A 40,820-nucleotide genomic window follows, 5' to 3' on the forward strand; every position below is an offset into this window, starting at 1 on the left:
CATCCCGTGTCGTTAATAAAGCTTACCGAGTATCCGTTCGCGCAGCGTCGGCGAAAGCCGATACCGTTGGGTGGAGTTGGTAAGAAGCCCACACTGAACTCAAAGAGTCAGTGTGGGAGTATGTCACCCCATAGTTTGATTGAGCAACAGGGGTTTGATCCAGTTGATCAATTACAGCAGTATCTGCGATGGTACCGAGAAGGTTATCTAAGTAGCACAGGTCAGTGTTTTGATATTGGAAACACAGTATCCCAAGCCTTGCAGCAGTTTCAAATCACCCAAAACCCTTACTGTGGGTCCACAGCTCCCCGTAGTGCTGGTAATGGGTCTATCATGCGCTTGGCTCCTGTGCCTTTGTTTTATGCTAAAAAACCAAAAGAAGCGATCGAGAAGTCTGGTGATAGTTCACGCACTACTCATGGAGTAGCAACCGCTGTCGATGCCTGTCGCTACTTGGGGGCCCTGCTAGTCGGAGCAGTTAATGGAGTAAGCAAAGAAGAACTGCTTTCGGAACTCTATTGCCCCATTCCTCAATACTGGCAAGAAAACCCAATGGTTGGGGAAATAAACGAAATTGCCACAGGATCCTTCAAATACCGCCAGCCGCCAGAAATTAAGGGGACAGGTTATGTAGTGAAATCCTTAGAAGCCGCTTTATGGGCCTTTGAGCACAGTAGCTCGTTTCGGGAAGGCTGTCTGTTAGCCGTCAACTTAGGTGATGATGCTGATACCACCGGGGCAGTTTACGGACAATTGGCAGGGGCATTTTATGGAGACCAAGGGATACCAGAATCTTGGCGTTCCCGACTGGTTAAACGGGAGCTGATTGAGTCCACAGCTGACCAACTATTTGCCCTGGCTCAACGCGCTTAAGTTATATCAATTAAGTGATATCAAGTAAGTTATATCAACAGTTATAGCGTTTCTCATACTTATGAAGTACATTCAATTTACTTCCCCCCTCCCACCCTTCCGCCAGCAGTAGGGAGGATTACGACTCCCAACTCCCGACTCCCGACTCCCGACTCCCGACTTCCGACTCCCGACTCCCGACTTCCTAAAACCCTAAGGGCGAAAGTCCCTCACCCAGAAGCCAGCAGACTTGATATCAAATAGAATAGACCTGACCATCAATTAATAATCGGGTAATTCCTTTAGCTTGCAAATAGGAAGAGGTCTTCTGAAGCATCTGAGCATCAGGAACCTTGATGACTCGCTCAGAACGGTTAGAAAAACGCCGTGCCACCCTATGGTTTTCGAATACTGGCAAGGTTGTCTCTTGAACTTCTTCGTCAGGAATTTGTCCGAGGTCGCTAAACTCATTGAGAGGGCGAGCAATTAACTCCGCCGCTCGGCTGACTACCAGATAGCAGGTTTTAGGAAGAGAAGCTTCCGAGAGGGGCAAAATTTCAATGTAAGAACCGCTTTTAGCCACAGAGGTTCTGATGGATTCGTGAATCTCGGAATCCGGCAAGTCATCGTCCCAATCTTCATCGAGGTCATCGAGGTCATCGAGGTCATCGAGGTCATCGAGGTCATCCAAATCCTCTAAATCTTCTAAATCATCATCTTGATCCAAATCCCCTAAATCCTCGTCGAGCAACTCAGCGAAGCTCCTAGTTGCTAGTCCCTTATCCTCAGGTAAGAATTCATCTTGGTCATCAACAGACTTATCTTCATCTGAACCTGATGTGGTAATATCAAGTTGCAGTTGGGTATGTTGCTCCTCTTCCTCCACTGGTGGTTGAGCAGCCACAGAGGAACGCTTACGCCGCCGACGTCCATCAGTAGAGGTTGAAGTCAATAAATCACTGATAGATTCTGCTAATGGTTCATTTGCTAATGGTTCATTTTCGAGTCCAACTAGTGATGGTTGAGCTGCTGATTCTACCACAGGCTTAGACGTTTTGACAGTAGAAGAGGAAACATGATCAGCAGTACGATTAGAGCGCTTTTGTTGGATTAGAGCCTCGTATTCTGGCTCCAACAAGTTGCTCTTAAGGATACGGCTAATGGTGGAGTTACTAACTCCATAACGGTCAGCCAGCGTTGAGGTTGTCTCTGCTGTCTGTCGATATAGTTCTAGGATGTCCTGTTTATCGACATCAGATAGTTTTCTTGGACTCATGCTACTTTTTCAGCTCGCCTGCGTGAACCACGACGGGAACGGCTCGATATTTGATATTCCAGGGCAGCCCCTATTGCAAACAATACACCACTGAATACAAAAAAGACTTCTGGTAAACCGCCACTTTCGTAGTTCGGTCTAGTCTCAGCATACTTAAACCACATATCTGCAATGTACAGGCAAAATGTTGCAGCGGCAATCATTTGCCAGGATTGGGAAAAACGTCCACCCCAAAAAGCTAACAGTAGGGATGAGGCAATAATCAGCAGAATTACATCGAAAGCAATGTAGAGGGTCGTCAATTGGTTTGAATAGGCACTCAGTGACTTGTCAAGTTCGATAGCCCACCTTGGAGAATTATGATCAGTACTCTGATTAGCCTCAGAGTTGGTTATTTCAGATGGCTCTGCCGAGATGACCATAGCATTATTTTCCTTGACCAGAAGTGGTGTGGTCGAGTCAGAAATAGAATACGCAATTGTCACATCACCAGATTCAGGAGTGCTAGATTCGAGGGAAGGGGCAAGTAACAGCAAAGCAGCTAAGGCCATCCCCACTATGGCAATCGCTACAATCGTTAACCCTTGCCAAAGTTCTAAGTTTAAGCGTCTGGGAATAACTGCTAAAAACATGCCTACCCCAAGACATACGTAGGAGGATAAGTAAAACACATCTGCTAGTGATACATCAGGGTTAAGGTGAAAATACAGCTCCCACACACCGAATATCAAGTCACCCATCAAATAGAACAGATTCCCCAGACCGAGTCCTAGCCAGACATTTCGTCCACTGGCAATCTGAGGGCTGCGCCAATTTCTGAAACAGAGAATACTTGCTACTAGGAAGGGTATACATTCTAAAAAGTAGGTACTAATCAGGTACCAAAATGGACTTTCTTGCCCAGGGGATGTAATCCCAAACAGCAAGAAGAATAATAGGGAGATAATCGCCCAAGCAATACCACCATAGATGATGGTATTGCTGCTGAGGGGGGATAGATTACCTGATGACCGTTCTGCAGAGCTGCTCATAAGGAATTTCACACTTATCACTGACTAGCACAATAAGACTATGGTTAGGCAGCTAAAATATCTATGATTCTTAAGCTTATTTTTAATTGTAGATTATTGCCATAGTTTACTAAGATCACAGTTGTTAAGCCAGTTGATAAACTGAGTTTGCTCCTGAGCTGGCATATCCTGCAAGATATCGCTAACCCCCTGAGCAAAGTTGGTATTGCCAAAATAGTCTTTACCTAAGCGATATAGTTCTTGCAACAGGGTGATCAGATGATGTTCTTCCCAGATAGGAAAATCAGAGTTGGTAAGGGGGTCGATTTTGAGCAATTGTTGTACAGCTTGGTTCGATTGAACCTGGGGAAAGTTTGAATCTATCAAGATCTTGGCGATATCCTTCTGGAACAACCCAGCTTGTCTAGCTCCTAAGAAGTCTTCCACATCCATATACACCGTCTGTAGTAGCAAAAGACAGGCTTGAATGTAGGATACCCTAGTGCCCTCAGAGCTGGGTTCAGTGCCTAATTGATCCAGACGGATTTTTCCCCAAACGCTGTAGCGCTCAGGTTCTTCCAACAATACACAAGCTTTTCCCCGATGATCGGTGAGGTCTCGCCAGAAAGCTATGGCTTCCTCTTCCTGAGTGGCACCAAATACACTGAGCAGGCGAAAGGTTTGCCCCTGGTAATTGAGAATCGGGATTTGCTGCTCCCTCTGTGGGTGCTGAATACTAGAGATTTCAACATCCTGCCTTTTCAAAATAAACATGATACTGGCACATGACTCCTGACCGGGTCAGGGGGTGCTGTTGACGAAGTGTTCTAACCCCCTAGTACTCTGTCAATTTAGTTTTGAGGGTTAGGGCAAAGTCGCACGGTGGCACGGTGGCACGGTGTTAAGTCATACCTAATGCCTAGTAAAAGCGTGCCTAATCCGGAAAAGTATAGTTTACCCCTCAATTCAATTTTGACAGAGTAATAGTCACTATCTCCTGATCAGAATCCTTGTGACAGAGTCTGACTAAGTTCTGATCAGTGACACTGACTATGTACCTACCTTAACTCGGGTTCGAGCTAAGTGCCTTGAGTCTTACCGCTAATTGAGACAAGCAATCGATAATTATTATTGTGGTGGCTCTCCACTTAAGCCCAAGGCTCTCCTGATACCAAGTTGCGGTCAAACGTACAACTTTCTCTTCCCCCAATCTCCCCATCTCCCCATCTCCCCATCTCCCCCTCCTGGGAGGGGTTAGGGGTGGGTTCCCATCTCCCCATCTCCCTATCTCCCTATCTCCCTATCTCCCTATCCAAGCAATCTACTATCTTTGAATGCAACTCGGTATGAGATCGGGAACGGGTAACGGGCAACGCTTAACGGGAAATGCTTTCTGTTACCGGAGCCATTGTTCCTTTATCCGAAGTTCCCTGTTCCTCCTTGACCTTGACTGTCCCGTTTTAAATTGGTATAATTTTTGGTTATGGTTTACAGATACAGGAGTGAATACCCGCAAAGCGCCTTGATAGGACTAGGTATTAGGCACACAGAGACTGGTACCCGATCACCAGCCAAGCAAAAACAGTTTTTTCTGATGTATGATATAGCTATGCCCTCGTAGCTCAGTGGATAGAGCAAGGGATTTCTAATCCCTGGGTCGTGGGTTCAAATCCTACCGAGGGCGCTCTTTGGTCATTGGTTATTGGTCAAAAGTAGGCTTAATTTGGCTCACAAAATACATAGGACTAAGGATTAATGACTAATGACTAAATGTAAATCTAAATGTAAACTGATGTTGCGCTCCTCTTAAAAATTATTGAGAAATCCCCCAAACCTGGATGAGACGCATATGGTAAGAAAAATAAAGAAATGTGTCAAGAGATGCCATGGATAACTTACAACGATATCGCATTGTCTGCACCCTAAGCTTTGGTGACATTTATGGACAAATTATGGTTTGGTTAATCGTAATTTTCCTGAGTCTTGCCTCAGCCTTAGCTCTTTGGAGTGCTGACCGCCAAATTTACGCTCTGGCAACTGTCGGGCTGATTTTGGTACTATCTCTGCCCTTCCTGCTCTTTGCCTTCGTGACTACATTGTTAAACCATATTGAAATTGCTCAGATGGAAGAGGAGGAAACCACATCAACAGCTGGAGGCAGAGCCCCTAGACAGAAACCTATTGGGGCGACCGGTTGAAGATAATCCGGACCATCCCCGGCTTTTTCAGAACCCGGGGAAGGGGAGTTGAGAGCCTCCGTGCTTGAGGAGGGGCGCTTCATACTTTTTCCGCAATCCTAGAGGGTAAATGCCTAGAGGCTAGAACCTAGAGCCTAAAATAGGAATTGGGATTCCATAATACGACCGAGATGCTAGAACACGATGTCATTATTGTCGGTGGGGGATTAGCTGGATGTCGCGCTGCTTTAGAGATTAAACGCTCTGAGCCTAAGCTCGATGTCGCCCTTGTCGCTAAAACTCACCCAATTCGTTCCCATTCGGTGGCTGCCCAAGGGGGTATGGCAGCTACTCTGAAGAATGTTGATGCTGACGATAGCTGGGAAGCCCATGCCTTTGACACGGTTAAAGGGTCTGACTACTTGGCAGACCAGGATGCAGTAGAAATCCTAACCAAAGAGGCTCCAGAGGTGGTCATTGAGCTGGAACACATGGGGGTTCTGTTTTCCCGCTTACCAGATGGTCGGATTGCTCAGAGGGCTTTTGGAGGTCATTCCCATCGCCGCACTTGCTACGCGGCAGATAAGACGGGTCACGCCATTTTGCATGAACTGGTGAACAATCTCCGGCATAACGGTGTCAAACTCTACGATGAGTGGTACGTTATGCAGCTGATTTTGGAAGAGGGTCAGGCAAAAGGGGTGGTGATGTTCCAGCTCCTAAACACGAAGGTGGAAGTAGTACGGGCAAAAGCGGTCATGTTTGCTACTGGGGGTTATGGACGGGTATTTAACACCACCTCCAATGACTTTGCTTCCACTGGGGATGGTCTGGGAATGTCAGCTCTGGCTGGGGTGCCTTTGGAAGATATGGAGTTTGTACAGTTTCACCCTACAGGCTTGTATCCGGTGGGGGTTTTGATTTCTGAGGCGGTACGAGGGGAAGGGGCTTATCTGATTAACTCAGAAGGCGATCGCTTTATGAGGGACTATGCCCCCAAACAAATGGAACTGGCACCTCGGGATATTACTTCAAGAGCGATTACCCTAGAACTCAGAGCTGGTCGTGGCATTCACCCTGATGGCAGTGTAGGTGGACCTTTTGTTTACCTTGACCTGCGCCACATGGGCAAAGAAAAGATTATGAGTAGGATTCCGTTCTGCTGGGAAGAAGCCCATCGATTGGTTGGTATTGACGCAGTACATCAACCAATGCCAGTACGACCAACTGCCCACTACTCTATGGGGGGAATCCCTGTCAACACCGATGGACAAGTTCATAGTGGTGAAGATGGCTTAATTGAGGGCTTCTTTGCCGCTGGGGAATCAGCCTGTATATCTGTTCATGGGGCAAATCGCCTCGGGAGTAATTCCCTGTTGGAATGTGTGGTTTATGGCAAAAGAACCGGTGCTGCGATCGCAAAATACGTCCAAGACCGGAAGTTACCAGACCTTGACGAGCAATCCTACCTCAATGCAGCCCAGACAAAAATCAAAGCCCTTGTGGAAAAATCTGGCACCTTACGGCTTAACCAGTTGCGTCAAGCCTTCCAAGACTGTATGACCCAATTCTGTGGCGTTTTCCGTAACCAAGGGTCCATGGAGGAGGGATTAAACCAACTGCAACAATTCAAACAACAGTACCAGCAAATTTATTTGGATGACAAAGGCAACTGTTGGAACACGGAAATTATCGAAGCCTTGGAACTGCGCAATTTAATGATAGTCGGAGAAATTATTCTTACCTCTGCTCTGAACCGACGAGAAAGCCGGGGTGCCCATAGCCGGGAGGATTATCCCCAACGGGATGATCCCAATTTTCTCAAACACACCCTAGCGTTTTACTCATCCGCAGGTATTGACCTGCAATATAAACCGGTAAGCATTACCTTGTTTGAACCGAAAGAGCGGAAGTATTGATTGTTACTCCGATACTGCCTCACTGGTCGAGTCATGAGTAAGTAACACTCCTAGCCTGTGTTGGTTACTCATCACTAATCATGGTTTAGCCAATGACTAATTTTCTGGAGTTTCTGGAGTTTCTGGAGTTTCTGGAGTTTCTGGAGTTTCTGGAGTTTCTGGAGTTTCGGCTGCCAACTGTTTGACTTGGTCTTTGTACTTGGCTGGTGCTAGGGATTCAGCCTGGTCAAACAGGGGTTTAGCCTTTTCAGTGTTACCCTGTTCTTTAAAAATCATGGCTTTAGCTAGCACTGGTCTCCAGTCATCTTGGCTGCCTTTGATCGCCTGGTCATATATAGCTGTGGCTTCGTCATAACGCTTCTGATTCGCGTAAACTTGACCTAACAACAACTGCACAGAAATGACATCAATGCTCCCAGGTTTAATCTCATTGACTTGCTGGGAACTTTTTAAGGTGTCTTGCAGCAAACCGATGGCTGCTTCTGGGCGGTTTTCCTGGGTTAGCAAACTAACTAACCCTTGCAGAGCATTCATATCCCCAGGCTTAGCGTTTAATATGTCCCGATAGGCTTGAGCTGCTCCTTCGCGATCGCCAATTTGTTGTTTTACCTGAGCCAGCAAGACCCCATAATCTGTCTGGTCAGTATTGAGTTTGGCTAACTTTTCTAGGGGTTCAATGGTGCCTTTGATGTCTCTTAGCTGTAGCCGTATCTCCAGCAGACCTCTCAAAGCCGTTAAATTTTCTGGTTCTCGCTGCAAGACTAGTTCATAACCCTTGGCTTGAGCTTCTAGTTCTGCTTGCTGCTGGGCAGAAATATTTGGTGTAGCTGTAGGTGTTGCCCCAACAGAGGCGGGATTATCCTTGAAAATATTCCCTAGCAAAGGAATCATCGAAATACCGATAAAGGCTAGCACAGCTAGTACTAGCACTATTTTGATCCAGAGACTGCGCTTTTGAGACACAAAACTTTCTTGAACTGTTCTATAAAACGTGAACATCGCGGACAAAAACGTCACAACGAAGCCTGTTTACTTCCTGTTTCAACTAGGACTGTCGGCAGCACCCTATCCACAGGCTTCAAATCGGCTGGAACCCAACCTAATATTGAATTTGAGGTGACAACTTTGTTGCTCTACTCCGTTATTTTCGGGAGATTTAAAACTGATGGCTTTACTCAGTTACCTTTTCGCAGGCTACCCACTCTTGTAGAAGATTATCTGGATGTCAAGCCTAATACTGTTATTGCTTGGTTATTGCATAGGCCCATTGTACCACAATCCCAGAGGAGTTTTGTTGAAAACATGCGGGTATGTTACGCATGCGTAACATACCCGCATGTACTAGATTGCTACTCTCTTCCCATTATGAAACGATTTGGGGGTTTTCAAGTCTCCTCCCATCAATCCCATCTATATAAATACGCTAGCATTAAGGCTCAGTTAAATCGGCTAGAAACCGCTCAGATTAAAGATTCCATAAACTTTGCGGATCTAACCTTTCTCTCACTGCATTCTGTACAGTGGGTAGACTAGTACCAAGTGCGCTCACCCTCCAGTTTTGTGGTGGCAACAGTCCAGGATAATTTTTTCTGGAAAGGACACCGGAAAGCTGGAGGATGTTGACAAAATAATGCTGCCAATGTCAGTCAAAACCACCCATGGGAATGTGTCTCCGCCGCTAGGAGGTTATATGAATTCGTCTGTGAATGGGCTTCCCGACTCAGCTGAGTCGTCTGGAATCCAACCACCGGAAGTATCCAGTGTGCAAAACCAGCCCCCAGAAACACCAACTGGTGGCTCTCAAGATACCACCAAATCAGCTCCCTTAGCTGAATCTAATGGGACAGTAACTACTCAGGTCTCAAGTAAGGTCTCAAGACAGCACCCAATTCCTGCCCCCAGTGAACCTAGGCAATACCGCGCCATTGGTCTGGTCAATGGCAAATATATGCCTTCCGCAGAACAGTTGACCAGGGGAACACTGGTAGGGGCAGATGGAACCTTGATTGATGCGGTGTTACTCGGTCGGGTCATGAGTTTGGTCAAGAATCACTTAGATCTCAATCAGCCCCACCTCTGGGTTGTCTATCCTCGCATCAGGCAAGCAGACGATAACTTACATGTCCAAATTGTTGGCGTCTGGGAACCAGAAACTCTCGAACCCACAGCTGAAGCTGAAACAACTGACTCGGGAGTTGCTCAGTCCGAAACAGAAGTCGAGACATCAAATGACTCCTCAGAAGCTGAGGCGGAACCGATTCCGAAGGATGGCTATTTTTCCATTCGTGGCGAGGTGATATACCATTCGCGGGAGAAGGAACAAGTCGTTGTTAAAATTAGGCAATTACCTCGTAAAGAGTCAGATAAGCCTAAGTTTTTCAAGTTAAAGCTTAAGGGTTGCCTGGGAGAAAGGGTTGTTGGTCATTTTTGGGATTTACATGCACAGCTGCAAGCCAATACCCTGGTGATCCAGGAAGGAAATGATATTGGGTTTCTCAACAAAAAAGGACCTAAGAGGAAACCATTTAATAAAAATAAAAAACGTTTTGGTGCTAAAAAGAATTACCCGAAGCCACGTCCTGCTCGTAAAAAAGATGGCGCGGCTACAGCCACAGCACCCAAAGCCCAAAGACCAAGACCGAAACCGATCAAGCGTATTGACAAGGGTAGTAAGGGTGATACCTCTGGGAATTCTGCTTGATGGGAAGTGGAAAATTGCTCGAAGCGTGAGCTACCACGCTTTACTTTGAAGAAGATGGGGGGATGGGGGAATGGGGACGGACATGGAATATCCCCTACTCCCCTACTCCAGAAGCTACCTGTTCCCCTGGCATACTCAGAGCAACCCCCAGGAGTTTATTCAATTTTAATTTAATTGATTTTTTTGTTGGCGGGATGGTAAGATTAACAGTCAACAGTTAACAGTCAACAGTTAACAGTCAACAATAATTGACAGTTTATTATTAAATTTTTTTCAATCAAGGGTGTCTTAATTTAAAGTTTTAATTAAGGGATATACTTGACTAGATAATAATGAATAATTAAGTTCATAGTCACGGATGAATTCGGGTAATAAAGATTAGTACATGCTTGTTACAAAGTTCCGAAGTTCCGAAGTTACCTTTAAATTAATTTGATTTCCTAAGGCTTATGCTCATTGCTATAACTATAAATTAGTTTGATAAAGGATACGCTAACTAATAGCGTTATTGAATCATTTTGGCTAGTATATGGCGAGATAAATTCCATGGATAGGTAAATTTATCAAAATGTTTGATGGATGTCCATGAGCTACCTAACTAAGGTAGTCTTTTTTGGTGAGAGCGATCGCTACGGCGGTTTGCATAACTATCAGGTACACAGGATTGTTTTCCCACTTCCGACTTCCGACTTCCGACTTCCGACTTCCGACTTCCCACTTCTGACTTCCCTGTTCCCTGATCCGAAGTTCCCTGTTCCCTAAAATCCAGAAATTTGTACCTAACTGAATTGCAAACCGCTGTATCTATGACTATATTTCTAACCCTGAGCGTTGTCGTACTAGCTTTAATCAGTTTCATTAGGGAATGGATGCCAGTGGATATCACTGCGATCGCAGTGATGGTATTACTTATGCTTCTAAAGCTAGTCACCCCAGAACAGGGAATCTCCGGTTTTGGCAACCCTGCCACGATCACTGTGATGGCTATGTTTATCCTCAGTGCTGGGATTGCCCGAACTGGGGCGCTTCAAATCGTGAATGACCTACTGCTGAAGTGGGGAGGCAAGGAGTCAACCCAGCAAATATTTACCATGGGAATAATTGCTGGGCCCATAACGGGCTTCATTAACAATACAGCTGTGGTGGCTGTACTACTTCCTATTGTAGAAGATTGGTGCCGCAAGCAAAGTATTTCCCCTTCTAGGCTTTTGATGCCCTTATCCTTTGTCACTATCTTAGGGGGCATGATCACTACCATTGGCACCTCCACTAATGTCTTGGCCAGTGGGTTGTCTAAACAGTTGGGCTATGGTGATTTCAGCTTGTTTCAATTCACCCGATTGGGGCTAATTACATTCACCATAGGATTGGCATATTTGGCTCTAGTGGCACCCCGACTTTTGCCCAACCGTAAAGTAGCTAGCAATGGTATTGTCTCTCAGGACTATAATCTCAAAGAGTATGTCAGTGAAATTGTGATTACACCAGATTCCAGCCTAGTGGGGCAAACCCTACGTGCCAGTGAAATCCAGCGGAAGTTTGATTTGGACGTTTTGGAACTGATTCGCAATGGTAGCCGTTTTCCCCAACCGCTGGCAGATAAGGTATTGCGACCAGGGGATATTTTGATTGTGAGGTCTGGTCGGGAGTGTCTGCTGAGAGTCAAAGATCAACGAGGGATAGAAATCTTAGCTGATGTCCAATTTGGACAACAACCCTTGGAAAGCGGTCTTACCTCTGGGGAGGAGGGGATTGCTGAGGTGTTGATCCTGGCTAACTCTAATTTAATTGGCTCAACCTTAAAGGATATGCGGTTTCGGCAACGCTATAACGGTACAGTTTTGGCAATTCGACGGGGACAGGAGCTGGTCAGAGAAAGACTTGGAGGAGTTTCCTTACACTTTGGTGATGTGCTGTTGGTACAAGGTCCGAGGCAAAGTTTGTTGGGATTGCAAACCAGTCGAGATTTGTTAGTGATTGGACAGCGAGATTTAGAAACCCTACGGCGAGACAAAGCAGTAATTGCGATCGCAATTAGTGTAGGGGTAGTCTTAGCAGCTGCCTTTAATCTGCTACCGATTATGGTGAGTGCCTTGTTGGGAGTAGTGTTGATGGTGATCACTGGTTGTCTCAAGCCTGGGGAACTGTACGGAACAGTACGCTGGGATATTATTTTCCTGCTGGCTGGGTTAATTCCTTTGGGAATAGCCATGAAGGAGTCAGGCACAACTGAATGGTTAGCCGAAAATCTAGTGGCACTGGGGGGTAATCTGCCTGGTTATTGGTTGTTAACGTTGTTCTATGTGGTTACTGTCCTGATCACAGAGGTGCTGTCTAATAATGCTTCGGTGGTGTTACTTTTGCCGATTGCTGTGGAGGTAGCTAAGAGTTTGAGTCTCAATCCTCTAGCGTTTATGTTTACAGTGATGTTTGCCGCATCTAATAGTTTTATGACTCCGATTGGGTATCAGACCAATACCATGGTTTATGGGCCAGGGGGTTACAGGTTTTTGGATTTTGCTAGGGTGGGTGCCCCATTAAGTTTGTTGATGGCATTGATTATTCCGCCACTGGTGATTGCCCTGTATGGGTTGTCTTGAGTTTTACCGCTATAAATAAGCTACTCTTTATTCCCTCCTCATTCGCGCTTTGCATCAAGACACGGTTTGTTTTTTCACTGAATTATATCCAATTTAAAGGTGCAACAGCTGTTTTATTACAATTAGTGGTTATCCCGAAATATTTTGGCAATAAAATATTCTATAAGCTTCGATATTTACAAGCTTTTATGTGTGAAAATATTAGCTATGTACATTGGTTTGATAAGATGGTGTTATCGTGAAGCTATCTGGTGTGTTATTGGTGTAGTGTATCTAATTTTAGGTACATAACTCTCGGAATTCAAAATTTATGGTTTAGTAGTGGTAGGAAAAGCGACAATTTTTACAAAAGTAATGGTAAGCATACTAGCAATATGCTCTGGTTTATTACCGATTAAAAGTTGTGCCGCTAATTCCCATCATCAGTTAGGAGTAGGAGTCTGTTTAGTTTATCAAAAACTGACTAGACCTTCTCAAGCTCACTTAGTAACGTCTACACCAAAACTGTTTGTCTTTTTAGACAGTCAGGCGGGTCACCAACCAACTTAATTATAACATGAATCGTCGTGATTTGTCGTCTCGCTATCCATCCCCACCCGTCCCAGGTATGGGGAATTCCGCGAGCTTCGTTAAAATTTAGTTGCCCATGGCGTTAGTAAATAATTTGCCTTTTTTAAAAAAATTCTCAGATTTCCCTTGACTCTCACGTAACGTCAGGCTCTAAGGTGAACTTATCAACCGCATTTCTCTGGTAAATAAGGATCAGAGCTAAAGATGTTTAAACTCATGAAGATTGGTGAGTTAGCCAAACAAACTGGAATCTCTATTCGGACGTTGCACTATTACGACGAAATTGGTTTGCTCTCACCCTCCCATCGAACTGAGGTAGGATATCGGCTCTATAGTGACCAGGATATCATCCGATTGCAGCAAATTGTATCCCTGCGACAGCTTGGCTTTTCTCTAAGGGAAATTAGTGAATGTTTATCAAATCCTGAATTTTCCCTTCAGCAAACCATCGACTTGCATCGAGCCAAAGTAAAAGAGCAGATGAGCTTATCACGCCAATTACTCAAACGCTTAGAGGTAATCTCTACAGAGCTACAAACAAAGCAATCGGTTGCGGTTGAAAACCTGATTCAAGTAATGGAGACAATTTCTATGTCCAAACAACAATATCTGACACCAGAACAGCAAGAAATTCTGAAATCAAGATTTAGCGAACGAGAGGCGGAATGGCTAGAGCTCCTGAGTCAAGTACGTAATGAGATGAGCAAAGGGACGAATTTTGATAGCTATTCTGTGAAAAATCTATTTAGTCGCTGGGAGCAAAGTATGAATACTTTAGTCCATGACGACGAACAAATATACGAGTCACTGATGAGGATGTATCAGCAGGAGGAAGTAGAAACGGCAAATTGGGGTGCGATCGATTTTGCTACATTTGAATACATTCTTAAAGCAGTTTCCTTTCTTTGGCTTGCTGACTACATGAAGATGAATAATTTGAATTTCGTTATTCCCAAGAAAAGCTTGACTCCCGAAGCGCTCCGCGTCTTTCATTTAGGAGAGGATGCCGTTCGCCAGTTAAACCTTTACTACTTGGGTACAGAAGGTATTCTTTTGGGATTTTTGGTAGAAGACGTTGGTGTGGCTTCGCAGGTTCTAATGGCTGCGGGGGTAACTTTTGAAGCGGTACAGCACCAGGTTAAGCAAATGCTTGGTGAGTATCCCCCATTGCGTTCAGAAAGCATCATTCCCGAAAAAAATCTTATTAATCGCAGAGTTCAAAGAGTTGTGGATCTGGCCCTTGAGGAGGCCAACCAGTCAGGTCAGACGCAGATAAATTCAGGACACTTACTACTAGGCATCTTGAAAGAAACTGAGGAAACCGAAGACGCTATAGAGAAAGCAAGAGTTCAAGGCGTTGAAAAACCAATAGAATTTATCGGATTAGCAGCCAAAATACTCAGAGAAGCATTCGGAATAGATTTGCTGCAGCTTGAGCAACAGCTAAGGTTAGCCATGTTGCAATAGCCAGTTGTTACACAGGGTAATCGCATCTTGATCGAGTTCTCAAATTACTCTAACTTGACCATTAATTTGACTGTACACTGCAGGTTATGACATGCACAAAGCTGATGTATTTAGTGTTCAAGTCCCGCAAAGTGCTTTGGATCTGTGGCTTGAGCTATATGAGGAAGTCCATGACCTGATCAAACTTGTCCTCAAACTTGCCTTGACCTGAGCCAACCCCTCACTCAGCCGCACTGGCTGCCAGAATTTTGATTACAAAGTCATTGTCCATCCCGGCCTTGTAACGCTTCATCTTCAGACTGAGTCGGGACGGTTCGCGATCCACGTAAATTGACACTTAAACGGCGCAACAGCCCCAGGTTTTGGGCAGCATAACCCTGACGAATCCGACTCGCATCTTCGTTGAAGGTGACATCGAGCACCCAATGCAGACTATTTTCAATAGTCCAATGGGAGCGAATGACCTGGTTATGGCGCTGAGCATCCGCTTCCAGACTACTAATGTAAAAGCGAACTTCCTTGGTAGTTTTGTTCCATAACTCTCGCGTAGTCTTAACCATCACTACGGTGGTTAAGCCCACCCACTGGCGTTGCCGATGCAGGGCGCGGTAATTGACTCACTGGCACCGCCCAAACCTGACGAGTATCCCTGCGGTGATGCCCAATGCCCGATACTGTGATGGTGAGTGAACTCAATCCCCTGCCAGTTCTGAGCTTGAGCTTGCTTAAACCAATCCTTTACTGACTGGCTGAGCTGACCTTGGTTGCCTTTGAGAGCCAAAACATAGTCTCCTTCGGCCTTCTTGATTTGCCCAGGGATGGAGATTTGGGTTCCCATCGCATCGAGGGTCACCACAGCTCCCTTAAGGTTAAGCAACAACAGCCTCTGAGGTACTGCCTTGATTTCATTGGACTTGCTCTCGACCTTTTGCTGAGCCAGCAAAGCGCCCATGTTCGCTGCTCCAGGCACTGACACTGTGCAGAGCTTTAAGTTGGCTTTCTCGGTCATAAGAACCTTTTACCCTCTTGCCATCGATATGAATCAGGCTCACACCTAATTTCTCGGTGATGCTGCTGACCCAACTCAGGAAACTGGTTTCTAGCTCTTGGGGTTCGAGCCGACCCAACACCCGACCAAAGGTATCATGGGAGGGAATCCCATAGGGTAAGTCCAAAAAGGTCTCTAGCCACCCAAGCTTGGCTTTGCCGTAGGTCTCAATGGCGACAAACCCATCGGCTCCAGAGAGGATGGCCAAAATGGCAATGGTGACTATCCCTAGCAAACTGTGATGCTGGGTTCTTTCCACACGGGGATCCTGTAGGTGTTGAAAGTGTTTAAGAACACTCTTTCTAAGAATCAATGCCTGTTGTTGTTGCTGAGGTGTCAGCACAAGTGCGGCCATTGCCTTTTGACATGACCAACGATGGGGAAATAGAAACTTTTGTTGATCCTCAGGTTAACTGCTTGGGCTTCTGGGAGGTAGCCTCAAGGAATATCAGGATTTTCATAACACACCTAAGTATTTGTCAAGTACATTTTATACAAAATTAAGATGCGATTACCCTGAGTTGTTACAAGATATCGCAGCCGCTTTGGGACAAGAAGAAAAGGTAGAGGAAGCGATACTGAAGCTAATAAAGCTTTTCGTACAGCTATGTCTTTTCGTTTCTTCGTTCGCGTAGCGTGTGCTTTGCACATATGGCTGACCAAAAATAGGGATGTATTTGCCGCTCACAAAGAGGGTTTGGGGTATATTTGGGCTTAAATTTCGTTTAATTCCCAATAGCTGATAGCTGAATGCTTACACAAAAATCAGCACAATTCTTTTAGGATTATATATATTCTCTCAATCCAAAACCAGTAGCCAAGCTTCTGTGTTGAGAAACCAACAGTCAGGAAAACTCATGAATCATACCCAAATCACTGATACCCTCTCGATTGGCGATCGCTATCCACTCACCCTGATTGGTGGTCCGTGTGTGATTGAATCGGAAGACTTTACCTTAAAAATGGCAGAGGAGATCCATAAAGTATGCGATCGCTTAAATATTCCTTTCATCTTCAAGTCTTCCTTTGACAAAGCCAATCGCACTTCCATCAACTCTTTTCGGGGACAAACCCTAGACACAGGTCTAGACATTCTCCAAAAGGTTAAACAGAAGGTGGGTGTGCCAGTGCTTACCGATATCCACGAAAGTCACCAAGCTGCAACGGTTGCTGAAGTAGTCGATGTCCTGCAAATCCCAGCGTTTCTGTGCCGCCAAACTGACTTGCTAATCGCTGCGGCTGCCACAGGTAGGGCAATTAACGTCAAAAAAGGTCAGTTTCTTGCCCCTTGGGATATGAAGCATGTGGTCACCAAACTGGAAGCTGGGGGAGCCAAGAATATTTTACTAACAGAGCGGGGTACTAGTTTTGGTTACAATACCCTAGTGGTAGACTTTCGCTCCCTCCCTCAGATGCGCGAGTTAGGTTATCCTGTAGTTTTTGATGCCACTCATAGCGTCCAGATGCCAGGAGGAAAGGGAGATAAATCTGGTGGACAGCGGCACTTTGTTCCCTATTTGGCCAGAGCTGCGGCTGCCGTTGGCATTGATGCTCTGTTCATGGAAATTCATGAAAATCCTGACATCGCCCTTAGTGATGGTCCGAATATGGTACCATTGGCGGAACTGGAAAATGTCCTCAAGGGAATTCTGAATGTTCGTGCAGCTTTGGACGCTACAATTGGGTAAAATTGGCGGATAAATTTGCTATGAATAACATCCCTGAGACTGAATTACAAGCACGTTTATCCCAGGTGAAACTGCTAGCCCTAGATGTAGATGGAGTCATGACCGATGGCGGACTTTACTACACAGAAAGCGGTGAAGAACTCAGAAAATTTAATGTCAAAGATGGCATGGGAATCAAGGTACTCCAACAGACTAAAATTGAGGTAGCTGTTATTACCAATAGCAGTTCTAGAGCAACCCGACATCGAGTCCAAAAGCTAGGAATCAAGTACAGTTTTTTTGCCATTGAAGATAAGTTAGCTGTCCTCAAACAACTCTGTGAACAGTTAAGTTTATCTCTTTCCCAAGTCGCCTATGTTGGTGATGATATCATTGATTTAGCCGTTCTGAAAGCTGTAGGATGTCCCTTAACTGTTGCTGATGGGATACCAGAAAACCAAGACACTGCTGTGTATGTTACCAGATTAGCAGGTGGTCAAGGAGCGGTTCGAGAAATATGTGAGCTCTTGATCAAAGCACAGGTTTAAGGTAAGTATTCAGCTTAAGCGCTACGCCCACGCTACGGGAACAGCTGGCTTTTGAATTAAACAGGTAAGCATTCCTACTCACTTCCAAGCTTTTCTATGAAAATTATGCAGCTGGTAGGTTGGAACACCAGCAGGAGTTAAGAGCAGCAATCAACAACCTTGAACTGCAAGCCCAGCGATATATGGACTTATATCATCAGGTGTTACAAGATTAGAATGCGATCGCATCCGTCAACAGCACTAAGCGCTTTTGTATCATCGGTTTTGAACATACTCCCAAAGGCCAAGAGGCAACAGGCAAGAGGGGTTCAAGATTTTCAGTTTTATTGTCAAATAAAAAAAGATCATACAGGTTTACATCTCAAATACAAACGCTATATATAGCAATCCGTGTAGGAATTGTGATAATTTTTGATCCGAATTTCCCTACTCCCGTCTTGATGCAGTCGCTCATGGGGGAAACCACGCCAGTTGCTCATGGGGGAGACCCCCATGAGCAACTGGCTCCCCAAGACCGTAATGGTGCGTTTGACCCGTAATTAAATTCGCTATAGGTGGGCTTTCCAATGGGCGAGTAAATCGCCCTTGGATCCCACCTCAAGGTGCGCGCCTCCTAGGGCGAGTAAATCGCCCTTGGGTCGCACCTTTCGGCAAAGCCGACGCGGGGCGCGTTCGGGTCGCACCTCTGCATCGCTACTCCCTAATCCCAGATCCGCTGTTCCCTGATCCGAAGTTCCCTTTGGTATATCAATTCCATGTGATGGCTGATTAAATATCAGCAATATTTATTGAAATTAGTATTAGATAGAGTATATTAATAACTCTGGAAAAGTAAAATTATGAGCCCTGATATCTCTTTAGTTAGTATGTATTGATAGATACTAGCCAGATATAATTATTTTAAGAGGTTATCACCTTGAAAACCATTGCTCTCATTGAGGAAAATTGGAATGGATATCGTCCAACATACCTCAAGGTTTTCACCAAAACGTTACTTGAGCTTGGTCATCAAGTAATAGCCTTCTGCCCAAAACCATTAGAATTAACTGAATGGGTTGCCTTTAACTGCCCTAACTATCAAGAGCAATTCCAGGTTTTTCAATTTCAAAGACCAGAGCCTAGCTCATTTGGTATCAATGGAATTCGCACAGCCCTGAATGCATTAAAACGTTGGTACTACGCCAAAGCTAGCATTCAGTATGCTTCATCAAAAATTGGTAAAGTACCCGATCTAGTATTTTTTCCCTGGCTTGATAGTTGTTTAGCACCCTACCTGCTACACCATATAGTAGACAAGATTTTTCCTTACCCTTGGTCTGGTCTCTATGTTAAACCTCGTCATTTGAGGCTTAAACAAACGTTTTGGTCTATCAATAGAGGTCCTCTAAAACCTCATGCTGCCTTAAAGTCCTCTCATTGCCCAGCTATTGCTGTTCTTGACGAAGGGATTGCTAAGCAATTACAAAGCAAAATCAACTGCAAAACGGTAATTACTTTTCCCGATTTTACCGACGAGTCAGCCCCAGACTTGAATTGGTCAATCGTGAAACAAATTCAAGCCAAAGCTGAAGGCAAAAAAATCATTGCATTACTAGGCATACAATCCCAGCGCAAAGGAGTTCTGACACTTTTAGAAGTTGCTCAGCAGATGGTGAAACAAGACTATGTTTTTGTCTTCGCTGGTCAGTTATCCAAGCAGAGCTACACTTTCCAGGAGCAAGCAAGACTCCAGACTCTTCTTAACCTAAAATTACCTAACTGCTTTTTTTATTTTCAGCGTATTCCTGATGAAGCAAAATTCAACGCTTTAGTTAGTACTTGCCATATCTTATTTGCTGCCTATAATAACTTCCCGCACAGTAGTAATATCCTGACTAAAGCAGCAGTTTTTGAAAAACCTGTGATTGTGAGCAGCAAGTTTTGTATGGCAGAGAGAGTGAGCAAATTTAAATTGGGTTTAACTATCAATGAAGGGGATGTGCTGCAATGTATTTATACTATAGGTCTGCTCTGTAGTAAACTGGATAACTATAACCAAGAAGTGCAACCGGATTTTCATGGTTATAGACGTCTTCATTCTACTGATAAGCTCCTAGAGAAACTTCAGCGTATTTTAACTAGTATTTAGCAAGTCGCTATTCAAAAATACAGCGGTTTGCAATTGCTGTTAGGTACTTTCGTTCTGGGTTTTTAGGGACTGAGGCCGTCGGCCACGCGGGGCGCGTTCGGAGCAGGGACTGAGGCCGTCGGCCACGCGGGGCGCGTTCGGAGCAGGGACTGAGGCCGTCGGCCACGCGGGGCGCGTTCGGAGCAGGGAGCAGGGAAGAGGGAAGTCTGAGTCAGGACTTACGCACAGAATCCATGGGTAGGGTGGGCAAAACCTTGCCCACCCTACAGGTAGCGTTAAATTGAGGGATTTGCGTAAGTCCTATGAGTGCAGTTGCGCCATGGTTAACTCAGCTGTTGGTAAGCATATGCCCTGGGGGAACAGCGGTCAGGGATCAGCCGTCAGCCATTCCCGTAGGGCATATGCTGATAGCTGATAGCTGATAACTCCCTAGACCTTGGTAGTGATCCGGTCATCCTGTCATCCGGTCATGCCTTGATAATCTCGTAAATTGTAAAAAATCAGTCCTACCGTGAGCGATCGCAGACCTTTGATGTTAGGATTTGACTCGTAACCGTAAATTATACGGATATAAGCAAAGATACAGGGAATTGTATCTTTGTGAGGAGTGTTAAAAAAAAGGAATAAGAGGCTTGTGGTAGATTCTAAACGATTGTCTGGGCAGTTGTTCAACTTAACGGGAACTAAACTCCTATATATTCTATCAATCGGCTTAACTCTGGGTGCATTAATTCTGGATGGGACAGCAGCTCGGTCCCTGATCGCAGGTAACTCCATCACTATACCCCTGTTGATCTGTGCTCTGATCACTACTGGCATTGGATATCGAGCAGTCCCCTTTCTACAAGCACTCAAAATGGGTCAGATTATTCGTCAAGAGGGTCCCCAATCCCATTTACACAAAGCGGGTACCCCCACCATGGGTGGCATATTTTTTGTGCCGGTAGCGGTGGTGATTGCCCTGGTGTGGTCAGGATTATTCCTCCAACAGCAGGATTTTATCCGGGTCCTAGCGGTATCCCTAGCCACCCTTGGCTATCTGTTCATCGGCTGGGTGGACGATTGGCAAGTAGTCCAACGTCGCTCTAATAAAGGGATGTCCCCGAGAATGAAACTGGCCTTACAAATTGTGGTCAGTTTACTGTTTTGTCTATGGTTAGCACAAACCCAGCCAGCCAGTATCACTAACATCACCCTACCCTTGGGGATCGTCTTACCCTTGGGATTGTTGTTTTGGCCGGTGGGTATATTTGTGCTATTAGCAGAAAGTAATGCTACTAATCTTACCGATGGAGTGGATGGACTGGCAGCAGGAACCTGTGCGATCGCATTTTTAGGACTGGCTGCCCTGATTGCTCCGACCTCCCCTGGTTTAATGGTCTTCTGTGCTTGTATGAGTGGCAGTTGCCTCGGTTTTATTGCCCACAACCGCAATCCCGCCAAAGTCTTCATGGGGGATACCGGTTCTCTAGCCCTAGGAGGAGCACTTGCAGCGGTAGGACTTTTGACTGGGAACCTCTGGAGTTTATTTATAATTAGTGGTATTTTCTTCGTAGAAGCAGTTTCAGTGATTGCTCAAGTTAGTTACTATAAAGCCACCAAAGATGCCAATGGGGTGGGTAAGCGTTTATTAAAAATGTCACCGTTCCACAATCATCTGGAACTTTCTGGCTGGTCAGAGACCCAGATAGTGGCGGTATTTTATTTAGTTAATGGGCTTCTAGTGTTGTTGTGTTTGGCTTGAATTGTGATTGGGTCTTTGTCCAGCCTTGCCTTGGGAGGCTAGGGGGGCAAAATCATACCATCCTTAAGCAAGGCCGACTGACATTTTTGCTGATTGTCTTGATGTAGTCGCTCATCGGGAGGGGCGGCATCAAGACACTATTTTTGCAACGGGTCTACTGATTCATCCTTCATTCTTATGCGCCCTTATCCAGTCATTCTATTAGGAGACAGAGAATTTCACAGTATCAAACTGGCTAAGTGGCTAGACCAGAGGAAAGTAGACTTTGCTTTGCGTCCCTATTAAGGGCACTTGTATTCAAGATGATGACACCGTTTATCGAGCGCTGAAAAACTTAGGAATTAAACCAGGAATGTCTCGGTTTTATAAAAACATTTCTTGCACAAAAGCCCATCAGCTTGGGAATTTTAATTTAGCAGTTTATTGGAAGCGCACCTCTCGAAAATACGAAAGTTAATGAGCGACGTTTACTTGCTATTGTTTTGCTCATTTCTATCGCTTATACCCAGGCAACTTTACAGGTAAAATATTTACAAAATATCGAAGTTAGTGAGTATATTTGTCGTCCTACTGAACCGGAACGTTCAACGGCTCGACATAGTTATTTTTGGATTGGATTGTACGCTCCAGATTCGGTTCAATCTCTCAATAACTGGTCAGATTTAGCTTTTATTCTGATGCATATCCAACCTCACAAACGGCTCAATTTTCAGCGAGGACTTAACGCTATATCCGTTATCCAGAGTGCTTTGTAACCTTGTTGTCACCCCTTGATCCTCAAGTCATAAAAGTCATCAGATAAGAGCTAAATAAAAAGACTGGTTAGAAATGGGATTGTATTTTTTTTTTCGCCAACTTATAGTCCAGAACTTAATCTAATAGATGGGGAGTGGCATCAACTTAAAATTCCTCAAATCTCTGGTCGAATGTTTGAGGATGAATAGGATCTAGCTTTAGCCGTTAAAGAAGGTATAAAAAAACGAAGTTGCCAAGTAGGTTATCAGCTTCAACAGTGGACAATATCTGGAAATGTAGATAGTAAAAATGATCAACTTTTTAAGGTTTAATTAAGCCCACCTACTTAGGTGCGACCCGTGGCGAATTTAATTCGCCTACGGAAAGCGCACCTTATTTTTTTTTAATAAACCTCAGCCATTTGTTTTAAAACCATCAGCTAAATTACTGAAAATAGTGATGTATCCCGGCCACGGGGGTGTGGGTCGAGAGGGGGGAGTGTGGGAAGTGTGGGAAGTGTGGGAAGTGTGGGGAGAGAGGAAAGTGTGCGCAGATGGGGCAGTGGGCAGTGGGCAGATGGGGGAGAGGGGGATTGTAAATTACCCCAAAACTGAGTTTTATTAAGTTTTGTATACTAATTAAGGTAGAAGCGAAGGTAGAAGCGATCGCATAATCATGATCACAAAGGTGCAAATATGGGTAAATCTAATGGTTATAGCTGTAATTTGCCTCTCAGGCTGTAGTGATGGTAAACCAAAGAGCGAGACTAAGCCTACAGCAGGGAATGGCAAGCTGCAATTTCGGGCTAACGGTGAAGACTTTGTCCGACAGGGCTTTATTTCCAAAGACAGTTGGCAAATATCTTTCGATCGGGTTTACATCAACCTAGCGGACGTGACCGCTTACCAAGCTAACCCTCCCTATAACCCCGATAAAGTAAAGGAAATCTCAGTCGAAGAGAAAATTATCCTCCCCAATCCCAAAACCATCGATTTAGCGGAAGGGGGAGAGGATGCCGAGCCAATTCTGATTGCTGAGATAGCTGATGCACCAACTGGTCATTACAATGCTCTTTCCTGGAAAATAGTCAAAGCCAACACTGGTCCAGCAATGGGTCAAACCCTAGTGATGGGTGGTAAAGCCAGTAAGCAGGGACAAACCATTGATTTTGTGATCAAACTTGACCAAGAGATTGAATACCGCTGTGGTGAATTTGTCGGTGATCAGCGCAAAGGGATTCTAGCCAAGGATGGGGAAGCGGACATAGAAGCTACCTTCCACTTCGATCACATTTTTGGCGATAGTGATGTGACGGCTAATGACCCCCTCAACACTGGTGCGATCGGATTTGAGCCATTAGCTGCACTCGCTAAGAACGGCAAACTAGAGGTGACAATGGCTCAGCTTAAATCAGGACTCCCAGCTGGAACCTATCAGCAGCTTACTCAAGAGATTCTTCCTAACCTAGGTCATGTGGGTGAAGGTCACTGTAAATCTACTCCAATTTCCAGGTCATGACGTACCCAACACCCTTACTCCAAACCCCGGAGTCTTATCACCTAGAGTCCTTATCAAGACAAGGAAAAATCGAGAGGTAGTGCTATAAAAATCAAACCTGATCAGCTCTGACCCATCTAATTTGCATGACTCTTGAAGAGTGGGAGAGTGGAAGAGTGGGAGAGGGTCACAGAGATTGACGACTTTTCCGGAAAGTAAAAAATATGTCAATTAAATCCAGTCAACACTCAACAGTCAAGAATTAAGGATGAAGTGGAAAGGTTTGATGCTACTGAGCCTGGTTTCTGTCTTGAGTTGGTCAGTTAATGCTGAGGCTCACGGCACTAAGCTTGAATCTAAAACTATCCAGGCCATTGAGATTAATGCTAAATACGACACTGGTAAACCGATGTCTAATGCCCAAGTAACCATTTATGCTCCCAATAATCCTACCACTCCTTGGCAGACAGGGACTAGTGACACCAACGGCAGGTTTATCTTTGCTCCCGATTACGCTCAGCAGGGAAATTGGACAATTCAGGTGCGCCAAGCTGGTCACGGTGGCATGATTACTCTTACTCTTGGTGAAGAGAATTCTGCTGTAGCGGGTCAGTCATCAGCAGCGGGTAACTACCTAATGAGCTCATCAACCAGTCCTACTTACACCCCTGTTCAGAGAATGCTCATGGCAGCTGCTGGTGTCTGGGGATTTGTGGGTACAGCACTCTTTTTCTTAGGGAGGAAAACTAATGCACATTCCTGATGGTATTCTCCCTGCTTCTGTCTGTCTTGCTGGTTATGCAGCTACTGGTGGACTCACTTGGTATGCCCTACGTCGAATTGATCAACATCAAAACCCCCAGGAGGCAATTCCCAGAGCGTCCTTACTGACCGCTGCCTTTTTTGTGGCATCCTCAATCCACCTCCCCATCCCACCAGCGAGTGTCCATTTCGTTCTTAATGGCTTGTTAGGGGCAATTTTAGGTTATTATGCCATTCCTGCCATTCTGATTGGTTTGTTCTTTCAAGCAGTTATGTTCCAGCATGGTGGACTCTCCACCCTCGGGATAAATGCAGCCATGATGGGAATATCAGCAATCTTGGCGTATCACCTGTTCCAATTGCGGCGGGTGTTTGGTAAAGGCAATCGAATTGTTACTGCTATCTTCAGCTTCTTGGCAGGTGCTGCTGGCTTGGGAGTGGCGACGCTAATATTCTTCGTCCTAGTCATTACCAATATTCCTGCTACTATTAATGTGGCAACAGAACGGACAGCAATTTACGGGCTAATGGTTGCCCATATCCCCCTGATGGTGATCGAGGGGTCGTTTTCAGCGGCAGTCGTGTTATTTTTGCAGCGAGTTCAACCAGAATTGCTAGGGGAATCGGGAAGGGGAAGCAAATACGATATCAAAACTCAAAAATGATTTTCGACTAATTAGGGCTTCTCCCACTGCCCCCTCTCCCCTCTCTTCCCCTGGAGCCAAGTTCTTTTTCAGACCTTACAAAACACCACTAGTGGCTAGACCTAAGATGACACCAGCGCCTAGGATGTGACCCAGGCTAGTAGTTGCCAACAGTTCAGGGATGCCAAAATTGGCAAACAGTCCAGAGGCACCGGGTAAAGCTGGGCCTTGACCGGGGTTTTTGATGGCGAAGCGACCAACAGTAATCGCAAACAGATTACACAAAATCATTACTATCCCCACTGTGGGACTCCACTCTGGGGTCACCGGAACAGAGGTTTCCACAGCAGCTAAGAAAATTGAGTTAATCAATGCAGTTTCTCCCATATTCAATAAATTGATCAGCAATCAAAGCAATCATAAGAATTTTCGGGGAGAAAAATCTCAACTTGTTTTAAGAATTTACATTTGGAGAGTGATCACAGCGTCAGAATTTATGTAAAGTTATGCAAATTTTGGTAAATTGTATAGAGTACCTATATCTTGAGCAGTTTTCCAGTGACTCAATCTGACCAGAGTCAGCCAGTAAAAGCAAACCAAATGGCTGTATGGGGAATCTTCAGTTCAACCTTCCTAACCATCTTTCTAGCCGAGATGGGCGACAAGACCCAATTGGCAACACTACTCATCACTGCCGAATCCCAGTCTCCATGGATTGTGTTTGTTGGTGCTGCCGCAGCACTGATATCTACTAGTTTGCTAGGTGTACTTATTGGTCATTGGCTGGCTAAGCGCTTCTCCCCTGAGATGATGGATACGGCTGCCGGAACACTTTTACTGTTGATATCAGTTATGCTTCTGTGGGACGCAATCAAACTGAATTAGTTATGAATGAGTGATTAGACGATGGATTGGCAATTACTAGGACTAAGTTTCCTAACGGTATTTTTAGCTGAAATTGGAGACAAAAGCCAATTTGCAGCGATCGCACTCAGTGGTAGTCTCAATTCCCCCCGTACTGTGTTTTTGGGAACTATAGCGGCACTGATACTTGCTAGCTTTCTGGGTGTAGTAGCTGGGGGAGGGGTGGCTCATCTATTGCCTACTCGTCTACTTAAAGCGATCGCAGCCATTGGCTTTGCTTTGATGGCATTACGGCTATTGTGGCCTTCAGAAGGAACGGTGGAGGATTAATCCACCCCCCCTCAGAGATTTTCAGGAATAAATTTTCAGGTCAATCGGGTGAAAGGGAGCTGGGGTGATGGGGAGAGGGTATTTTTAAGGTGAAAAATACCTTATTTATAAAAATTCCCCCTATCTCCCTATCTCCCCACCTCCCCACAAATCAGATTGTTAGTTGGACGCAAGAAACAGCCCTGAGGGTTAGGGGGAGTGTGGGAGCAAGTTACGAACAGACCAATCTACGATAGTCTTTATAGCACCAGTTAAGTAGTGTAGTCCCTGCCATCAACTTGATTGCTTCTAGCAGCCAGTAGCCTTCATGCATTTGCACCATTCCTGCTGGCATGCCACTCACTGGCTCTAGAAGATTCAGTTGTAGAGCCATGGCGCTCATCTGGGGTGTCATGATGTAGGTATAAATGATTGCGATCCCTACCATGAGCAGGGATAATAAAATAGACCAGCGTCTGACGTAATGATAAAGATTAGAATTACCACGCAGGACTAATAGGCTGGCTAATATTAAAGCGCCACACAAAAGCTCAACACGATTAAATGTCCAGAAAATTGAATAGCCAGCTGTAGCAAAACTAGCCTGACTCATCATGCCAGCTGTAGACATGCATGGCATGATCACAAAGTCTATAACCAAACTGCTACTGAGCCAAAACCCTAAAGCAAACATGGCAATGGTTCGCCAGCGGCTCTGCTGTGAATCCACGCCAAAAACAGCGTTCATAAAATTTCCTCTACTTTCTATCCTGCTCTTAGCTTAACCAATTGTTTTTGCAAAAAGTGTGAAGTATTTTTGCAAAAAAAAGTATTTTTGCAAACAAATTTTAAATTAATCGTCAGGACTAATCTCAAATCCAGTTGAGTAATACTGTAAGCATATGCGCGAAGCGCAGGCTACGCCAACAGCCGTCAGCATATGCGCGAAGCGCAGGCTACGCCAACAGCCGTCAGCCTAATCCTTAAAATAAACATCGTTCGCGTAGCGTGCGCCAATGCCCACACGGGAGAATTTAATAGTTCGAGATTTTACAGGATTTAAAGTCTGGGGATTTGCCCATCTAAGCATTCAGGAATTGGCCTGTAGCTGATAGCTGATAGCTGATAGCTGATAGCTTACGATAAATTTTCTTGAACTGTCTGTTGTAGTTGTTGGGTCAACATCTCCACTGTTCCTGCTCGGTTTTGTCTGTAGGACTGAAAATGCTCTTTGAGGTTTATGGGATCTCCAATACGGAGCTTCGCTTTCCGGTGTCCTTTCGGCAAAGGTCGATCAAACTTAAACACTTCCCGCTCTAGTCGAGTTAGGGTATCTAAAAAACGCTCTGGTGTAGGAGAGGCCGCAACATAACCATCGTAAATTGCATCAAAGTTAAGCAGGCGGAGAGTAGCTTGGTAAATTGATTCATAAGTGGTTTCATCAAACTGGTCTAACTCTTGAGCACGGGATTTTAAGACTGACTGAATTTTATACACTCGTTCTCGGATTGGTGTCATGGTTGCCGGTGTTATCTCTAGCTTCTGTTCACACTCAATCAACAGATGAGTTTTGAGCTGGTTAATCCGTTGGTTCCAATCGATCTGAGTGGTTTGGTCTAGATTAAGGTCGTATTCAGTCTCCAAGCGAAGAATTACTTGCTCAGCAACACCCCGTAAACGCCCATAGAAGTTTGGTGCGATCGCATTAATTTTGAACGCCTTCTCTAGACGGGACAGGGTCTGATCAATCACCGGCTTCATGGAATCAGTGTACTGGTACTTCAGACTTACCGGTACTAAATAGAGATTAGGAACAGGTTCACCCTGTTTCACCATTTGGTTCATTGCCTGTAGAGGCAGTTGAATAGCTCCCGTTCGGAAAGGCATAACCGTATCATTTTGATAAGAGCAGCCCCCTTCGGGGAAAATCACCAAATCACAACTTGGTTGCTTCAGTAACTTTAGGGTTTGGGCAATGCTGGTGCGATCGCCTAAACCCCTTCGAATCGAGTAGGCTCCTATCAGCGGCAGAAATTTTTTCATCCATCCCCGGAAACTCTCGTAAGCCACAACATAGTGAAAGAGTTGCCCTAACCGAGTTGATAACAGAAACAGAACCATCCCATCATCAAGGGTAGGATGATTGGGGAGATAAACCACCCGTTCCTCTTCCAAGCGAGCCAGTTTCTCTAGGTCCGTAGACTCAACCACTAACTTCAGTTGATAAAAATTATCGGCGACTAGATCAGAAAAGCTTTGACAGATGCGGGTTAATAGGGGATTGAGCCTAGGTGCATAGAATTGAGGGCTTGACAAAACAGACATAGCATGTATTCCAGGAGGAGATCGGAAGATTAGGGAGATGGAGAGATCATAAATACTTTAAACAGTTTGACTTGAAATAAATTATTGTGCCATTTTGCCATTGTCGATGGTCCCATTATTCCCCACCTTTGCTCCCTTCGGGATTTTCCTCACTACAGACAGATGCCATAGTTGTACCGGATCAATTATGGTTTGCCTACTAACCTTTCACATTAGAATTATCAAATAACAAGAATCATCAGTAGTGTCAACATGTTAGATGGTGAAGTCAAACAAAAAACGGCGTCATATACCGCTACGTCACCCTTGATCCTAGCTCTAAAGAGATTGAGCTTGCGTGCGCCGCTTCTGTTTTCGGTAAACTTTATCAAAATTACTATAGCCTTAGTCTTATCCTTAGTAATTTTGGATACTCCCTCAACCCAAGCCGTTGAGTTAGCGGATGGGAGAGTTTCATTTGAGAAATCTCCTAGGTTGTTGGATGCAGTAACTACGTTTAATCAAGCTGATGTGCGAGGAGCAACATACTATTTCACCGTGGACTTACCAGGGGATATTGGTGAACCACTCCAAAGATTAACTATTAATCAGCGTCAAGGAGGATATAAGATTCAATTCTATCCCGAGAAATCCTCAGCATTTGAAGGAACCTACCAAGACCGGGGTCAGCCGTTATCTCTGGGAAGGGTCACAAAAGACGACTCAACCAAAACAATTTCAGTTACCTTCGATCCACCAGTAAACCCAGGAAAAACCATTACGGTTGGGCTTCGTCCTGTTCGCAATCCACGATGGGGAGGCGTCTATCTGTTTGGTGTTACAGCTTTCCCCCCTGGAGAGAACCCCTACGGTTTATATTTAGGTGTTGGACGTTTACAGTTCTATTCTCCAGCGGGAGATAGGCTCAATTTTAGATAACATCTTCGGAACATTCCTTGGATGTTAATTGTTAGTTCATTATTAATTATGAATGATAAAGTTAAAATTAACAATTAACAATTAACACAATCAACCATTTTAAAACTCATTAACCAGACTTGATTTAACCTTTTGCCTGATTATGGGACAAACCATTATTCAAGTAGACGCTTTCACCAGTAAACCCTTTACAGGAAATCCTGCTGCTATCTGTGTTTTACCAACTGCTCAAGATGACAGTTGGATGCAAAACGTAGCGCGAGAGATGAATTTATCTGAAACCGCATTTCTAGTCAAGCAAGAGGATGGTTTCAATTTGCGTTGGTTTACACCAACAGTGGAAGTCCCCTTATGCGGTCACGCCACCCTAGCTAGTGCTCATGTTCTTTGGTCAGAGGGACATCTGTCCCCTGATCAAATGATTCGGTTCTACACCAAGAGTGGATTGCTGATGGCTCAGCGCCAGGGTGAGTGGATTCAACTAGATTTCCCGGTGAATCCCTCAGAAGTTATCAGTACTCCAGAAGCACTCAGCCAAGCCTTGGGTGTACCGATCAAGTGGGTTGGGAAAAATTCCCATTGGCTTTTGGTCGAGGTAGAGTCGGAAGAGTTGGTCAAGCAGATGCAGCCCAATTTCCAACTGATGAAAACCTTACCTCTGTCTGCGGTAATTGTGACTAGTTGGGCTGACAGTGATTCAGAATACGACTTTGTTTCCCGATTCTTTGCCCCCAGATTGGGAATTGATGAAGACCCAGTTACAGGTTCTGCCCATTGTTGTCTCGCTCCCTTCTGGCGCAATCGCAATAGTAAAGATCAGTTCTTAGCCTACCAAGCCTCCTCTCGGGGTGGTGTAGTAAAGGTTAACTATACCGGTAGCGATCGCGTTTTTCTGAGTGGACAAGCAGTTACTATCCTGCGCTCAGAATTGCTCATCTAATCCTGAAGGTTAACACTCAATCAAACCACCTACCCTTCTCGAACGCCAAAGGCGAACAACATTCTACATTCTGCATTCTACATTCTGCATTCTGACAGACAACCTTGGCCTTTTGGCCAAGCGATCGCGTTCAACCTTCAACCTTCAACCTTCAACCTTCAACCTTCAACCTTCAACCTTCAACCTTCAACCTTCAACCTTCAACCTTCAACCAGACCCAGAACCCACTGCCTCAGAAATTGAACTCATGCCTCTTTCCTCCAACTTCTGCAACAGCCCTTGCAGAATCTGCCTTACCATCCATGGACCGTTATAAATCCAACCCGTGTACACCTGAATTAGACTAGCACCTGCGGTAATCTTCTCCCAAGCATCCTCCGCCGTAAAAATGCCTCCAACCCCTATAATCGGTAAGGTTCCTTGAGTTTCCTGCCAGATAAACCGAATTACCTCTGTAGAACGTTGACGCAACGGTGCTCCACTAATCCCTCCAGCTTCTTCCGTTACCGGTTTGCCCGTTGCCGCAATCCGTTGTGTTTTAAGCAGATCCCGACGGATGGTAGTGTTAGTGGCAATAATCCCAGCTAACCCATAGCTTTGGGCAAGCTCAAGGACATCTGCGATCGCATTCCACTCTAAATCCGGGGCAATCTTGACCAGAATCGGCTTTTGGGAAACGTTTTCCTGTTGCAGAGCATCTAAGATCAGACTAAGTTGACTGGCATCCTGAAGCGATCGCAATCCTGGTGTATTTGGTGAACTCACATTAACCACAAAGTAATCCCCCAATTCCCTCAACAGGCCAAAACTCGACCGATAGTCATCTGCTGCCTCTGCTAGGGGTGTTACTTTAGATTTACCTAGATTAATCCCAACCTGTAACCTGTTAACCTTCAACTGTTCTACTTGTAACCTGTTAACCTTCAACTGTTCTAATCGAGCAGCCATTGCTATAGCCCCAAGATTATTAAATCCCATCCGATTCAGAGCAGCTTTGTCTTCTACCAAGCGAAATAAACGAGGACGAGGATTTCCCGGTTGACCGTGAAAGGTTACAGTACCCAGTTCAGCAAAGCCAAACCCTAAGCTTCCCCAAATTCCAGCAGCCACACCATCTTTATCAAATCCTGCTGCTAAACCCATAGGGTTGGGGAAGTTTACTCCCCAGAGGGTTTGTTCGAGGCGACCATCATTTAAGCAAAACCTTTGCTGTAATTGACCCTTAACCCAGTGACCTAGAGTAGATTCCTGATTCGATGACAGCCAGCTCAATAGCGCTAGAGTTCGATTGTGTAACCATTCTGGATCTGTCTTCAACCCAGAAAATAAAATTGGACGAATGGTAGATTGGTAAATATCCATAATACTGAGTGAGTCCGTAGCTCAATGGGTCAGTAGGTCAGCGAGTTAGTAAATCAGTGCTGAACAAAATACTCCACCATCTGGCTAGTTGTTATTAACAACTGTGGATTTACTTCAATTTTTAATTTACCCATTCAAACGTCATACTTTGATTGATTCTTTGATTAATTAGTTGCGTTATGACCAAACCCTAAAAAAAGGGCGTTGTTTGGGTAACTTAAAATGACATTTTTATCACTGAGTTACAATCAGTTTTTGCAACTCTTACTCCCTACTCCCTACTCCCTACTCCCTACTCCCTACTCCCTACTCCCTACTCCCTACTCCCTACTCCCTCAAACCACCCGACGGGGAGTTAGGTGATCCCTCCTGACGGTAACCATAAAAATCAATCCGATATTCCGTAATCTTTACACCAGTTTGTGCCTCAATTTGCTTGAGCAAGTCTTCCGGTAGTTCTACATAAACATCAAGAATCTGGTTTGTATCCAGGCAATTGACATGGCTATGAGTATCGCTGATATTGCCGTACAACCGTCCATCCGAGCGCTCAATACATTCAATAATACCTTGACTGGATAGGGCATCTAAATTCTGGTAAACAGAAGTATGACCAATAACTTTACCTTGTTGATTCAATCGGTCATAAATGTCTCGCGCTGACAGATGGTCTTTAGCTTCCCATAACAGTTCTAGAATAAAGCGACGTTGACGACTCAGACGCATACCCAGGGTCTGACACTTGTCGATTGCATCTTCTAGTGAACGAATTGGTTTAGCAGCTGCCGCTTCTTGTTGCATGACATGAGTTGATGAGTTTAACGAAAAGGAATCCCTTTAAATTTATTTATAGCTCAGGCAGTTATTCACTTAAGCCAGGACAAGGCTATCGTGTGATCGGAAGCAACGGGAAAGGGTAAACGGGGAATACTTTCTGTTCTCAACTTCCCTGTTCTCAAGTTTTTCCTTGACCTTGAATGCCCCTGTTTAAATTAATTTTAAGTTAAATTTGGTAGCCCTAAGCCTTATATCCTATATTTTACTACAAAATCCTGAACTACCCCACCCTACCATCTAGATGTGCTCTGCTTAGCCATCGGACAAGATCCAGGTGTCTTGACTAAGCCATTGCTCTTCACAGCAGCTACTGAAGCAATGCAACTGAGCTATAACGGAAGTATATCACCTTTACAAAAACTTTGGAAAAAAATCTGGAATTCTTCAGGGTCAATGGGTAGTTGACTGTATTGCTCAGAAACACTCACATCAACCTGATTCTGAAACAAAAGTCAACACAGACTCCTCTCTATCGAGCCAATTATAAAACATAATCAGAAATTAGCAGAATGGAAAACACAGAAAACCAAGAACCCATGGTTCCAGGTATGACCAATGGTGGAGCAACTACCAATGGCATGTCCTTAGGGGAAATGGCTGATGACCAGATGTCATCCTTTGACATGAATGCTGTATCCAGTCAAGGCAATATACCCACAGCAGTGCCCATGAGTTCATCTGCCCCAGATAGTGAAATGGAGAACGTGCTGGTAGAAATGCGAGCTCCTAAGGATCAAGGGGCTAACGTGTTTTTATACATGGCAGGAAGTTTCAGGGTTCCTAGCTTCCAAATCGATTATGACTACGAGCCAGTATCGATGGATCCTGAGACACCGGAACTGGCCATGCAGCTCCAAGCCTCTAATGAAGAGGTAATTGTTGTCAAGGGCAAAGTTGCTCAAAACCAAATTGCTGCCCTCGAAGCCCAACCTAATGTCATCAAAGTCTGGCCAGACACCCCGATCGAACCCTTCAACACTACCACCCTACAGCAAGAGTATCCGATGGTAGAACCAATGGCAGGGTTTGGTAGCTGTCCGATTGGTTCTTGTGACTGTAACCCTGGGGCGGCTAAGGGAACTATGGCGGACGTAGCCAAGTATCTTGGCGTTGATCAAATTCATGCTGCTGGTTATAAAGGTCAAGGTATTGTTGTTGGTGTCGTTGATGGCGGGATTACAGCAGCTGGTCGTCCTGTGCGTCCCGGAGAACCCTCCAAGCGGATTCCCAATGTTATTGGCGGCTACCACCGCACGGTGGCATGGGGGACTCAAGCTCGCAGCTGGGGCGAACATGGCAATATGTGCGCTACAGATGTGTTGGGTATGGCTCCAGAAGCCAAACTCTATGACTTTCCACTAGTAGGGAATGCCATCTCTAACGGCCTGGCTGCCTTCAATTGGGCAATCAAGCAGCATAAAATTGACGGCACACCCCACATTCTCACCAATAGCTGGGGAATTTACCAGGAACAGTGGGATAAGACTTATGCCAGAAATCCTAACCATCCCTTCACCCGCAAAGTTGTGGAAGCGATCAATGAAGGGATTCTAGTTCTGTTTGCCGCTGGTAACTGTGGTGGAACCTGTCCTGATGGTCGTTGTGCCTCAGATTTCGGTCCTGGTAAAAGTATCTGGGGCGCGAATGGTCATCCCCTAGTGATGACAGTGGGCGCAGTTAACAAGAATGAACAGTTTGTCGGCTATAGCAGCCAAGGACCAGCGGCTTTGTCCCCCCAAAAGCCAGACTTCTGTTCCATCACCCACTTCCGGGGTTACTTCCCCTGTGATAACGGTACCTCGGCTGCCACACCCATTGCTGCTGGAGTAGTAGCCTTGCTCAAGCAAGCCAAGCCGAGCCTAACTCAGGAGGAGGTTAAGAAACTCCTGGAGAGTACTGCTAAAACTATTGGTTCTCAGGGATGGGATCAGCATTCCGGTGCTGGCATTATTCAGCCCAAGGTAGCCTTTGACAAAATCAAAACTCCCCCCACCCCTCGCCCCAGTGAAGATACCTGGAGTGACTGGGAAAATCTAGGCGGCTATGGCCTATATAGTCCAGCGGCTGCTTCCTGGGGACCTAATCGGATTGACACCTTTGTGATTGGTACTGACCACGCTATGTATCACAAGTGGTGGGATGGCTCGGCTTGGCGTGGCTGGGAAAACTTAGGGGGTTACATTATTTCTGCACCCGCAGCGGTTTCTTGGGGAAATAACCGCATTGACACCTTTGTGGTTGGTAGCAATAATGCCCTGTACCGCAAGTGGTGGGATGGCTCGGCTTGGCGCGGTTGGGAAAATCTAGAGGGCTACTGCTTGTATGCTCCAGCGGCTGCTTCCTGGGGACCTAACCGGCTTGACACTTTTGTGATTGGTACTGACCACGCCGTCTACCACAAGTGGTGGGATGGCTCGGCTTGGCGGGGCTGGGAAAACTTAGGAGGCTACTCTATTTCTGCACCCGCAGCAGTGTCTTGGGGTCCAAACCATATCGCTATCTTTACCATTGGTCGCGATCGCGCTCTATACTACAAGACCTGGAATGGTTCGATTTGGAGTCCATGGGAAAAACTGGGAGGCTACTGTCAGTATGGTGTAGCCGCTGTGTCCAGGGGAGTCAACCAGCTCGATTGTTTCGTGATTGGATCCATGGGCAAGGTCTATTGCCGTTCCTGGGATGGTTCTGCCTGGAAAAATTGGAAAAACCTAGGTGGTTACAGCATTGCTGGGGTAGCAGCAGCATCTTGGGGACCTGACCGCCTTGATGTTTTTGTCGCCGCTGGTGATCATGCTCTGCACCACAAGTGGATGGGCTGAGATCAAGATTACTGATTAAGGAAGTGAAGGTAAAGAATTTTTAATTCTTTACCTTTAATTTTAAATGGTCGCGTTCGCGTAGCGTGACCTACGGTCAAGGGACTTGACGAATAGCTGCTACGGCGTTAAAAACTTTTATCTTTTGCAACTACTTCTTTACATGGTCGCACAATTGCCTATCGCTCTCGCTGACATTAGGATTATTCTCCAAATAATGGCGCACCCAATCGCAAGTCTTCGCCATTAAAGAGTCTAAGTTTAAGTCTAGATTCCCGAAGAGTTTGATCCTGAAGAGTTTGATCGTGTTGTCAAGACTGCCAGAAGCCAAGGTCTGGCCATCCCGGCTGAAACTGACGCTATTGACAGCGCCATCATGCTCGATGAGGGTGTGGATTTCGGTTCCTGTCTCTAGATTCCAGTGTTTGATGGTGTTGTCAGTACTGCCAGAAGCCAAGATCTGGCCATCCCGGCTGAAACTAACGCTATTGACAATGTTAGTATGCCCGATCAGGGTGCGGATTACCTTGCCTGTCTCTAGATTCCAGAGTTTGATGGTCTTGTCAGTACTGCCAGAAGCCAAGATCTGGCCATCCCGGCTGAAACTAACGCTATTGACAGCGCCATCATGGCCGATCAGGGTGTGGATTTCGGTTCCTGTCTCTAGATTCCAGTGTTTGATGGTGTTGTCATCACTGCCAGAAGCCAAGGTCTGGCCATCCCGGCTGAAACTAACGCTATTGACAGCGCCATCATGGCCGATCAGGGTGCGGATTACCTTGCCTGTCTCTAGATTCCAGAGTTTGATGGTGTTGTCATCACTGCCAGAAGCCAAGGTCTGGCCATCCCGGCTGAAACTAACGCTATTGACAGCGCCATCATGGCCGATCAGGGTGTGGATTTCGGTTCCTGTCTCTAGATTCCAGAGTTTGATGGTGTTGTCATCACTGCCAGAAGCCAAGGTCTGGCTATCCCGGCTGAAACTGAATCTCGTGACTCTGTTAGTATGCCCGATGAGGGTCTGGAGGGTCTGGAGGGTGAGGATTTTCCTTCTCGTCTCTACATTCCAGTGTTTGATGGTGTTGTCATCACTGCCAGAAGCCAAGGTCTGGCCATCGGGGCTGAAACTGACGCTAAAGACCAAGTCATCATGCCCGATCAGGGTGCGGATTACCTTGCCCGTCTCTAGATTCCAGAGTTTGATGGTCTTGTCATCACTGCCAGAAGCCAAGGTCTGGCCATCCCGGCTGAAACTGACCCTCCTGACCGAGTCATCATGCCCGATCAGGGTGCGGATTACCTTGCCTGTCTCTAGATTCCAGAGTTTGATGGTGTTGTCATCACTGCCAGAAGCCAAGGTCTGGCCATCCCGGCTGAAACTGACGCTCCTGACCGAGTCATCATGCCCGATCAGGGTGCGGATTACCTTGCCTGTCTCTAGATTCCAGAGTTTGATGGTGTTGTCATCACTGCCAGAAGCCAAGGTCTGGCCATCCCGGCTGAAACTGACCCTCCTGACCGAGTCATCATGCCCGATGAGGGTTCGGATTACCTTGCCTGTCTCTAGATTCCAGAGTTTGATGGTCTTGTCCTCACTACCAGAAGCTAAGGTCTGGCCATCGGGGCTGAAACTGACACTCTCGACATGGGAATTATGCCCGATCAGGGTGCGGATTACCTTGCCCGTCTCTAGATTCCAGAGTTTGATGGTCTTGTCATCACTGCCAGAAGCCAAAGTCTGGCCATCCCGGCTGAATCTGACGCTCCTGACCGAGTCATCATGCCCGATGAGGGTTCGGATTACCTTGCCTGTCTCTAGATTCCAGAGTTTGATGGTCTTGTCACGACTACCAGAAGCCAAGGTCTGGCTATCCCGGCTGAAACTGAATCTCGTGACTCTGTTAGTATGCCCCTGCAAGCGGTTGCCTTTGCTGGCTTCATCAAGAACTTTGTGCAGGGCACTAATCACCTTTTGGTCCGATGCCTTGTGTTTTTGTAGGATTTTTCCTGCCTTAATCACCTCCACCAAAGCCTCCATGTCTTTATATTTAGCAAACAGAGACAAAGAAGAGCGAGCGAGAGAATTGGCTTGAGTAATTTCATAGTTTCTCCATTGCATCCAAACGGCAGCATAGAAAATCATTGCCCCCAGAACTGAGCCAGCGATGCTCCAACCCACAATTGTGTTACTGCGTTTTTTTCTAACACTGCGCCGCACGAAATCAACTTCTACCTGGTTTAACCAGTTGTCCTCACAATTGAGTGCTTTATTCAATACATCGAGATAAGGATTGGCATTCCACAGAAACTGTCCGGATGATTGTTTTTTGCTTTTAACACTTTGCCACTCCACCGCTGCGGTCGTCAACCGCCGTTGTAGAAGTAAATTTTCCTCATCTAAATGTTTCCACTCCAGCAACCTTTGCCAACCCCTTACCAAAGCATCATGGGCAGGTTCGACATAGGGATTCCCCTCAGCATCTTGTCCTTCTACTAATAACCGTGCTGTGGTAAAATTCTCAATTACTTCCTTAACTAAATCATTTTTCGCTGGTGGATATTCCAATTCTGATAAAGGTACGCGCCTACGGGCTAATTCACCCCCACCTAGTGCCACCATCCGCAGCATCACATGACGGATTACTTGCTCATAAGCGGGATTTTCTTGAACTAGCAAATGATACTCTTTATCTGCCCTTTGAGTTAGCGATCGCATTACTCCCCCCAATTCTTGATAATCGGCTTGAGTCAAGGCCCGATCAATAGTAATACCCCTGTATTGTGCCTCCCGTTGCCGCCTTAAATACTTGAGGAATAATTCACTCAAGGCAAAAGACAGCAAGGGCAATGCTCCGGGCATATCCGCCACTTCATCAATTAATTTTTCTACTAATTCGTGGGGCTGAAAATACATCACCCGTGCTTGAGCCGGTTTCTCGATTGCTTCGTTGAGTTCCCCTCGTGTCATGGCCGGTACAATAAATCGTCCACTTTGCCAAAGATTTATCAGTACCGTAGTTTCCAATTGATTTAGTACTTCCGGTGCCAACTTTAAGCCCACATCTGTGATTTGGGGTTCAAAGTCAGACCGTAGGGTTAATATTACCCGTAATTTATCCCCATGGGCATTTATGGCTGTGAGTATCTGTTGGAAAAACTCTTTACGCTGATCATAGTTTTGACAGAGTGTAATAATTTCTTCGCTTTGGTCAATAAACAGTAATAACTTAGAGTTGGGGTTATTTTTCGCCCAAACATCAATGCTCATTGCCAAGTTATGCTGTGGGTTTTGTGGCTCAACATTAGGTAACTTAGCATTACATAGCACATTATTTAACCCTTGCAAGGGAGTCTCACCAGGACGGATGGCTGGCAAAATACACCATTTCTCGGTATTATCTTGCCGTAGTTTGGGAATTAATCCTGCCTTGACCAAGCTAGACTTACCCGAACCAGAAGCACCCAACACCACTGTCAGGGGATTAGCTTTGACAAAATCTTCTAACTTTTCTACTAGTAATGTTCTACCGAAAAACAGTGAACTGTGTTTCTCTTCAAAGGACTTTAAACCGCGATAGGGATTTTGTGATTGATCCAAAGGTGGTGCTGGTGGTAAATTAAGTTCATGTCCGGGAGAAAGAAAGATATACTCGCCTTTATCGTGTTTGTTTAAACACCAAATACCGGGCGTTTGTCGTATCCGGCATTTTTCTGTGGGAATTTCGACTCTATCCCGTAAATGTAAATATAATTCGGTGGCTGTAATTACCCCATCTCCAGCCGGTTTGCCATTCGTAGCAGGAGGATAGATATCTGCTGCACCTTCGAGAGCTTCTAATAATGCCGCCGCAAAAGGGGAATGATTACCGAATTGACCGCGTTCGCTATCTAAATTAAAGTTATCTAAAGCCTTTTGATCCGAGGCTGAGGAAGTAATGATTTGCCAGGCTGGGTCAGTAATAAAACGCTCATAACGCTCTTGGTGAATTACTTCTGGCGATGTGAGTAAATCCCTAGTACTCGACCAACGGAAAGCACCAGCAAAACAGCAGTCGAGGATACCCAAGAAATGACGACAGGGTAATTGACTTAAAGCATCGTGTAACTTCGTCATGGGCAGATAACTATTAGTATCCCCCAGTTTGGCATCTTGAGGAATTAAGTAACCAGCCGGGCCATCATCCCCATTGAGAGCGACTCCATGACCAGCAAAGTAAAATAATAAGCGGTCATTTTCAGTGACAAGTTCGGGTAAGGTATGGGATAAAAATTTGTTAAAGTTAGACAGAGTTGCCACTTTGTCTAGGCATTCCCAGACTTCGTAATCATGCTTTTTGCGGAGAATTTCCACTAGTTTTTTGGCATCGTTTACGGCAGTGTTCAGGGGAGAAATGCCGTTGGTGTAGTTATTGATACCGATGATCAAGGCGAGATTGCGGGAAAACATGTTCTGCAAAAAGCACTTATAAAGATAACTTGAATACTAGTGATTAGTAGTATCCCATTTTGGCAAATATATCTTTTTATAGCAGTCGCCAGGGCAGTTATAACATGACAAAAGTCTCAAACCTAAGTAAGCGCAAGAGTTTGACTTGCGGACTTGCGGACTTGCGGACTTGCGGACTTCTGCTATATGTGGGCGGTATAATCACGCTCACACAGCAGTGGGATGCTCCCTATTTATTCCCCAAGATAATCTTTTGACTTTACGCAGAAATTCTTAGTTTCGTAATAAATCTTTACATACGGCGGTTTGCATAACTATCAGGTACACAGGATTTTTTCCCCTCTTCCCTCTTCCCCTCCTGGGAGGGGTTAGGGGTGGGTTCCTCTTCCCTCTTCCCCTCCTGGGAGGGGTTAGGGGTGGGTTCCTCTTCCCTTACTAAGGGCAGGGCTGTTTCAAAGTTTAATAAGTTAACGAGAAAAGGAGATAGGGGGATAGGGGGATAGGGGGATAGGGAAATAAACTAAAATTTTCCGAAAAATCCGCCAATTTAGTCATTAAAATCTGACAAATTAGTTGGGAGGAAGCAACTCCAATGACTAACAATTCGTGATTCGGCCTTCGAGGAGGGTTAGATAAATTTGGCCAAAATTCCGACTA

Annotated in this window: 37 protein-coding genes, 1 tRNA gene and 2 pseudogenes; 28 read left to right on the forward strand and 12 right to left on the reverse strand. The window is 45.4% G+C overall.

Annotated features, from left to right (window positions below; genetic code table 11):
* Positions 1-873: ADP-ribosylglycohydrolase family protein (locus tag F6K51_RS20700; RefSeq protein WP_365940018.1), on the forward strand; the 873-nt coding region annotated here is incomplete at its 5' end.
* 235 nt (positions 874-1,108) lie between these two features.
* Here the strand turns inward: F6K51_RS20700 and F6K51_RS20705 are convergent.
* The 4 genes from F6K51_RS20705 to F6K51_RS20720 form a co-directional block, all read right to left on the reverse strand.
* Positions 1,109-2,128, reverse strand: coding sequence for a hypothetical protein (locus tag F6K51_RS20705; protein WP_293023603.1), 1,020 nt, complete (start codon positions 2,126-2,128; stop codon positions 1,109-1,111).
* Complete coding sequence (locus tag F6K51_RS20710; protein ID WP_293023606.1) at positions 2,125-3,159, reverse strand: hypothetical protein; 1,035 nt, start codon at positions 3,157-3,159, stop codon at positions 2,125-2,127. The genes F6K51_RS20705 and F6K51_RS20710 overlap by 4 nt, the downstream gene beginning before the upstream one ends.
* Before the next feature lie 93 nt (positions 3,160-3,252).
* The gene (locus F6K51_RS20715; protein ID WP_293023609.1) at positions 3,253-3,912 is read right to left on the reverse strand and encodes an Npun_F0813 family protein; all 660 of its coding nucleotides are present in this window, start codon (positions 3,910-3,912) and stop codon (positions 3,253-3,255) included.
* Positions 3,913-4,286: 374 nt separating this feature from the next.
* The gene (locus tag F6K51_RS20720) at positions 4,287-4,418 is read right to left on the reverse strand and encodes a hypothetical protein (protein WP_293023612.1); all 132 of its coding nucleotides are present in this window, start codon (positions 4,416-4,418) and stop codon (positions 4,287-4,289) included.
* 331 nt (positions 4,419-4,749) lie between these two features.
* Here F6K51_RS20720 and F6K51_RS20725 point away from each other — a divergent pair.
* The 3 genes from F6K51_RS20725 (at position 4,750) to F6K51_RS20735 (ending at position 7,234) form a co-directional block, all read left to right on the forward strand.
* Positions 4,750-4,822: transfer RNA gene (locus F6K51_RS20725), tRNA-Arg, on the forward strand.
* 202 nt (positions 4,823-5,024) lie between these two features.
* Positions 5,025-5,336 (forward strand): hypothetical protein, encoded by a 312-nt coding sequence (locus F6K51_RS20730; protein WP_071107458.1) that lies wholly within the window; start codon positions 5,025-5,027, stop codon positions 5,334-5,336.
* A 170-nt stretch (positions 5,337-5,506) separates the two neighbouring features.
* Positions 5,507-7,234, forward strand: a complete 1,728-nt coding sequence (locus F6K51_RS20735; protein WP_293023687.1) for a succinate dehydrogenase/fumarate reductase flavoprotein subunit — start codon at positions 5,507-5,509, stop codon at positions 7,232-7,234.
* A 96-nt stretch (positions 7,235-7,330) separates the two neighbouring features.
* Here the strand turns inward: F6K51_RS20735 and F6K51_RS20740 are convergent, their stop codons facing one another.
* Positions 7,331-8,197 (reverse strand): tetratricopeptide repeat protein, encoded by an 867-nt coding sequence (locus F6K51_RS20740; RefSeq protein ID WP_293023616.1) that lies wholly within the window; start codon positions 8,195-8,197, stop codon positions 7,331-7,333.
* A 727-nt stretch (positions 8,198-8,924) separates the two neighbouring features.
* Between F6K51_RS20740 and F6K51_RS20745 the strand changes: the two genes are divergently transcribed.
* From F6K51_RS20745 to F6K51_RS20775, 7 genes and pseudogenes are all read left to right on the forward strand, one after another.
* The gene (locus tag F6K51_RS20745) at positions 8,925-9,935 is read left to right on the forward strand and encodes a hypothetical protein (protein WP_293023618.1); all 1,011 of its coding nucleotides are present in this window, start codon (positions 8,925-8,927) and stop codon (positions 9,933-9,935) included.
* A 62-nt stretch (positions 9,936-9,997) separates the two neighbouring features.
* A complete protein-coding gene (locus tag F6K51_RS20750; protein WP_293023620.1) occupies positions 9,998-10,156 on the forward strand; it encodes a hypothetical protein in 159 nt (52 codons plus the stop codon).
* Positions 10,157-10,520: 364 nt separating this feature from the next.
* The gene (locus F6K51_RS20755) at positions 10,521-10,697 is read left to right on the forward strand and encodes a hypothetical protein (protein WP_293023622.1); all 177 of its coding nucleotides are present in this window, start codon (positions 10,521-10,523) and stop codon (positions 10,695-10,697) included.
* 44 nt (positions 10,698-10,741) lie between these two features.
* A complete protein-coding gene (locus tag F6K51_RS20760; RefSeq protein WP_293023625.1) occupies positions 10,742-12,535 on the forward strand; it encodes an SLC13 family permease in 1,794 nt (597 codons plus the stop codon).
* 113 nt (positions 12,536-12,648) lie between these two features.
* Positions 12,649-12,777, forward strand: a pseudogene (locus F6K51_RS20765) (IS4 family transposase); the annotation flags it as partial.
* A gap of 112 nt (positions 12,778-12,889) precedes the next feature.
* The gene (locus F6K51_RS20770) at positions 12,890-13,084 is read left to right on the forward strand and encodes a hypothetical protein (protein ID WP_293023628.1); all 195 of its coding nucleotides are present in this window, start codon (positions 12,890-12,892) and stop codon (positions 13,082-13,084) included.
* Positions 13,085-13,309: 225 nt separating this feature from the next.
* Entirely contained in the window at positions 13,310-14,572 is a 1,263-nt protein-coding gene (locus F6K51_RS20775; protein ID WP_293023630.1) for a MerR family transcriptional regulator, read from the forward strand.
* A gap of 220 nt (positions 14,573-14,792) precedes the next feature.
* On the opposite strand, the pseudogene F6K51_RS20780 reads toward F6K51_RS20775, so the two are convergent.
* Positions 14,793-15,975: pseudogene (locus tag F6K51_RS20780) on the reverse strand (ISAs1 family transposase).
* Between the two features lie 502 nt (positions 15,976-16,477).
* Between F6K51_RS20780 and kdsA the strand changes: the two are divergent.
* From kdsA to cbiM, 11 genes are all read left to right on the forward strand, one after another.
* Entirely contained in the window at positions 16,478-17,308 is an 831-nt protein-coding gene (gene kdsA / locus F6K51_RS20785; protein ID WP_293023632.1) for a 3-deoxy-8-phosphooctulonate synthase, read from the forward strand.
* 20 nt (positions 17,309-17,328) lie between these two features.
* A complete protein-coding gene (locus tag F6K51_RS20790) occupies positions 17,329-17,835 on the forward strand; it encodes an HAD-IIIA family hydrolase (RefSeq protein ID WP_293023635.1) in 507 nt (168 codons plus the stop codon).
* Between the two features lie 401 nt (positions 17,836-18,236).
* Positions 18,237-18,374, forward strand: coding sequence for a hypothetical protein (locus F6K51_RS20795; RefSeq protein WP_293023638.1), 138 nt, complete (start codon positions 18,237-18,239; stop codon positions 18,372-18,374).
* A gap of 377 nt (positions 18,375-18,751) precedes the next feature.
* The gene (locus tag F6K51_RS20800) at positions 18,752-19,963 is read left to right on the forward strand and encodes a glycosyltransferase (RefSeq protein WP_293023641.1); all 1,212 of its coding nucleotides are present in this window, start codon (positions 18,752-18,754) and stop codon (positions 19,961-19,963) included.
* 634 nt (positions 19,964-20,597) lie between these two features.
* Positions 20,598-21,707, forward strand: a complete 1,110-nt coding sequence (mraY, locus tag F6K51_RS20805; RefSeq protein ID WP_293023642.1) for a phospho-N-acetylmuramoyl-pentapeptide-transferase — start codon at positions 20,598-20,600, stop codon at positions 21,705-21,707.
* A 482-nt stretch (positions 21,708-22,189) separates the two neighbouring features.
* Positions 22,190-22,462: a hypothetical protein gene (locus tag F6K51_RS20810; RefSeq protein ID WP_293023644.1), complete on the forward strand. Its 273-nt coding sequence runs from the start codon at positions 22,190-22,192 to the stop codon at positions 22,460-22,462.
* Between the two features lie 78 nt (positions 22,463-22,540).
* Positions 22,541-22,651: a transposase gene (locus F6K51_RS38515; protein ID WP_365940023.1), complete on the forward strand. Its 111-nt coding sequence runs from the start codon at positions 22,541-22,543 to the stop codon at positions 22,649-22,651.
* A gap of 250 nt (positions 22,652-22,901) precedes the next feature.
* Positions 22,902-23,066 (forward strand): hypothetical protein, encoded by a 165-nt coding sequence (locus F6K51_RS20815; protein ID WP_293023646.1) that lies wholly within the window; start codon positions 22,902-22,904, stop codon positions 23,064-23,066.
* 84 nt (positions 23,067-23,150) lie between these two features.
* Entirely contained in the window at positions 23,151-23,960 is an 810-nt protein-coding gene (locus F6K51_RS20820) for a DUF4382 domain-containing protein (RefSeq protein ID WP_293023648.1), read from the forward strand.
* A 247-nt stretch (positions 23,961-24,207) separates the two neighbouring features.
* The gene (locus tag F6K51_RS20825) at positions 24,208-24,702 is read left to right on the forward strand and encodes a carboxypeptidase-like regulatory domain-containing protein (protein ID WP_075905495.1); all 495 of its coding nucleotides are present in this window, start codon (positions 24,208-24,210) and stop codon (positions 24,700-24,702) included.
* The gene (gene cbiM / locus F6K51_RS20830; RefSeq protein ID WP_075905497.1) at positions 24,689-25,366 is read left to right on the forward strand and encodes a cobalt transporter CbiM; all 678 of its coding nucleotides are present in this window, start codon (positions 24,689-24,691) and stop codon (positions 25,364-25,366) included. Before F6K51_RS20825 ends, cbiM begins: the two co-directional genes overlap by 14 nt.
* A gap of 75 nt (positions 25,367-25,441) precedes the next feature.
* Here the strand turns inward: cbiM and psaK are convergent, their stop codons facing one another.
* Complete coding sequence (psaK, locus tag F6K51_RS20835) at positions 25,442-25,732, reverse strand: photosystem I reaction center subunit PsaK (RefSeq protein WP_293023653.1); 291 nt, start codon at positions 25,730-25,732, stop codon at positions 25,442-25,444.
* A 213-nt stretch (positions 25,733-25,945) separates the two neighbouring features.
* Between psaK and F6K51_RS20840 the strand changes: the two genes are divergently transcribed.
* On the forward strand, positions 25,946-26,230 hold the full coding sequence (locus tag F6K51_RS20840) for a TMEM165/GDT1 family protein (protein ID WP_365940021.1): 285 nt from the start codon (positions 25,946-25,948) through the stop codon (positions 26,228-26,230).
* 21 nt (positions 26,231-26,251) lie between these two features.
* Positions 26,252-26,539: a TMEM165/GDT1 family protein gene (locus tag F6K51_RS20845; protein ID WP_070396367.1), complete on the forward strand. Its 288-nt coding sequence runs from the start codon at positions 26,252-26,254 to the stop codon at positions 26,537-26,539.
* A 211-nt stretch (positions 26,540-26,750) separates the two neighbouring features.
* On the opposite strand, the gene F6K51_RS20850 is transcribed toward F6K51_RS20845, so the two are convergent.
* Together F6K51_RS20850 and F6K51_RS20855 are read right to left on the reverse strand one after the other, a co-directional pair.
* Positions 26,751-27,266, reverse strand: coding sequence for a DUF4149 domain-containing protein (locus F6K51_RS20850; RefSeq protein WP_293023662.1), 516 nt, complete (start codon positions 27,264-27,266; stop codon positions 26,751-26,753).
* Between the two features lie 389 nt (positions 27,267-27,655).
* Positions 27,656-28,843, reverse strand: a complete 1,188-nt coding sequence (locus tag F6K51_RS20855; protein ID WP_293023665.1) for a 1-acyl-sn-glycerol-3-phosphate acyltransferase — start codon at positions 28,841-28,843, stop codon at positions 27,656-27,658.
* Positions 28,844-29,176: 333 nt separating this feature from the next.
* Between F6K51_RS20855 and F6K51_RS20860 the strand changes: the two genes are divergently transcribed.
* On the forward strand, positions 29,177-29,761 hold the full coding sequence (locus F6K51_RS20860) for a DUF2808 domain-containing protein (protein ID WP_293023668.1): 585 nt from the start codon (positions 29,177-29,179) through the stop codon (positions 29,759-29,761).
* Between the two features lie 142 nt (positions 29,762-29,903).
* Positions 29,904-30,701: a PhzF family phenazine biosynthesis protein gene (locus tag F6K51_RS20865; RefSeq protein WP_293023671.1), complete on the forward strand. Its 798-nt coding sequence runs from the start codon at positions 29,904-29,906 to the stop codon at positions 30,699-30,701.
* Positions 30,702-30,908: 207 nt separating this feature from the next.
* Here F6K51_RS20865 and F6K51_RS20870 read toward each other — a convergent pair whose 3' ends face one another.
* The gene (locus tag F6K51_RS20870; protein WP_293023674.1) at positions 30,909-32,063 is read right to left on the reverse strand and encodes a quinone-dependent dihydroorotate dehydrogenase; all 1,155 of its coding nucleotides are present in this window, start codon (positions 32,061-32,063) and stop codon (positions 30,909-30,911) included.
* A gap of 222 nt (positions 32,064-32,285) precedes the next feature.
* Here F6K51_RS20870 and F6K51_RS20875 point away from each other — a divergent pair, with 222 nt between their 5' ends.
* Positions 32,286-32,426 carry a hypothetical protein gene (locus F6K51_RS20875; RefSeq protein WP_158069877.1) on the forward strand — a complete coding sequence of 47 codons (141 nt, stop codon included), beginning with the start codon at positions 32,286-32,288 and terminating at the stop codon, positions 32,424-32,426.
* Here F6K51_RS20875 and F6K51_RS20880 read toward each other — a convergent pair.
* On the reverse strand, positions 32,391-32,864 hold the full coding sequence (locus F6K51_RS20880) for a Fur family transcriptional regulator (RefSeq protein ID WP_075905509.1): 474 nt from the start codon (positions 32,862-32,864) through the stop codon (positions 32,391-32,393). The two genes, F6K51_RS20875 and F6K51_RS20880, sit on opposite strands and share 36 nt — an antisense overlap.
* Positions 32,865-33,409: 545 nt before the next feature.
* Here F6K51_RS20880 and F6K51_RS20885 point away from each other — a divergent pair.
* Positions 33,410-35,719, forward strand: coding sequence for a S8 family serine peptidase (locus tag F6K51_RS20885; RefSeq protein WP_293023679.1), 2,310 nt, complete (start codon positions 33,410-33,412; stop codon positions 35,717-35,719).
* Positions 35,720-35,867: 148 nt separating this feature from the next.
* Here F6K51_RS20885 and F6K51_RS20890 read toward each other — a convergent pair whose 3' ends face one another.
* Positions 35,868-40,163 (reverse strand): caspase family protein, encoded by a 4,296-nt coding sequence (locus tag F6K51_RS20890; protein WP_293023682.1) that lies wholly within the window; start codon positions 40,161-40,163, stop codon positions 35,868-35,870.
* Positions 40,164-40,820: the final 657 nt, after the last annotated feature.

It is taken from the genome of Moorena sp. SIO3I8, from assembly GCF_010692325.1.
Taxonomy (GTDB): Bacteria; Cyanobacteriota; Cyanobacteriia; order Cyanobacteriales; family Coleofasciculaceae; genus Moorena.

Coding starts and splice junctions, on each gene's coding strand:
- cbiM (WP_075905497.1), top strand. CDS start 24,689: ATGCACATTCCTGATGGTATTCTCCCTGCTTCTGTCTGTCTTGCTGGT.
- F6K51_RS20880 (WP_075905509.1), bottom strand. CDS start 32,864: ATGCAACAAGAAGCGGCAGCTGCTAAACCAATTCGTTCACTAGAAGAT.
- F6K51_RS20820 (WP_293023648.1), top strand. CDS start 23,151: ATGGTTATAGCTGTAATTTGCCTCTCAGGCTGTAGTGATGGTAAACCA.
- F6K51_RS20890 (WP_293023682.1), bottom strand. CDS start 40,163: ATGTTTTCCCGCAATCTCGCCTTGATCATCGGTATCAATAACTACACC.
- F6K51_RS20875 (WP_158069877.1), top strand. CDS start 32,286: ATGACATTTTTATCACTGAGTTACAATCAGTTTTTGCAACTCTTACTC.
- kdsA (WP_293023632.1), top strand. CDS start 16,478: ATGAATCATACCCAAATCACTGATACCCTCTCGATTGGCGATCGCTAT.
- F6K51_RS20855 (WP_293023665.1), bottom strand. CDS start 28,843: ATGTCTGTTTTGTCAAGCCCTCAATTCTATGCACCTAGGCTCAATCCC.
- F6K51_RS20815 (WP_293023646.1), top strand. CDS start 22,902: ATGTATCCCGGCCACGGGGGTGTGGGTCGAGAGGGGGGAGTGTGGGAA.
- F6K51_RS20840 (WP_365940021.1), top strand. CDS start 25,946: ATGGCTGTATGGGGAATCTTCAGTTCAACCTTCCTAACCATCTTTCTA.
- F6K51_RS20825 (WP_075905495.1), top strand. CDS start 24,208: ATGAAGTGGAAAGGTTTGATGCTACTGAGCCTGGTTTCTGTCTTGAGT.
- F6K51_RS20790 (WP_293023635.1), top strand. CDS start 17,329: ATGAATAACATCCCTGAGACTGAATTACAAGCACGTTTATCCCAGGTG.
- F6K51_RS20870 (WP_293023674.1), bottom strand. CDS start 32,063: ATGGATATTTACCAATCTACCATTCGTCCAATTTTATTTTCTGGGTTG.
- psaK (WP_293023653.1), bottom strand. CDS start 25,732: ATGGGAGAAACTGCATTGATTAACTCAATTTTCTTAGCTGCTGTGGAA.
- F6K51_RS20755 (WP_293023622.1), top strand. CDS start 10,521: ATGAGCTACCTAACTAAGGTAGTCTTTTTTGGTGAGAGCGATCGCTAC.
- F6K51_RS20730 (WP_071107458.1), top strand. CDS start 5,025: ATGGATAACTTACAACGATATCGCATTGTCTGCACCCTAAGCTTTGGT.
- F6K51_RS20885 (WP_293023679.1), top strand. CDS start 33,410: ATGGAAAACACAGAAAACCAAGAACCCATGGTTCCAGGTATGACCAAT.
- F6K51_RS20720 (WP_293023612.1), bottom strand. CDS start 4,418: ATGGGGAGATGGGAACCCACCCCTAACCCCTCCCAGGAGGGGGAGATG.
- F6K51_RS20745 (WP_293023618.1), top strand. CDS start 8,925: ATGAATTCGTCTGTGAATGGGCTTCCCGACTCAGCTGAGTCGTCTGGA.
- F6K51_RS20715 (WP_293023609.1), bottom strand. CDS start 3,912: ATGTTTATTTTGAAAAGGCAGGATGTTGAAATCTCTAGTATTCAGCAC.
- F6K51_RS20705 (WP_293023603.1), bottom strand. CDS start 2,128: ATGAGTCCAAGAAAACTATCTGATGTCGATAAACAGGACATCCTAGAA.
- F6K51_RS20845 (WP_070396367.1), top strand. CDS start 26,252: ATGGATTGGCAATTACTAGGACTAAGTTTCCTAACGGTATTTTTAGCT.
- F6K51_RS20775 (WP_293023630.1), top strand. CDS start 13,310: ATGTTTAAACTCATGAAGATTGGTGAGTTAGCCAAACAAACTGGAATC.
- F6K51_RS20770 (WP_293023628.1), top strand. CDS start 12,890: ATGGTAAGCATACTAGCAATATGCTCTGGTTTATTACCGATTAAAAGT.
- F6K51_RS20850 (WP_293023662.1), bottom strand. CDS start 27,266: ATGAACGCTGTTTTTGGCGTGGATTCACAGCAGAGCCGCTGGCGAACC.
- F6K51_RS20760 (WP_293023625.1), top strand. CDS start 10,742: ATGACTATATTTCTAACCCTGAGCGTTGTCGTACTAGCTTTAATCAGT.
- F6K51_RS20735 (WP_293023687.1), top strand. CDS start 5,507: ATGCTAGAACACGATGTCATTATTGTCGGTGGGGGATTAGCTGGATGT.
- F6K51_RS20865 (WP_293023671.1), top strand. CDS start 29,904: ATGGGACAAACCATTATTCAAGTAGACGCTTTCACCAGTAAACCCTTT.
- F6K51_RS20750 (WP_293023620.1), top strand. CDS start 9,998: ATGGGGGAATGGGGACGGACATGGAATATCCCCTACTCCCCTACTCCA.
- F6K51_RS20710 (WP_293023606.1), bottom strand. CDS start 3,159: ATGAGCAGCTCTGCAGAACGGTCATCAGGTAATCTATCCCCCCTCAGC.